Annotated in this window: 66 protein-coding genes and 1 tRNA gene (1 of these 67 cut by a window edge); 39 read left to right on the forward strand and 28 right to left on the reverse strand. The window is 67.2% G+C overall.

The genetic code is table 11. From position 1 onward, the window contains the following. The first annotated feature begins 462 nt into the window (after positions 1-462). The 6 genes from VB777_RS11090 to VB777_RS11110 all read left to right on the forward strand — a co-directional run bounded on the left by VB777_RS11090 (position 463) and on the right by VB777_RS11110 (position 3,230). Positions 463-753 (forward strand): hypothetical protein, encoded by a 291-nt coding sequence (locus tag VB777_RS11090; RefSeq protein WP_323248947.1) that lies wholly within the window; start codon positions 463-465, stop codon positions 751-753. Between the two features lie 78 nt (positions 754-831). Beyond that, positions 832-1,044 (forward strand): sugar transferase, encoded by a 213-nt coding sequence (locus tag VB777_RS11095; RefSeq protein WP_323248949.1) that lies wholly within the window; start codon positions 832-834, stop codon positions 1,042-1,044. Further along, complete coding sequence (locus tag VB777_RS17445; protein WP_416238347.1) at positions 1,028-1,117, forward strand: hypothetical protein; 90 nt, start codon at positions 1,028-1,030, stop codon at positions 1,115-1,117. Before VB777_RS11095 ends, VB777_RS17445 begins: the two co-directional genes overlap by 17 nt. Positions 1,118-1,473: 356 nt before the next feature. Continuing rightward, positions 1,474-1,767, forward strand: a complete 294-nt coding sequence (locus VB777_RS11100; protein WP_323248951.1) for a hypothetical protein — start codon at positions 1,474-1,476, stop codon at positions 1,765-1,767. Positions 1,768-2,428: 661 nt separating this feature from the next. Next, positions 2,429-2,644 carry a hypothetical protein gene (locus tag VB777_RS11105; RefSeq protein ID WP_323248953.1) on the forward strand — a complete coding sequence of 72 codons (216 nt, stop codon included), beginning with the start codon at positions 2,429-2,431 and terminating at the stop codon, positions 2,642-2,644. Positions 2,645-2,897: 253 nt separating this feature from the next. Then, positions 2,898-3,230 carry a hypothetical protein gene (locus VB777_RS11110; RefSeq protein ID WP_323248955.1) on the forward strand — a complete coding sequence of 111 codons (333 nt, stop codon included), beginning with the start codon at positions 2,898-2,900 and terminating at the stop codon, positions 3,228-3,230. Positions 3,231-3,645: 415 nt separating this feature from the next. On the opposite strand, the gene VB777_RS11115 is transcribed toward VB777_RS11110, so the two are convergent. From VB777_RS11115 to VB777_RS11125, 3 genes are read right to left on the reverse strand one after another with little or no spacing between them, the layout of a single operon-like run. Beyond that, positions 3,646-3,882: a hypothetical protein gene (locus VB777_RS11115; protein ID WP_323248957.1), complete on the reverse strand. Its 237-nt coding sequence runs from the start codon at positions 3,880-3,882 to the stop codon at positions 3,646-3,648. Next, a complete protein-coding gene (locus VB777_RS11120) occupies positions 3,872-5,125 on the reverse strand; it encodes a type II toxin-antitoxin system HipA family toxin (RefSeq protein ID WP_323248959.1) in 1,254 nt (417 codons plus the stop codon). The genes VB777_RS11115 and VB777_RS11120 overlap by 11 nt, the downstream gene beginning before the upstream one ends. Beyond that, the gene (locus VB777_RS11125) at positions 5,122-5,379 is read right to left on the reverse strand and encodes a helix-turn-helix transcriptional regulator (protein WP_323249065.1); all 258 of its coding nucleotides are present in this window, start codon (positions 5,377-5,379) and stop codon (positions 5,122-5,124) included. Before VB777_RS11125 ends, VB777_RS11120 begins: the two co-directional genes overlap by 4 nt. A gap of 187 nt (positions 5,380-5,566) precedes the next feature. Here VB777_RS11125 and VB777_RS11130 point away from each other — a divergent pair, with 187 nt between their 5' ends. The 16 genes from VB777_RS11130 to VB777_RS11205 all read left to right on the forward strand — a co-directional run bounded on the left by VB777_RS11130 (position 5,567) and on the right by VB777_RS11205 (position 13,303). Next, positions 5,567-5,713: a hypothetical protein gene (locus VB777_RS11130; RefSeq protein ID WP_323248961.1), complete on the forward strand. Its 147-nt coding sequence runs from the start codon at positions 5,567-5,569 to the stop codon at positions 5,711-5,713. An 11-nt stretch (positions 5,714-5,724) separates the two neighbouring features. Then, on the forward strand, positions 5,725-6,249 hold the full coding sequence (locus VB777_RS11135) for a hypothetical protein (RefSeq protein ID WP_323248963.1): 525 nt from the start codon (positions 5,725-5,727) through the stop codon (positions 6,247-6,249). 10 nt (positions 6,250-6,259) lie between these two features. Continuing rightward, positions 6,260-6,961 carry a YdcF family protein gene (locus VB777_RS11140; protein ID WP_323248965.1) on the forward strand — a complete coding sequence of 234 codons (702 nt, stop codon included), beginning with the start codon at positions 6,260-6,262 and terminating at the stop codon, positions 6,959-6,961. Between the two features lie 243 nt (positions 6,962-7,204). Beyond that, complete coding sequence (locus VB777_RS11145; RefSeq protein ID WP_323248966.1) at positions 7,205-7,483, forward strand: hypothetical protein; 279 nt, start codon at positions 7,205-7,207, stop codon at positions 7,481-7,483. A gap of 504 nt (positions 7,484-7,987) precedes the next feature. Further along, positions 7,988-8,311 carry a hypothetical protein gene (locus VB777_RS11150; protein WP_323248968.1) on the forward strand — a complete coding sequence of 108 codons (324 nt, stop codon included), beginning with the start codon at positions 7,988-7,990 and terminating at the stop codon, positions 8,309-8,311. Positions 8,312-8,621: 310 nt separating this feature from the next. Next, a complete protein-coding gene (locus VB777_RS11155; protein WP_323248971.1) occupies positions 8,622-8,864 on the forward strand; it encodes a hypothetical protein in 243 nt (80 codons plus the stop codon). Between the two features lie 521 nt (positions 8,865-9,385). Then, positions 9,386-9,601 (forward strand): hypothetical protein, encoded by a 216-nt coding sequence (locus VB777_RS11160; RefSeq protein WP_323248973.1) that lies wholly within the window; start codon positions 9,386-9,388, stop codon positions 9,599-9,601. A 130-nt stretch (positions 9,602-9,731) separates the two neighbouring features. Further along, positions 9,732-9,887, forward strand: a complete 156-nt coding sequence (locus VB777_RS11165; protein ID WP_323248975.1) for a sugar transferase — start codon at positions 9,732-9,734, stop codon at positions 9,885-9,887. Positions 9,888-10,055: 168 nt separating this feature from the next. After that, positions 10,056-10,256: a CopG family transcriptional regulator gene (locus VB777_RS11170; RefSeq protein ID WP_323248977.1), complete on the forward strand. Its 201-nt coding sequence runs from the start codon at positions 10,056-10,058 to the stop codon at positions 10,254-10,256. Beyond that, entirely contained in the window at positions 10,256-10,543 is a 288-nt protein-coding gene (locus VB777_RS11175) for a hypothetical protein (RefSeq protein ID WP_323248979.1), read from the forward strand. Before VB777_RS11170 ends, VB777_RS11175 begins: the two co-directional genes overlap by 1 nt. 406 nt (positions 10,544-10,949) lie before the next feature. After that, positions 10,950-11,294 (forward strand): hypothetical protein, encoded by a 345-nt coding sequence (locus VB777_RS11180; RefSeq protein ID WP_323248981.1) that lies wholly within the window; start codon positions 10,950-10,952, stop codon positions 11,292-11,294. Between the two features lie 123 nt (positions 11,295-11,417). Further along, a complete protein-coding gene (locus tag VB777_RS11185) occupies positions 11,418-11,651 on the forward strand; it encodes an AbrB/MazE/SpoVT family DNA-binding domain-containing protein (protein ID WP_323248983.1) in 234 nt (77 codons plus the stop codon). Beyond that, on the forward strand, positions 11,651-12,040 hold the full coding sequence (locus tag VB777_RS11190; protein WP_323248985.1) for a PIN domain-containing protein: 390 nt from the start codon (positions 11,651-11,653) through the stop codon (positions 12,038-12,040). Before VB777_RS11185 ends, VB777_RS11190 begins: the two co-directional genes overlap by 1 nt. Before the next feature lie 89 nt (positions 12,041-12,129). Continuing rightward, positions 12,130-12,282 (forward strand): hypothetical protein, encoded by a 153-nt coding sequence (locus tag VB777_RS11195; RefSeq protein ID WP_323248987.1) that lies wholly within the window; start codon positions 12,130-12,132, stop codon positions 12,280-12,282. 493 nt (positions 12,283-12,775) lie between these two features. Continuing rightward, complete coding sequence (locus VB777_RS11200) at positions 12,776-13,003, forward strand: hypothetical protein (protein WP_323248989.1); 228 nt, start codon at positions 12,776-12,778, stop codon at positions 13,001-13,003. Between the two features lie 78 nt (positions 13,004-13,081). Beyond that, positions 13,082-13,303 carry a sugar transferase gene (locus tag VB777_RS11205; protein WP_323248991.1) on the forward strand — a complete coding sequence of 74 codons (222 nt, stop codon included), beginning with the start codon at positions 13,082-13,084 and terminating at the stop codon, positions 13,301-13,303. 72 nt (positions 13,304-13,375) lie between these two features. Here the strand turns inward: VB777_RS11205 and VB777_RS11210 are convergent, their stop codons facing one another. The 3 genes from VB777_RS11210 to VB777_RS11215 are packed head-to-tail and all read right to left on the reverse strand — an operon-like array spanning position 13,376 to position 14,775. Continuing rightward, entirely contained in the window at positions 13,376-14,281 is a 906-nt protein-coding gene (locus VB777_RS11210) for a type II toxin-antitoxin system HipA family toxin (RefSeq protein ID WP_323248993.1), read from the reverse strand. Continuing rightward, positions 14,241-14,480, reverse strand: coding sequence for a HipA N-terminal domain-containing protein (locus VB777_RS17450; protein WP_416238348.1), 240 nt, complete (start codon positions 14,478-14,480; stop codon positions 14,241-14,243). The genes VB777_RS11210 and VB777_RS17450 overlap by 41 nt, the downstream gene beginning before the upstream one ends. After that, positions 14,470-14,775: a helix-turn-helix transcriptional regulator gene (locus VB777_RS11215; RefSeq protein WP_323248995.1), complete on the reverse strand. Its 306-nt coding sequence runs from the start codon at positions 14,773-14,775 to the stop codon at positions 14,470-14,472. Before VB777_RS11215 ends, VB777_RS17450 begins: the two co-directional genes overlap by 11 nt. A 329-nt stretch (positions 14,776-15,104) precedes the next feature. Here VB777_RS11215 and VB777_RS11220 point away from each other — a divergent pair, with 329 nt between their 5' ends. Genes VB777_RS11220 through VB777_RS11235 form a run of 4 tightly spaced genes read left to right on the forward strand, consistent with a single transcriptional unit; the run spans position 15,105 to position 18,698 of the window. Beyond that, on the forward strand, positions 15,105-15,605 hold the full coding sequence (locus VB777_RS11220) for a YdcF family protein (RefSeq protein ID WP_323248997.1): 501 nt from the start codon (positions 15,105-15,107) through the stop codon (positions 15,603-15,605). A 5-nt stretch (positions 15,606-15,610) separates the two neighbouring features. Further along, a complete protein-coding gene (locus VB777_RS11225; RefSeq protein WP_323248999.1) occupies positions 15,611-17,029 on the forward strand; it encodes an undecaprenyl-phosphate glucose phosphotransferase in 1,419 nt (472 codons plus the stop codon). A gap of 8 nt (positions 17,030-17,037) precedes the next feature. After that, positions 17,038-18,306 carry a glycosyltransferase WbuB gene (locus VB777_RS11230; RefSeq protein WP_323249002.1) on the forward strand — a complete coding sequence of 423 codons (1,269 nt, stop codon included), beginning with the start codon at positions 17,038-17,040 and terminating at the stop codon, positions 18,304-18,306. A gap of 14 nt (positions 18,307-18,320) precedes the next feature. After that, the gene (locus VB777_RS11235) at positions 18,321-18,698 is read left to right on the forward strand and encodes a hypothetical protein (RefSeq protein ID WP_323249004.1); all 378 of its coding nucleotides are present in this window, start codon (positions 18,321-18,323) and stop codon (positions 18,696-18,698) included. Positions 18,699-19,142: 444 nt separating this feature from the next. On the opposite strand, the gene VB777_RS11240 is transcribed toward VB777_RS11235, so the two are convergent. Next, positions 19,143-19,307: a hypothetical protein gene (locus tag VB777_RS11240; protein ID WP_323249006.1), complete on the reverse strand. Its 165-nt coding sequence runs from the start codon at positions 19,305-19,307 to the stop codon at positions 19,143-19,145. Between the two features lie 96 nt (positions 19,308-19,403). Between VB777_RS11240 and VB777_RS11245 the strand changes: the two genes are divergently transcribed. Together VB777_RS11245 and VB777_RS11250 are read left to right on the forward strand one after the other, a co-directional pair. Next, positions 19,404-19,811: a HEPN domain-containing protein gene (locus tag VB777_RS11245; protein WP_323249008.1), complete on the forward strand. Its 408-nt coding sequence runs from the start codon at positions 19,404-19,406 to the stop codon at positions 19,809-19,811. A gap of 4 nt (positions 19,812-19,815) precedes the next feature. After that, a complete protein-coding gene (locus VB777_RS11250; RefSeq protein ID WP_323249010.1) occupies positions 19,816-20,118 on the forward strand; it encodes a nucleotidyltransferase domain-containing protein in 303 nt (100 codons plus the stop codon). A gap of 5 nt (positions 20,119-20,123) precedes the next feature. Here the strand turns inward: VB777_RS11250 and VB777_RS11255 are convergent, their stop codons facing one another. From VB777_RS11255 to cysS, 3 genes are all read right to left on the reverse strand, one after another. After that, positions 20,124-20,645: a hypothetical protein gene (locus VB777_RS11255; RefSeq protein WP_323249012.1), complete on the reverse strand. Its 522-nt coding sequence runs from the start codon at positions 20,643-20,645 to the stop codon at positions 20,124-20,126. Positions 20,646-20,755: 110 nt separating this feature from the next. Continuing rightward, positions 20,756-21,709: an N-acetylmuramoyl-L-alanine amidase gene (locus tag VB777_RS11260; RefSeq protein ID WP_323249014.1), complete on the reverse strand. Its 954-nt coding sequence runs from the start codon at positions 21,707-21,709 to the stop codon at positions 20,756-20,758. Beyond that, positions 21,709-23,166, reverse strand: coding sequence for a cysteine--tRNA ligase (cysS, locus tag VB777_RS11265; RefSeq protein ID WP_323249067.1), 1,458 nt, complete (start codon positions 23,164-23,166; stop codon positions 21,709-21,711). The genes VB777_RS11260 and cysS overlap by 1 nt, the downstream gene beginning before the upstream one ends. Before the next feature lie 89 nt (positions 23,167-23,255). On the opposite strand from cysS, the gene gmd reads away from it, so the two are divergent. Then, positions 23,256-24,416: a GDP-mannose 4,6-dehydratase gene (gene gmd / locus VB777_RS11270; protein WP_323249016.1), complete on the forward strand. Its 1,161-nt coding sequence runs from the start codon at positions 23,256-23,258 to the stop codon at positions 24,414-24,416. 1 nt (position 24,417) lies between these two features. Beyond that, positions 24,418-25,383: a GDP-L-fucose synthase gene (locus tag VB777_RS11275; protein WP_323249018.1), complete on the forward strand. Its 966-nt coding sequence runs from the start codon at positions 24,418-24,420 to the stop codon at positions 25,381-25,383. Between the two features lie 61 nt (positions 25,384-25,444). Here the strand turns inward: VB777_RS11275 and VB777_RS11280 are convergent, their stop codons facing one another. The 3 genes from VB777_RS11280 to VB777_RS11290 all read right to left on the reverse strand — a co-directional run bounded on the left by VB777_RS11280 (position 25,445) and on the right by VB777_RS11290 (position 28,687). Then, the gene (locus VB777_RS11280) at positions 25,445-25,891 is read right to left on the reverse strand and encodes a universal stress protein (RefSeq protein ID WP_323249020.1); all 447 of its coding nucleotides are present in this window, start codon (positions 25,889-25,891) and stop codon (positions 25,445-25,447) included. Between the two features lie 88 nt (positions 25,892-25,979). Continuing rightward, positions 25,980-28,100, reverse strand: a complete 2,121-nt coding sequence (locus tag VB777_RS11285) for a cation:proton antiporter (RefSeq protein ID WP_197154902.1) — start codon at positions 28,098-28,100, stop codon at positions 25,980-25,982. Continuing rightward, complete coding sequence (locus VB777_RS11290; RefSeq protein ID WP_323249022.1) at positions 28,100-28,687, reverse strand: ParB-like protein; 588 nt, start codon at positions 28,685-28,687, stop codon at positions 28,100-28,102. The genes VB777_RS11285 and VB777_RS11290 overlap by 1 nt, the downstream gene beginning before the upstream one ends. Positions 28,688-29,001: 314 nt before the next feature. Here VB777_RS11290 and VB777_RS11295 point away from each other — a divergent pair, with 314 nt between their 5' ends. Beyond that, a complete protein-coding gene (locus tag VB777_RS11295; RefSeq protein WP_231598298.1) occupies positions 29,002-30,096 on the forward strand; it encodes a sirohydrochlorin chelatase in 1,095 nt (364 codons plus the stop codon). Positions 30,097-30,510: 414 nt separating this feature from the next. After that, positions 30,511-30,756, forward strand: coding sequence for a DUF2811 domain-containing protein (locus tag VB777_RS11300; protein WP_323249023.1), 246 nt, complete (start codon positions 30,511-30,513; stop codon positions 30,754-30,756). Between the two features lie 155 nt (positions 30,757-30,911). On the opposite strand, the gene VB777_RS11305 is transcribed toward VB777_RS11300, so the two are convergent. Together VB777_RS11305 and VB777_RS11310 are read right to left on the reverse strand one after the other, a co-directional pair. Next, positions 30,912-32,564, reverse strand: a complete 1,653-nt coding sequence (locus tag VB777_RS11305) for a GMC family oxidoreductase (RefSeq protein WP_323249069.1) — start codon at positions 32,562-32,564, stop codon at positions 30,912-30,914. A gap of 111 nt (positions 32,565-32,675) precedes the next feature. Beyond that, positions 32,676-33,998, reverse strand: coding sequence for a Zn-dependent hydrolase (locus VB777_RS11310; protein WP_323249025.1), 1,323 nt, complete (start codon positions 33,996-33,998; stop codon positions 32,676-32,678). Between the two features lie 257 nt (positions 33,999-34,255). On the opposite strand from VB777_RS11310, the gene VB777_RS11315 reads away from it, so the two are divergent. Then, complete coding sequence (locus tag VB777_RS11315; RefSeq protein ID WP_323249027.1) at positions 34,256-35,107, forward strand: DUF1028 domain-containing protein; 852 nt, start codon at positions 34,256-34,258, stop codon at positions 35,105-35,107. A 28-nt stretch (positions 35,108-35,135) separates the two neighbouring features. On the opposite strand, the gene asnB is transcribed toward VB777_RS11315, so the two are convergent. From asnB to VB777_RS11365, 10 genes are all read right to left on the reverse strand, one after another. Further along, complete coding sequence (asnB, locus tag VB777_RS11320; protein WP_323249028.1) at positions 35,136-37,151, reverse strand: asparagine synthase (glutamine-hydrolyzing); 2,016 nt, start codon at positions 37,149-37,151, stop codon at positions 35,136-35,138. A 68-nt stretch (positions 37,152-37,219) separates the two neighbouring features. Beyond that, a complete protein-coding gene (locus VB777_RS11325) occupies positions 37,220-38,320 on the reverse strand; it encodes an aspartate carbamoyltransferase (protein WP_323249071.1) in 1,101 nt (366 codons plus the stop codon). A gap of 147 nt (positions 38,321-38,467) precedes the next feature. Then, on the reverse strand, positions 38,468-38,779 hold the full coding sequence (locus VB777_RS11330; protein ID WP_323249030.1) for a hypothetical protein: 312 nt from the start codon (positions 38,777-38,779) through the stop codon (positions 38,468-38,470). A gap of 22 nt (positions 38,780-38,801) precedes the next feature. After that, a complete protein-coding gene (locus tag VB777_RS11335) occupies positions 38,802-40,226 on the reverse strand; it encodes a sodium:solute symporter family transporter (protein WP_323249033.1) in 1,425 nt (474 codons plus the stop codon). Positions 40,227-40,315: 89 nt separating this feature from the next. Next, positions 40,316-40,441: a hypothetical protein gene (locus VB777_RS11340; RefSeq protein WP_323249035.1), complete on the reverse strand. Its 126-nt coding sequence runs from the start codon at positions 40,439-40,441 to the stop codon at positions 40,316-40,318. Between the two features lie 100 nt (positions 40,442-40,541). Continuing rightward, positions 40,542-40,618, reverse strand: a tRNA-Met gene (locus VB777_RS11345). Between the two features lie 103 nt (positions 40,619-40,721). After that, a complete protein-coding gene (locus VB777_RS11350; RefSeq protein WP_197154910.1) occupies positions 40,722-41,690 on the reverse strand; it encodes an asparaginase in 969 nt (322 codons plus the stop codon). Between the two features lie 57 nt (positions 41,691-41,747). Beyond that, a complete protein-coding gene (locus VB777_RS11355; protein ID WP_197154912.1) occupies positions 41,748-42,251 on the reverse strand; it encodes a CGLD27 family protein in 504 nt (167 codons plus the stop codon). A gap of 17 nt (positions 42,252-42,268) precedes the next feature. Continuing rightward, complete coding sequence (gene rsfS / locus VB777_RS11360) at positions 42,269-42,679, reverse strand: ribosome silencing factor (RefSeq protein ID WP_197154922.1); 411 nt, start codon at positions 42,677-42,679, stop codon at positions 42,269-42,271. Continuing rightward, on the reverse strand, positions 42,672-43,307 hold the full coding sequence (locus VB777_RS11365) for a DUF3318 domain-containing protein (RefSeq protein WP_197154924.1): 636 nt from the start codon (positions 43,305-43,307) through the stop codon (positions 42,672-42,674). The genes rsfS and VB777_RS11365 overlap by 8 nt, the downstream gene beginning before the upstream one ends. A 129-nt stretch (positions 43,308-43,436) precedes the next feature. On the opposite strand from VB777_RS11365, the gene carB reads away from it, so the two are divergent. The 3 genes from carB (at position 43,437) to VB777_RS11380 (ending at position 49,014) form a co-directional block, all read left to right on the forward strand. Next, positions 43,437-46,763, forward strand: coding sequence for a carbamoyl-phosphate synthase large subunit (gene carB, locus VB777_RS11370; RefSeq protein ID WP_323249037.1), 3,327 nt, complete (start codon positions 43,437-43,439; stop codon positions 46,761-46,763). An 80-nt stretch (positions 46,764-46,843) separates the two neighbouring features. Next, positions 46,844-47,572, forward strand: a complete 729-nt coding sequence (locus VB777_RS11375) for a DUF3386 domain-containing protein (RefSeq protein ID WP_323249038.1) — start codon at positions 46,844-46,846, stop codon at positions 47,570-47,572. A gap of 62 nt (positions 47,573-47,634) precedes the next feature. Further along, positions 47,635-49,014 carry a sodium:alanine symporter family protein gene (locus tag VB777_RS11380; protein ID WP_322757131.1) on the forward strand — a complete coding sequence of 460 codons (1,380 nt, stop codon included), beginning with the start codon at positions 47,635-47,637 and terminating at the stop codon, positions 49,012-49,014. Positions 49,015-49,144: 130 nt separating this feature from the next. On the opposite strand, the gene VB777_RS11385 is transcribed toward VB777_RS11380, so the two are convergent. The 3 genes from VB777_RS11385 to VB777_RS11395 form a co-directional block, all read right to left on the reverse strand. After that, the gene (locus tag VB777_RS11385; protein WP_197154936.1) at positions 49,145-49,366 is read right to left on the reverse strand and encodes a DUF6447 family protein; all 222 of its coding nucleotides are present in this window, start codon (positions 49,364-49,366) and stop codon (positions 49,145-49,147) included. Between the two features lie 27 nt (positions 49,367-49,393). Continuing rightward, on the reverse strand, positions 49,394-49,777 hold the full coding sequence (locus VB777_RS11390; RefSeq protein WP_231597845.1) for a hypothetical protein: 384 nt from the start codon (positions 49,775-49,777) through the stop codon (positions 49,394-49,396). A gap of 61 nt (positions 49,778-49,838) precedes the next feature. Then, positions 49,839-51,575, reverse strand: coding sequence for an ABC transporter ATP-binding protein (locus VB777_RS11395; protein WP_323249042.1), 1,737 nt, complete (start codon positions 51,573-51,575; stop codon positions 49,839-49,841). Between the two features lie 44 nt (positions 51,576-51,619). On the opposite strand from VB777_RS11395, the gene VB777_RS11400 reads away from it, so the two are divergent. The 3 genes in view from VB777_RS11400 to folP are tightly spaced (at most 32 nt apart) and all read left to right on the forward strand, a layout consistent with a single transcriptional unit that may run on beyond the window. Further along, positions 51,620-51,814 carry an RNA-binding S4 domain-containing protein gene (locus tag VB777_RS11400; RefSeq protein ID WP_323249044.1) on the forward strand — a complete coding sequence of 65 codons (195 nt, stop codon included), beginning with the start codon at positions 51,620-51,622 and terminating at the stop codon, positions 51,812-51,814. Positions 51,815-51,846: 32 nt separating this feature from the next. Further along, positions 51,847-52,581 (forward strand): triose-phosphate isomerase, encoded by a 735-nt coding sequence (gene tpiA, locus VB777_RS11405; protein WP_323249046.1) that lies wholly within the window; start codon positions 51,847-51,849, stop codon positions 52,579-52,581. Continuing rightward, on the forward strand, positions 52,578-53,356 hold the 5' portion of the coding sequence (folP, locus tag VB777_RS11410; RefSeq protein WP_322757127.1) for a dihydropteroate synthase. Its footprint extends 103 nt past the window's final position; the window shows 779 of its 882 coding nt (coding positions 1-779); the start codon lies at positions 52,578-52,580; its stop codon lies beyond the right edge, outside the window. Before tpiA ends, folP begins: the two co-directional genes overlap by 4 nt.

Genomic DNA, 53,356 nt, shown 5'->3' on the forward strand with positions numbered 1-53,356 from the left:
CCGGGATCCGCTCCTCGATCGAGACGTAGGAGAACAAGGAGCCGCTGCGCTCCTGCTGACCTCGCATCAAACCTGGGGCAGTTGGCCCATTCTCGCAGAGGTGGCGGGGTTTTTCAGCAAACTCTTAGAACCTGTGCCATGCCCGTACTTCAGCTGGGGCGTACGCATGTACTATTCTGGTTAATTGACCCCCTGTCTGGCTTTGGTGTCGATCGAGCCATCACCTGAATCTGCGCCAGACTTGGCGGACCCTCCAAGCCCGTCCCGCCGGCCCTGCTGCCTCGATCTTCAGGGTTGGATCCAGGCCATGGCTGGCCACGTGATTGGCTGGCCTCGTGATTGCCCTGATCGCCCTGCTCTCCTCCTATGACCACATCGCCCTCCCCGCCGGCGCCAAGCTCCAGCTCCCGCAGCAATGGGGCGTCTGGTTCATCCTTGCCTCGATGGCGCTTGTGGTTATCGATGCTCAACTGGCGACGGGATCCCGGCGTCGAGCAGCGCGAGATTCAGTACGAGCAGCGCGAGATTCAGTACGAGCAGCGCGAGATTCAGCACGAGCTGCGGATGAAGCAGCTCGAGAGCGAGATCGAGCAGAGCAAAGAGAGAACGAAGCAGATCGAGAGCGAAACCGAGCAGCTGAGGCAAGAGAACGCGCGGCTCGCAGCGATCGAGTCCAGGCTCGCGCGCTTCGAGCAGGAGCACTTGTCTGGCTCGAACCCTCTGTCCTCCACCGGCGATTCCTCGCCCTCATAGCCGCCGAGCTGGCCGCCCTGGCGGAAGAGCCGTCCTGATCGCTACGACGTTTTCAGCCGCACGGCGTCGCCGATGCTGGTGCAGGCCACCCGCGATGACCCCCGTGTGACCCGCGTGGGTGCCTTCCTGCGCCGTTGGAGCCTGGATGAATTGCCCCAGCTGTTCAATGTGTTGCGCGGTGAGATGAGCCTGGTGGGTCCTCGCCCCCATGCGGTGGATCACAACGAGCAATACCGCCACCCTCTCGGCCATGGCGGATCGCGTCGATGCCGATATGCGCTACCAGCGTGAGTGGAGCCTCAAGCTCGATCTCAAGATCCTGCTCAAGACGTTCCTGCGCTTGCGTTCTCCGAATGCGTATTGATGGGGTCCCGTACTTGCGCCGCACCGTAGGGATAGCTCCCGTGCGCGTGGCACCAGCCCACCAGCTCGGCGGCGGCAGGGAATCAGCCGACCATCGTCCTGGGCTGAAGCCCTCTCCTGCTCCTCCCGGTTAGAACCCGTGCCATGCCCGTACTTCAGTTGGGGCGTACGCATGTACTATTCTGGGTGATTGCCCCCCCTGTCTGGCTTTGGTGTCGATCGAGCCATCACCTGAATCTGCGCCAGACTTGGCGGACCCTCCAAGCGAGCCCCGCCGGCGCTGCTGCCTCGATCTTCAGGGTTGGATCCAGGCCATTGCTGGCCTGGTGATCGCCCTGATCGCCCTGCTCTCCTCCTATGACCACATCTCCTTCCCCGCAGGCGCCGCCCTCCAGCTCCCGCAGCAATGGGGCGTCTGGTTCATCGTTGCCTCAGTGGCGCTTGTGGTTGTCGATGCTCAACTGGCGACGGGATCCCGGCTACGAACAGCGCAAGATGCAGCACGAGCAGCGAATGAAGCAGCTGAGGAACGAGACCGAGCAGCTGCGGCAAGAGAACAGGCGACTCGCCGAGCTCGAATCCAGGATGGATGCCTTGTTGCGCAATGCCGATTCCTGCTCGCCGACACCCCCCGCAACCGGCTCCAACTGAGTGAAGCCCTGGCGGTGTTGCTCGATGAACTCAGGCCGCCAGCCCCCTGAGGGCAGCGGCGCTGCGCACGATGGAGCAGGCCCGTTTTCGCTCGCCACCGCTAGTACCTCTTCAGCTGCATCCCCTCTCCGCCGAGCCCCAGCTCACCGCCTCCTGATAGCCGCAGCCAGCGGTCCTGCACCGCAGGCCACCGCGCCGGTGGTGCTGGGTGATGCCTTGCAGCGAGTGTCCTTCTTGGCGCCGATTCGCACACCATATGTGGTGTGCCCGAGCCCCTTCTGAAGGACACGGCGCAGAGGCCCAACGCCTCCCCGCACACCCGTGCCCCAGATGGGCCACGGCCCTGGCGTACACATGTATTTTTGTGTGATTGACGCTCTTGCTTGGTTTTGGTTCGGATCGAGCCATCACCTGAATCTGCTCCAGACTTGGCGGACCCTCCGAGCCCGCCCCGCCGGCGCTGCTGCCTCGATCTCCAGGGTTGGATCCAGGCCATGGCTGGCCTCGTGATTGGCTGGCCTTGTGATCGCCCTGATCGCCCTGCTCTCTTCCTATGACCACATCGCCCTCCACGCCGGCGCCAAGCTCCAGCTCCCGCAGCAATGGGGCGTCTGGTTCATCGCTGCCTCAGTGGCGCTTGTGGTTGTCGTAGCCGAAGGCTGTGAAGCAGTTGCTCAACTGGCGACGGGATCCCGGCGTCGAACAGCGCAAGATGCAGCACGAGCAGCGGATGAAACAGCTCGAGAGCGAAACCGAGCAGCTGAGGAGCGAGAACGCGCGGCTCGCAGCGATCGAGTCCAGGCTCGCGCGCTTCGAGCAGGAGCACTTGTCTGGCTCGAACCCTCTGTCCTCCACCGGCGATTCCTCGCCCTCATAGCCGCCGAGCTGGCCGCCCTGGCGGAGGAGCCGTCCTGATCGCCCGGGGTGTACGCATGTACTACGATTGATTGTTGACACCCCCGGGCTTTGGTGCCGATCGAGCCATCACTTGAATCTGCGCCAGACTTGGCAGATTCTCCGAGCCCGCCCCGCCGGTGCTGCTGCCTTGATCTCCAGGGTTGGATCCAGGCCATGGCTGGCCTCGTGATTGGCTGGCCTTGTGATCGCCCTGATCGCCCTGCTCTCTTCCTATGACCACATCTCCCTCCCCGCCGGCGCCCTCCAGCTCCCGCAGCAATGGGGCGTCTGGTTCATCGCTGCCTCAGTGGCGCTTGTGGCTGTCGATGCTCAACTGGCGACGGGATCCCGGCTACGAGCAGCGCAAGATGCAGCACGAGCTGCGGATGAAGCAGCTGAGGAACGAGACCGAGCAGCTGAGGAACGAGACCGAGCAGCTGAGGAACGAGACCGAGCAGCTGCGGCAAGAGAACAGGCGACTCGCCGAGCTCGAATCCAGGATGGATGCCTTGTTGCGCAATGCCGATTCCTGCTCGCCGACACCTCCCGCAACCGGCTCCAACTGAGTGAAGCCCTTGCGCTAGTGCTCGCTGAACTGAGGCCGCCATCACCCTGAGCGCAGCAGATGGGAGCCTGCACCCTTCCCTTCGAAAGGCTGAAGAGCGGCTGAATCAGGGCACCGTTGTCCTGCCGCGGGTGTCCGGCCTGGGGCGGTTTTGCACACCAGATGCGGTGTGCCTGCGCGGCATGTCATGAACACTGCCGTCGTGGTGCTGAGCCCCGGCATCCCGGCCAGGCTTGGCGGCAACACCGGTTCCGCCGCGCCGTCGCTGCTGCCTGGATCTCCAGGGCGCTCTCCAGATCCTCGCCGGCCTCGTGATCGCCCTGATCGCGCTGCTCTCCTCCTATGACCACATCACCCTCCCCGCCGGCGCCAGCCTCCAGCTCCCCCAGCAATGGGGCGTCTGGTTCATCGTTGCCTCAGTGGCGCTTGTGATTGTCGTAGCCGAAGGCTGCGTAGCAGTTGCTCAACTGGCGACGGGATCCCGGCGTCGAGCAGCGGATGATGCAGCACGAGCAGCGGAACGAGAACGCGCGGCTCGCAGCGATCGAGTCCAGGCTCGCGCGCTTCGAGCAGGAGCACTTGTCTGGCTCGAACCCTCTGTCCTCCACCGGCGATTCCTTGCCCTCCTGATCGACCAGTCGATCAACCCGCATCGAATCGACGCAAGGTGAGTGCGCACCGCTGCTCGATCAAGTTCACAATGCTTTCGATCAGTGTCTGATCCCGGTAATCGGGTTCGGCCTGCAGGCGCCGTGCCATGGAGGGAAGCTGCCCCGCCATGCGCACCAACCGTTTTCTGGTCTGGGCCTGGGATAGCCCTGCTGCTTCGGCAAAGCGATCCCAATGACGCACCTGCACCTCACTGAAGCGATACTTGCTGCCCAGCTTCATCGCCATCTTTGTGCTCAGCGTGGGATACACCGCTGTGCACAGCAGATCGTAGAGCGGCGCGAGTATGGGCGTCTTCTCGCAGTAGAGGAGCGAGAAGTTTTTGGCATGGGCATCATGATTGCCGATCAGAGCGTTGAACATCACCGCATCCAACAAACGGATCACCTGCGGAGCGCTGGGCCTGGTGACTCGGCGCAGCAGCCCAAAGCAGGCCTGTAGATCCGGGCCCCCTTCGTTCTGATATTTCAGCTCGGGCGGCACGCCCAGCGCCTGGCAGAAATCCTCCTGATGCAGCCGTTGCCATGGCTCACCGTTTCCGCGGCGGCGGTCGTAGCGATGCACCAGCAACACCTGCCGCTCCCCCGCCGTCAGGATTTCGGCAGCCGCCACCTGCAGATCCATGGCTTGCCCCAGGGCCATGCAGAACGCCTCGTTGATCACGCTCCCCTCCACCGCCGCGATCGCCGGTTTGAGGATGTGCGTGCTGGGGGCGGCGCCCCTTGGCAGGCCGATGCGGCCTCCCTCAAACACCACCGGCAGCTTGTCCTGCGCACCGGCCAGGGACAGCCGCAGGCCATCACGCTGGGCCAGCATCGGCCGCTGGGGAAGTTCCTCAAGCAGAGTGATCAGCTGATCCTGCTCCAGCCATTCCACCGCGGCAGGCGCCTCGGCTCGATCACCAACCGCCAGGCTCACCGCACCGGCACAGTCACCCCCGATCACGGCCAGCAGAGCGAAGTCATTGTTTCTGGAGATCTGACACTGCCGGGCAAGGCGCTGCCGCAGTTGCCCCTCAGGCAGCAATCCAGCGAAAAAGGGTCGGCACTCCTGATCGCTGAACGGCTCGGCCTGCAGCGGCAGGCTCTGGGAGAGGGGCATCGACCCGGGCAGCTCCAGCCACTGCGCGCTGTACTGGAAAATCAGCTGCCCCTCGTTGAGCCACAACGTTCCTGTTCGTTGGTTGAGAAGCCACACCTCCAGCGCCTTGGTGTTCTCCTCGGTCATGGTGTTGTCTTTGGCGTCAGGTCGTGGAGCTGCAGGCAGCCGCCCAGGGCATCAATCACGCGCAGCACCCGCTCCAGGCGCACGGTTGGTTTGCCGGCCTCCAGCTCCACCACGAAGCGCAACCCCACCCCAGCGGCCAACGCCAGTTCCGCCTGGGTGAGCCCCAGCGCCTTGCGGGCCATACGCAAGGCGGCTCCCAGCTCCTGCCCGGTTTTGATCGGCAGCCCAGTTTTGATCGGCAGCCCAGTTTTGATCGGCAGCCCAGTTTTGATCGGCAGCCCAGCCGGATTCAATCCGCACTCTTCCCGAATGGGATCACCTGGCCGGCCTGGCGCCATCGCTTGCTGAAATTTCCCGAGCGGGAATGTTTTGCCATGCTAGCGCCTGAAAGTGCTTGGCTGATCCCGATCGGGATTTCTCCCTTCCTGAGGTGGTGATGTGATGCCACGGTTCCGACTCCGCAGCCTCCTGGTCGGCGCCGTGGGCCTGGCCGCTGTGCTCCTCGCCGGCGAATGGTTTGCCCGCCATCGCCTCGGCCTCGGCACACCGCCGCTCTACGTGGCCGCTTCGGCAACCGGATCGAGGTGAATGCCCAGTCGATGCGCGCCGCGCCGCTGTCGCCCACGCGGCCCGCGGCGACCCGCCGCGTGCTGGTGTTCGGCGACAGCGTGGTGTGGGGCGGCGCCGTGCTCGATCAGAGCCTGATCGCCACCGAGCGGCTCCGCCAGTTGGGCGTCAGTGAGGTGGGCAACGTGGCCACCCCCAGCTGGGGGCCTGGCAACTGGCTCGGCTGGGCCCGCCGCTTCGGTTTCCTGCAGGCCACCGATGTGGTGCTGGTGATCAGCTCCCACGACGCTGCCGACAACCCCAGCCCCGATCCCTTCACCGGCAACCCCAACCATCCCCTTCAGCCACCCGTCTCCGCCCTGGTGGAAGGCCTTGAGCGCTATGCCCTGCCGCGTCTTGGCATCCGCCTCCCCCTTGCCGTCAGCTCTGCACCTGCAAGCTCCGAACCCGCCGCCCCCAGTGGTGAGCCCACCAGTCCTGCCGATCCCCGCGTGCAGCGCGGCCTGGCCGACCTGGCAAGGGCTATCGAGCAGGCATTGCAGCTTCCCGAGAGCTGATGCCCTCCTGATGCAATGGCAAACCTGCCCCCCGGCGCCACTGGTCTGGTTCAGCCTGCGCGAGCTGCTGCTCGGCCTGGTCCACACCCCCGCCCTGCTGTTGCCCCTGGCGGCTGCCCTGGGCCTGGCCCTCGCCTGGTGGTGGCAGCTCTCCCGGGCCGGCACCGCAGCGCTGGCCCTGCTGCTCCCCCTGGTCCTCAGCGCCATCTACAGCCCCTCAGCCACTGCTCTGCTCAGTGGCTGGCTGCACAGCCAGCTGCCCGCCGCGCCGACCTCCGCGCCCGCTGCGGTGGTGGTGCTGCTCGGCCGCGGCGACCCCATCACCGCCGCCACCACCAGCAGCGCCGCCGTCCAGCTCCGCCGCGACCCCTCCCTGTCGGCCTATGTGTCGGGCGACGCCCTCTCCACCGCCGAGCGTCTCGTGCAGCTCGGTGTCGCCCCCAGCCGCATCGCCGGCGACTCCTGCGCCCGCACCACCTGGGAGAACGCCACCCGCACCGCCGCCTGGCTGCGCCAGCACCACCCCGGTGCTCCCGTGCTGCTGATCACCGACCCCTGGCAGCTGCCCCGCGCCAGCCGCGCCTTCGCCCGCCAGGGCCTGCAGGTGCAGCCCCTTGCAGCCGAGCCCCAGCTCAGCGCTCCCGAGCGCAACCGCCTGGCGTTGCGCGAAGCGGCGGCCACGCTGCTCTATCGGTTGCAGGGAAGGATGTGAGGGGCAGATGTGAGGCTCAACGCCTCCTGATGTAGCCGTGCACCAGACGGGCCGCCGGGGCGTACTCATGTACTATAATTGATAGTTGACGCCCCCGGGCTCTGTTGCCGATCGAGCCATCACCTGAATTTGCGCCAGACTTGGCGAACCCTCCGAGCCCGCCCCGCTGCTGCCTCGATCTCCAGGGTTGGATCCAGGCAGTTGCTGGGCTTGTGATTGCCCTGATCGCCCTGCTCTCTTCCTATGACCACATCTCCCTCCCCGCCGGTGCCCTCCAGCTCCCGCAGCAATGGGGCGTCTGGTTCATCGCTGCCTCAGTGGCGCTTGTGGCTGTCGATGCTCAACTGGCGACGGGATCCCGGCTACGAGCAGCGAATGAAGCAGCTGAGGAACGAAACCGAGCAGCTGAAGAAAGAGAACGCGCGGCTCGCAGCGATCGAGTCCAGGCTCGCGCGCTTCGAGCGGGAGCACTTGCCTGGCTCGAACCCTCTGTCCTCCACCGGCGATTCCTCGCCCTCATAGCCGCCGAGCTGGCCGCCCTGGCTGAGGAGCCGTCCTGATCGCTACGACGTTTTCAGCCTCATCCTCCCCCGCTTCCTGTCCCGTCTCCTCCGGCGGCCACACCCAGCCGTCGCGACCCCTCCCTGCTGCTCTATCGGTTGCAGGGAAGGATGTGAGGCTCAGCGCCTGCTGATAGCCGCAGCCAGCGGTCCTGAACGGCAGGCCAGCGCGCTGGTAGTGCTGCACCGCAGGCCACCGCGCCGGTGGTGCTGGGTGATGCCTTGCAGAGAGTGTCCTTTTTGGAGCCATTTGGCACACCATATGTGGTGTGGCCGAGCCCCTTTGCAGGACACAGCGCAGAGGCGCACCACCTTCCCCGGGGTACTGGTGTACTAGTCTTGAGTCTGTCGGCGGCGATGGGTTGTGGCGGAGATCGATCCCGCTCCTGGATCTGCGCCAGACTTGGCGCCAATACACCCCCGCGGCCTTGATCGCCAGGGCTCGATCCAGGCCATCGGCGGAATTGTGATCGCCCTGATCGCCCTTCTCTCCTCCTATGACCACATCTCCCTCCCCGCCGGCCCCCTCCCGCTCCCGCAGCAGTGGTGCGTCTGGTTCATCGCTGCCTCGATGGCGCTCGTTCTTGTCGACGCTCAACTGGCGACGCAATCCCGACATCGAGAACGAGATCGCGCAGCTGAGGAGCGAGAACGCGCGGCTCGCCGAGCTCGACGCCAGGATCGCTGCGCTCTGGCCCAATTCGAATTCCAGCTCCACCCCAACACCACCACCCGACAACGACTCGCCGACCTGATCTCCCTGCTGCGCGAATACGGCGAATTCGCTTGAACGGCCCCAGCAGACCCCTGAAGGCCACCGGGCCGCGCCAGCTTTTCTCTCGCCGGCCTCGCCCAGCGTGGCCCTGGCGCCGCCACGGCTTCCTCTCGTTCTGCAGCTAACGCCTGCAAGGGTCGATCGGGTGTGGGCCGATATCACACCTCAGGCACGCAACGGCTCGATCGATCCTCTCCTTCCGCCGTGCTCCGCCTGGATGGCCATTCCTCACACTTGATCGACTGGCGCACCTGCCCCCCGCCACCGCTCTGCTCAGTGGCTGGCTGCCGCCCAGCTCCGCCGCGACCCCTCTCTGCCTGCCTATGTGTCGGGCGACGCCCGCTCCACCGCTGAGCGTCTCGTGCAGCTCGGTGTCGCCCCCAGCCGCATCGCCGGCGACTCCTGCGCCCGCACCACCTGGGAGAACGCCACCCGCGCCTTCGCCCGCCAGGGCCTCCAGGTGCACCCCCTCGCCGCCGAGACCCCACTCACCGCCCCCGAACGCAACCGCCTGGCCCTGCGCGAAGCGGCGGCCACGCTGCTCTATCGGTTGCAGGGAAGGATGTGAGGGTCAGCGCCTCCTGATAGCCGCAGCCAGCGGTTCTGAACGGCAGGCCAGCGCGCTGGTGGTGCTGGGTGATGCCTTGCAGAGAGTGTCCTTTTTGGCGCCGATTCGCACACCATATGTGGTGTGGCCGAGCCCCTTTTGAAGGACACGGCGCAGAGGCCCAATTCCTCCCCCCACACCCGTGACCCAGTTGGGCCATGACCAGGGCGTGCACATGTACTAGTCTTGGCGATTGACTCCCCCGGGCTCTGGTGCGGATCGAGCCATCACCTGAATCTGCTCCAGACTTGGCGGACCCTCCGAGCCCGCCCCGCCGGCGCCGCTGCCTCGATCTCCAGGGTTGGATCCAGGCCATGGCTGGCCTCGTGATTGGCTGGCCTTGTGATCGCCCTGATCGCCCTGCTCTCTTCACTATGACCACATCGCCCTCCCCGCCGGCGCCAAGCTCCAGCTCCCGCAGCAATGGGGCGTCTGGTTCATCGCTGCCTCAGTGGCGCTTGTGGTTGTCGTAGCCGAAGGCTGTGAAGCAGTTGCTCAACTGGCGACGGGATCCCGGCGTCGAACAGCGCAAGATGCAGCACGAGCAGCGGATGAAACAGCTCGAGAGCGAGATCGAGCAGCTGAGGCAAGAGAACGCGTGGCTCGCAGCGATCGAGTTCAGGCTCGCGCGCTTCGAGCAGGAGCACTTGTCTGGCTCGAACCCTCTGTCCTCCACCGGCGATTCCTCGCCCTCATAGCCGCCGAGCTGGCTGCCCTGGCGGAGGAGCCGTCCTGATCGCTACGACGTTTTCAGCCGCACGGCGTCGCCGATGCTGGTGCAGGCCACCCGCGATGACCCCCGTGTGACCCGCGTGGGTCCTCGCCCCCATGCGGTGGATCACAACGAGCAATACCGCCACCCTCTCGGCCATGGCGGATCGTGTGGATGCCGATCTGCGCTACCAGCGCGAGTGGAGCCTCAAGCTCGATCTCAAGATCCTGCTCAAGACGTTCCTGCGGCTGCGTTCTCCGAATGCGTATTGATGGGGGCCCGTTCTTGCGTTGCACCGTAGGGCAGGGAATCAGCCGGCCATCGTCCTGGGCTGAAGCCCTCTCCTGCTCCTCCCCCGTGCTGCTCACTGCAAAGCAGCCATCCACCCAAGCCCCTCCCGGTTAGAACCCGTACAATACCCGTACTTCAGTGGTCTGACCATGGCCCGTCTTGAGCTGCGCATCAATCAGGATCTGGCTTCTGATCTGGAAGCCTTTGCCCAGTCGAGCGCAACCAGCAAGAGTGAGATCATCCGGCGGGCTCTCACGCTCTATGCATTGGCGCGTGATGAGCAGCAGCGTGGCCGCCACCTTGCCTTCGTGAAGGATGGCCAGGTGGAACGGGAAGTTGTTGCGCTCTGATGGAGCCTCAAGACCGGCAATCGATCGACCTCACCAGGCTTCAGGTTCCTGATGGTCATCGCTACAAGGTTTCGATCGAAAAAGACGAGTCACCGCAGGAGCTGCGTCTCAGGTTGATTCGCGAGTTGGTTGTGCTGGCAGTTGCCACTCTCTTTGTGATTGCTATTGGTGCAATCTGCCTGGTTGTCGTTCTTGGCAAGTCCTCGTCTCCGGATGATCGGAAATGGGCTTTTGGCATCCTCTCCGGCATCGCTGGTGGATGTGTGGGACATCTTCTGCGTCGCTGAATCTGGTGCCCGGTGCGCCAGCACCACCCCGGTGCCCCTGTACTGCTGATCACCGACCCCTGCTAGAGCTGTCGAGCTGCCCCGCGCCAGCCGCACCTTCGTCCGCCAGGGCCTGCAGGTGCAACCCCTCGCCGCCGAGCCCCGTTCAGCGCCCCCGATCGCAACCGTCTGGCCCTGCGCGAAACGGCCGCCACGCTGCTGTATCGGTTGCAGTGGCGTACGCATGTACTATTCTGAGTGATTGACCCCTGTCTGGCTTTGGTGCCGATCGAGCCATCACTTGAATCTGCGCCAGACTTGGCAGATTCTCCGAGCCCGCCCCGCCGGTGCTGCTGCCTTGATCTCCAGGGTTGGATCCAGGCCATTGCTGGCCTTGTGATCGCCCTGATCGCCCTGCTCTCTTCCTATGACCACATCGCCCTCCCCGCCGGCGCCAAGTTCCAGCTCCCGCAGCAATGGGGCGTCTGGTTCATCGTTGCCTCAGTGGCGCTTGTGGTTGTCGATGCTCAACTGGCGACGGGATCCCGGCGTCGAGCAGCGGATGATGCAGTACGAGCAGCGCAAGATTCAGCACGAGCAGCGGATGAAGCAGCTGAGGAGCGAATCCGAGCAGATGAGGAACGAGACCGAGCAGCTGCGGAAAGAGAACGCGCGGCTCGCAGCGATCGAGTCCAGGCTCGCGCGCTTCGAGCAGGAGCACTTGTCTGGCTCGAACCCTCTGTCCTCCACCGGCGATTCCTCGCCCTCATAGCTGCCGAGCTGGCCGCCCTGGCGGAGGAGCCGTCCTGATCGCCCTGCTCTCCTCCGCAACGCCCTGGGCGGCAATGAATGATTTGTTTTATTGTTTGGTAATTCACGCCTTGGGGTTTCGGCCATGCGCAGCACCATCACCGCCCGCGGCCAAACCGTGATTCCCGCGCCGATCCGCGAGCGCTTTTCCCTCAGTCCGTCCCAGCGCCTGGAGTGGATTGTTGAGACCGACGGTTCCATTCGGGTGGTGCCTGTTGATCCCTCGCCGGTCAAGGCCTTTCGCGGCAGTGGCCATCTCGGAGGATCCACCCAGCGCCTGCTTGCCGATCGCACCGCCGATCGCAGCGCTGGCCGCTGATGAGCGTGCTGCTCTTGCTGGATACCTCGGCGCTGCTCACCCTCCGTGACGATGAACCCGGGGCCGAGCGGGTGGAACAGGCCCTTGCGCAGCCCCAGCACTGCTATGCCTGTTTTCTCAGCCGCATGGAAGTGCTCTACCGCGTCTGGAAAGACGAAAACGAGCGCACCGGCCGCCTGGCCTATGAACAACTCAAGGCCCTTCCCTTGCAGTGGGTGGAAGCCTCTGAGCCCCTGTTGGAGGCTGCTGCCGCCATCAAGGCCCGCCATCCCCTCTCGGTGGCCGATGCCTGGATCGCTGCTGCTGCCCAGCAAGTGGGTGCCACCCTGCTCCACAAAGATCCCGAGTTCCAGGGCGTCGCCGACCTGGCTCAGGAGTGGCTCGGTTGATTCAGCAGCCCTGAATCCATGGCACCAGCAAATCCATGGCACCAGCACGTGTGTGAACGTGAAGGGCCGATGCACCGGGAAGGGCGCGAATGATTCTCCACCCCGCCTCCCCCGTGCTGCTGATCACCGACCCCCACCGCACCCGCCTGGCCCTGCGCGAAGCGGCGGCCACGCTGCTCTATCGGTTGCAGGGGCGGAGGGGAGGGTCAGCGCCTCCTGATAGCCGCAGCCAGCGGTTCTGAACGGCAGGCCAGCGCGCTGGTGGTGCTGGGTATGCCTTGCAGCGAGTGTCCTTACTGGCGCCGATTCGCACACCATATGTGGTGTGGCCGAGCTCATTTTGAAGGACATAGCGCAGAGGCCCCACTCCTCACCGCACACCCATGCCCCAGATGGGGCCACGGCTCGCGCATGCACATGTACTATTCTGGCTGATTGACGCCCCTGTCTGGCTTTGGTGCGGATCGAGCCATCACCTGAATCTGAGCCAGACTTGGCAGACCCTCCAAGCCCGTCCCGCCGGCCCTGCTGCCTCGATCTCCAGGGTTGCATCCAGGCCATGGCTTGCCTCGTGATTGGCTGGCCTGGTGATCGCCCTGATCGCCCTGCTCTCCTCCTATGACCACATCGCCCTCCCCGCCGGCGCCAAGCTCCAGCTCCCGCAGCAATGGGGCGTCTGGTTCATCGTTGCCTCGATGGCGCTTGTGGTTGTCGTAGCCGAAGGCTGCGGAGCAGTTGCTCAACTGGCGACGGGATCCCGGCGTCGAGCAGCGCAAGATTCAGTACGAGCAGCGCGAGATTCAGCACGAGCTGCGGATGAAGCAGCTGAGGAGCGAAACCGAGCAGCTGAGGAGCGAGAACGCGCGGCTCGCAGCGATCGAGTCCAGGCTCGCGCGCTTCGAGCAGGAGCACTTGTCTGGCTCGAACCCTCTGTCCTCCTCCGGCGATTCCTCGCCCTCATAGCCGCCGAGCTGGCCGCCCTGGCGGAGGAGCCGTCCTGATCGCTACGACGTTGTCAGCCGCACGGCGTCGCCGATGCTGGTGCAGGCCACCCGCGATGACCCCCGTGTGACCCGCGTGGGTGCCTTCCTGCGTCGTTGGAGCCTGGATGAATTGCCCAAGCTGTTCAATGTGTTGCGCGGTGAGATGAGCCTGGTGGGTCCTCGCCCCCATGCGGTGGATCACAACGAGCAATACCGCCACCTCATCCCTGGCTACATGCAGCGCCATGGCTTCAAGCCCGGCATCACCGGCCTCGCCTAAGTGGAGGGCTGGCGCGGGGCGATGGTCGTCATGAGCCGTCCTGGCCTCCAGCGGCGATTTCTCGTTGCAGCGTCAGCTCGCTGTGCTGAGCACCTTCAGCGTGAGTGCACAGCGCTGGTCAATCAAGGTGACAATCCGATCGATCAGTGGATGATCCCCGGTGGCAGTCTCCCTTTGAAGGCCGTGGGCGGCCGCTGGCAACTGCTCCGCCATTCCCACCACCCTTTTCCTGGTTTGGGCCCACGACAAACCTGCTTCCTGTGCAAACCGCTCCCAGTGGCGCATCTGCACCTCACTGAAGCGAGTCTTGCTGCCCAGTTTCATCGCCATCTTCGGGGTGAGCGTGGGGTAGATCGCTGTGCAAAGCAGGTCGTAGAGCGGCGCGAGTGTTGGCGCCCTACCGACGTAGAGAAGTGAGAAGTTCTTGGCGTGGGCGTCGTGGTTGCCGATCAGGGCGTTGAACACCACGGCCTCCAGCAAACGGATCACCTGCGGAGCACTGGGCCTGGTAGCTCTGCGCAGCAGCCCAAAGCAGTCCTTCAGATCAGGGCCCCCTTCGTTCTGGACTTTCAACTCAGGCGGTACTCCCAGCGCCTGGCAGAAATCTTCCTGATGCAGCCGCAGCCATCGCTCTCCATCGCCACGCCGGCGGTCGTAGCGACTCACCAACAACACCTGTCGCTCCCCCGCCACCAGGATTTCGGTATCCGCCACCTGCAGGCCCATGGCTTGCCCCAGCCCCATGCAGAACGCCTCGTTGATCACGCTGCCCTCCACGGCCGCTATCGCCGGTTTGAGGATGTGGGTGCTGGCGGCGTTGCCTCTGGGTAGACCGATGCGGCGCCCATCCCACACCACCGGCAACTTGTCCTGCGCGCCGGCCAGTGAGAGCCGCAGGCCATCGCGCTGGGCCAGCATCGGCCGCTGGGGCAAGTCATCAAGCAGGGTGATCAGTTGATCCTGCTCCAGCCATTCCACGGCGGCAGGCTCCGCGCCGGAGTTCCCCCTCAGGCAGCAATCCGGAGAAAAAAGGTCGGCACGCCTGATCGGCAAACGGCTCCGCCTGCAGGGGCAAGCTCACCGAGAGAGCAATCGCCCCTGGCTGCTCCAGCCACAGCGTGCCTGCGTGCTGGTTGAGCAGCCATACCTCCAGCGCTGCTTTGATCTCATTGGCCACGGCTTGCTTCGCCCTGGTCGATCGGCGTGGTGAGATCGCCCAGCTGCAGGCTTCCGCCCAAGGCGTCGATCACCCGTAACACCAGCCCCAGGCGCACCGTTGGTTTTCCCGCCTCCAGCTCCACCACGAAACGCAACCCAACCCCAGCCGCCAGAGCCAGGTCGGCTTGGGTGAGCCCCAGCGCCTTGCGCGCCACCCGCAAGCTGCCCCCGAGATCCCGCGCGGATCGGATCGACGTCCAGTTCTGGCAACCCTCCTGATCCCGCTCAGGAACAAATGGCCGGAGAGACGCCATGCGAGTCAGGACGTTACCGATCGGGAACGTTGTTGAAGGCTCGCCCGTTTGGCTCCTGTTTACCCCGATGGGGAACAGTGTGGCTTGCTCGCGTTGCCCTTGGCGCCAATGCGGGTTCGCTCATGGGGCCTGAGCAGCAGCGCGATCGCACGGGCTCCACTGGGATGGCGCCCTGATGCAATGGCAAACCTGCCATCCCGCCCCCCTCGCCTGGATTGAGCTGCGCGAGTTCCTGCTCTGGCTGCTCCACACCCCAGCCCTGCTCCTGCTCCTCGTGGGCCTCATCGCTGCGGCCCTGGCCTGGCGCCTGCAGCTGTCGCGCCGGGCGCTTGGTTGGCTCGCCCTGCTGGCGCCGCCTGGCTGCACACCCAGCTGCCGGCGCCGTCGGCGCCCAGCTCCTCACCGCCGGTGCTGGTGCTTGTCGGGCGTGGTCAAGCGATCGCCGCCGCCACCACCCAGGCCGCTGCAGCGCGCCTGCGCCAGGGGCCGCCCTGGCCGTCTACGTGTCGGGCGACAGCCGCAGCACCGCCGAACGCCTCCTGCTGCTGGGTGTGGCCCCCGCCCTTGTGGTCGGCGACTCCTGCGCCCGCACCACCTGGGAGAACGCCACCCGCACCGCCGCCTGGCTTCGCCAGCACCACCCCGGCGCCCCCGTGCTGCTGATCACCGACCCCTGGCAGCTGCCTCGGGCCACCCGCGCCTTCGCCCGCCAGGGCCTGCAGGTGCACCCCCTCGCCGCTGAGCCAGCGCTCACCCCCCAGGAGCACAATCGCCTGGCTCTGCGAGAAGCCGCGGCCACACTTCTCTATCGCCTCCAGGGCCGCATCTGAGTTCTATGCCCCCCCTCGGCCCCTTCGCTGGGCTTCTTCGCATCCATGCGAAGGACGTCACCTTCCTGCAGCGCCTCCTCGACCCGCTCGGCGTGGCGGTGCTCTTCTGGCTGCTGCTCGGACCCTCCCGCGCCTTCCATCTCCCGGGCGCCCTGTTGCCCCCCATTGTTTGGGTGCTGCTGGTGAGCGCTGTTGTGCTGCCCAGCGCCTCCCTCTACAGCAGCTTCCGCCAGCGCAGCCTCATCTCTCTGGCACGGCGGGTTTCATCCGGCTGGGCTTCGGTGCTGGCCCTGCTTCTGCTGCTCAGCTTTCTCGCCAAGCTCTCGGCCTCCTTCTCCCGCTTCGACACAACCCTCTGGGCCCTCCTCTCCTGGCTCCTGCTCCTGGCCAACCATGTGGGCCTGCGTTCCCTGCTGCGTTGGCATCGCAGCCATGGCGGCAACCAGCGCACCATCGCCTACTGGGGCATGCCCCCTGCTGCCCAAGCCCTCCAGCAGCAGCTGCTTGCCTCCCCCTGGATGGGGCTTCGCCTCGAGGCCTGGTTCTCGCCGGTGCAACCACGGCCGGATGAAACGCCATCCCTGCTGCCCCCCTGCGGCGGCGGCCTGGCCGAAATGCGCCATTGGCTGGAGCAGAACCAGGTGGATCGCATCTTCTTCAGCCACATCACCCGCGATGGCATCGGCTTCGAGCAGGTGCTCGCCCTCTTTGGCGACACCTGCGTTCCGGTGATCTATGTGCCCGCCTGGGCCAGCCCCTCGATGCAGTTCCGCACCGATCAGATCGGCACGCTCCACTGCGTTGATCTCTGGGGCGGGGAGCAGGCCGTGTACGAGCGCCAGCTCAAGCGGTGTTTTGATCTGCTGCTAACCTCCCTTGGCCTTCTGCTCCTCACCCCCCTGCTGCTGCCGATCGCCCTGGCGGTGGCCCTCTCCAGCCCCGGCCCCATCCTCTTCGTGCAGGATCGCTACGGCCTCGATGGCAAGCGCTTTCGCATCCTCAAGTTCCGCACCATGCGCGTGCTGGAAGCCGGAGACACGCCCGGCCTGCGACAGGCCACCCGCAACGATCCCCGTGTTACGCCCGTGGGTGCCTTCCTGCGCCGCTGGAGCCTCGATGAACTCCCCCAGCTGTTCAATGTGCTCCTGGGCGACATGAGCCTCGTGGGCCCCCGCCCCCACGCCGTGGATCACAACGAGCAATACCGGCGCCTCATCCCCGGCTACATGCAGCGCCATGGCTTCAAGCCCGGCATCACCGGCCTGGCCCAGGTGGAGGGCTGGCGCGGCGAAACAGCCTCCCTCGAAGCCATGGCCCAGCGGGTGGATGCCGATCTCCGCTACCAGCGCGAGTGGAGCCTCAAGCTCGACATCAAGATCCTCCTCAAGACGCTCCTGCGCCTCCGCTCCCCGAACGCCTACTGAATTCCCCTGTGAAGATCCTGCTCTATGGCCTCAACTACGCCCCGGAGCCCGTGGGGATCGGCAAATACAGCGGCGAACTCGCCACCTGGCTCGCCCAGCGCGGCCACCAGGTGCGGGTGATCACCGCCCCTCCCTACTTCCCCCGCTGGCGGGTGGGCCCCCAGAACGACGCCCCCACCCGCCCCTACCGCAACCGCTACATCCGCGAAGAGCTCCAGGGCGTGCAGGTGCAGCGCTGCCCCCTCTGGGTGCCGCGCCGCCCCACTGGCCTCACCCGCCTGCTCCACCTCGCCAGCTTTGCCCTCAGCAGTGCCCCGCCCCTGCTCGCCGAGTGGCGCTGGCAGCCCGATGTGGTGATCAGCGTGGCGCCCGCCTTCTTCTGCGCTCCTGGCGCCCTGCTCCTCTCCGGCCTCTGCGGCTCCCGCACCTGCAGCTGGCTGCACGTGCAGGATTTCGAGCTCGATGCTGCCTTCGAGCTTGGCCTGCTGCGGGGCGGCTGGTTGCGGCGCCTGGCGGAAGCCTTCGAGCGGCGCACCCTCCAGGCCTTCCGCCGCACCAGCAGCATCAGCCAGGCGATGGTGGAGCGTCTCCACGCCAAGGGGGTGGAGCCCTCCCGCACCCTGCTGCTGCCGAACTGGGTGGATCTCGAGCAGATCCAGCCCCAGGGGCCCTCCGAGCGGGCCCAGAACCCCTACCGGCGCTTCTTCGGCCTCAACGAGGAGCACACCGTGCTGCTCTACTCCGGCTCGATGAACCAGAAGCAGGGCCTCGAAGTTCTGGTTGAGGTGATCCGCTCCCTCGCCGATCGGCCCGATCTGGTGTGGCTGCTCGCCGGCGAGGGGCCCTCCAAGGCATCCCTGCAGGAGGCCACCCACGGCATGGCGAACGTGCATCTGTTGCCGCTGCAGCCCCACGAGCGCATGAACGACTGGCTCAATGCCGCCGATATCCACCTCCTCCCCCAGAAGGCCGGTGCCGCCGATCTGGTGCTTCCCTCCAAGCTGCTGGGCATGCTCGCCAGTGGCCGGCCCGTGATCGCCTCCTCCCCGATCGGCACCGAACTCGCCGCCCTCTCCGCCGAGGCGGGCCTCTGCGTGGCGCCCGAGGATCCCGAGAGCTTTGGCCACGTGGTGGTGCAGCTCGCCGAGCAGCGCGCCCTCCGCGAAGCCAAGGGCCGCAAGGCCCGCCAGCTGGCCGAGCTCTGGTTCTGCCGCGATGCCGTGCTGCAGGAACTCGAAGCTTCCCTGCAGCAGGTGGTGAACGCCGCCGCTGCCTGAAGCTCCCCCAGCGGATGTTCCTGCTCACCAAGATCCTGCCGCTGCTCGTTCTGCCCCTCGGCCTGGCGCTGCTGCTGCTGCTCTGGGGTGTGCTCCGCGGCAGCCGCTGGCCCGCGGCGGCGGCCCTCCCCCTGCTGGCGTTCTTTTCCACGCCCCTCACGGGGGAAGCGCTCTGGCGCTGGCTGGAGTGGCCCCACCAGCACCTCAATCCAGGTGATGACGCTGATAGCCGTCTGAGGTTGTTGCTCGAGCCAATGGAGGGCGGGCGGCTGGCCGCGCAGCACGTCGATCAGGATGTTGGTGTCCAGCAGCAACATCAGTGCCCCGCCCACTCCTGGCGCAGCACGTCCTGCATCGCGAGAGCATCCTCCGCACGGGAAATCCCCCGCTGACGGCAGCAGGCATCCAGCTGGTCGCGTTCCTGCTCAGGAAGATCCACGATGGTGCGCATGCTGATAACGCCATCTGATAACGAAAATATAAGGCTATCCATGGCCACGGTGACCTTCCGCTCCGACTCCTGCTGAAGGTTGAGTTGCAGGGCCAGGTGCTTTGGTATGCAGAGCATCAGGGCACCTGAATCAGCCAGGGCTTGAGCGGCAATCGGTTGCAACTCAGGCTGCCTGGGGTTGCTCAGTTCGATGGTGGCATGCACGTATCCCATCGATGGGTCACTGGACTTGGGCGCTGGATCAACGCTAGAGGCCGGCCGCGAGCCTTACCACATCTGGTGTCTCCAACCCCGAAAGTTGTCAGCGTGTTGGAGGGGCTTCCCGCTGAGTCGCGAGGTCCCCCAGCCCGAACAACGACCGCAGCTGCTTTTTCGCCACCGCCTCTCAGCACAAAGCCTGCGTTTTCTGCAGCGGCACCCACCTCAGTCTGCTGGTCATCTCCTGTTGGGTCTTGCTGCGCCGGCCAAGCTGCTGGAAGTATTCCGGTGACCAGATGGCCAACGGCTGCCGGCCAGTCGCGTCCAGATCGAACCAGTCGCGGCCCTTCACCCGCTGCTACCACCGCCCCTGGCCACCTCTCCTCCAACCCCACCGATCCACCCTCGGAGGGCTGGAGATCTCCTGGCTGCGGGCCATCATGAGGCGATGAACCGTTCCCGCGACTGGTTGCATCAAGCCCAGGCCGACCTCGAACAAGCCCAGCTCAGTGGTGGGGCGGGTCACCACGAATGGGCCTGCTTTGCCTGTCACCAGGCGGTGGAGAAAGCGCTCAAGGCCCTGCATCTGAGCCTGGGCCAGCAGGCCTGGGGTCATGGTCTGGGACGCTGTTATCGCGATCTTCCCCCCGAGGCCGCAGCGCCCCTGGCTGAGGTTGTTCCTGATCTGGAAGATCGGCTGCGCATTCTTGATGCTCTCTACATCCCCACGCGCTATCCCGATAGCCTGCCGGATGGAGCTCCCACAGATCATTTCGGCCGTCTTCAAAGCGAGGACGCTTTCTGCCATGCCCGTGCGCTCGTTGACGCAATCACTGCTGCGCTGGCCGAGCCATGAGCAGGTGCTCGCAGCCACTGAGGTCTGGGTCGCTGCCCAGCGTGCCCAGAATCCCTCGCTGCAACGGGTTGGCCTGTTTGGAAGTTATGGCCGCGGAACGGCCGGAGTGGGCAGCGACCTGGATCTGCTGCTGGTCGATGCCGCCGCCAGCGGCCCCCAGTATCAGCGCCTGCTCCATTGGCCCTTGGAGCAGTTGCCCTTGAGCTGTGATGCTCTGGTGCTCACCCCCGCAGAGCTGGAGCAGCTGCTGGCCAGCGGCAGCCGCATGGCCCAGGAGCTGCAGCGTGATCTGCGCTGGCTGGGCTGATCGGCTTATGGCCCATCCCAGTAGCGGCCTCCATCGGCCCGCCGCCTGCGGTGCCGCCGCGATTCCCGCTGGCTGAACTGGCTCACGCTGGGGTTGGCGACCACCGGATCCACATGGGCCACCTGCTCCCAGAGCTCCCGCGGTGCCCAGCGCACCGTGTGCTGCACCCGGTCGTGCTTGGTCACATGGCACCAGCGGCTGGTGCCACAGCAGGGGCAGAACAGCTCCTCCAGCCATTCGTTGCTCAGCACCAGCACCGGATAGGCCTGGAGTACCAGCTTCGCTTTCTTATCGCTCATGCCGCGCTGCTTCAGCTGTTCCGGCGTGAGTAGATGCAGGAAATACTTGCGGCCCACCCCCAACACCCGCTCCTCTGGATGGGCCGGGCAGAACAGCTCCCGCCGTTGGGATCGGGTGCGCCGGCGCTTCGGTTCAAGGTCTTGGTGATCGGAGCTTGGTTCTGCTGAGAGGCTGAGGGCAGAGGGCTGGCTGCTAGCAGCAGGCAGGTTGACGTTTGCTGAGGCCATACATGGCGATCGCTGCTTTGAATTTAGCCAGGGTTTTGCGTTTGACAGTGTTGCCTTGGCCACAGACGCCTGGCTGGTTTGGCCCTGCAGTCCCGCCGCCCCGCAGCCCTTCAGCCACCCCGCCGCTCGGCCAGGGCAAAGGGCTGGTAGGTCACGCTGATGCCGAATTCCTCGGCGAATTCGAGCACGCGGCACCAGGCGCGGCTGAACGCGGCACTGCCGGCCCCATCTTCGGCCGCATCGGGCCGCAGGATGCCGCGCAGGATCACCGGCGCATTGCCCCCCTGCAGAGCCATCTCAAACAGGGGGTAGCCAATCGAATCCTGCACCGCATCGTCCCGGTAGAGCGGCGCCACATCGTTGCTGCCGATCAGCAGGCGCCGCTGCAGTGGATTCCACTCGTAGGGGATGTCGTAGAGGCTGAGCAGGTCGGCGGCCAGGGCCCAGGAGCTGCCGTTGGCGTCGATCTCCACGGCGAGCTGGCGGCCGCGGGCTGTCATCGTGCTGCGGCGGCGGAAGGCCAGGGGCACCGGCGCCATGGATCCACTGGTCGACCCCGTGGCTCCACTGGCTGGCGCCTCGCCGCGAAGGTAGGCCCGGATCTTCTGGCGCAGCACCTCACCGCCGTCGGGGGGGCCGCCCTTGCTCAGTTGCAGGAAGTCCCAGCGTTCGCCTGTGCCGCCCCAGGCCACGGGGCCGTAGTTGTCGTGCAGGATCCGCCCATCGCGGTTCGAGGCCGCTTCGGCGTGGGTCATCACCCGCTGGATCGTGATGTCGTCTGCCGTCCACTCCCAGCTGCGGGCCACCTCCGCCGCCTCGCGGCACATCGCCTCGATCTGGACCTCGGTGGGGGGCATCGTCCAGGGATCGGGCACGCCGCCCATGCAGGCGCAGGAAATCGCCACGGCATTGCTGTTGCGTCGCCAGGTGTGGGCGTTGAGATCGATTGTGTAGGAGTGCAGCCGGTGCAGGAAGCCATCTCCGGCCACGATCGTGTGATACGCGCCCGAGCGCACCCAGGTGTAGGGGGTCGCACTCCAGTGCAGGTAGATGGTGGCGGCCATCAGCTCCGCATCCAGTCGGTCACGCCGCCGGGTTTATCGATCAGCTCCACGCCCTGCTGCTTGAGTTCGGCCCGGATCCGATCGGCGCTGGCGAAATCACGGGCGGCCTTGGCGGCCTGGCGTTCGGCGATTTTTTCGAGAATCGCGGCTTCCTTGGTGTCCTCATCTGCGGCTGCCGCCCCCATGTCACTGGTCTGCGTCTCGGCCATCAGGCCCAGCACACCGGCCAGCTCCACCAGCTCCTGCCAGCGTGGGGCGAGCTCGGCGGCCTCCTCGCTGCGGGCGGTGTCGCCGCGCTCCAGCCGGTTGGCCAGAGCCTTCAGCGGCCTGGCCAACTCGAACAGCACCGCCAGGGCGGCTGCGGTGTTGAGGTCGTCGTCCATGGCGGCCTGGAAGCGCTGCCGGGCTTCGGATTGGATGTCGGCGGCGAGCGCTGACCAGCCGAGTGCCGCGCCGAACCGCTGGCCCAGCCCCAGGGCGGCATTCAGCCCCTTCCAGCCCGTGGCAGCCGCCTCAAGCGCCTGGTCAGTGAAATCGAGGGGCTTGCGGTAATGGGCCTGCAGCACGAACAGCCGCAGGGTCATCGGACTCACGCCGCTGGCCAGCAGGGCCCGGATCGTGGTGAAGTTGCCGAGCGATTTGCTCATCTTCTCGCCGCCCACGTTCACCATGCCGTTGTGCAGCCAGGTGCGGGCCAGCGCCTGGCCCGTGGCCGCCTCCGACTGGGCGATCTCGTTCTCATGGTGCGGAAAGATCAGATCGGCGCCGCCCAGATGAATGTCGATCGTGTCGCCCAGTTCCTCGCGCACCATCGCCGAGCATTCGATGTGCCAGCCCGGCCGGCCCGCCCCCCAGGGTGACGGGAAGCTCGGTTCCCCCGGTTTGGCCGCTTTCCAGAGGGCGAAATCGAACGGGTGGCGCTTGCGGGCTTCCTCCGCCTGGCTGACGCGACCTTCTGCGTTCTGTTGCTGCTCGCCCAGATCACGGCCCGACAGCTTGCCGTAACCGGCGTGCTGCATCACGGCGAAGTACACATCGCCCTCGGCGGAGTAGGCGGCTCCCTTCGCCTCCAGCTCGCCGATCAGGGCACGGATCGCATCCAGGCTGCCGGTGGCCCGGGGCATCCGGTCGGGCGGCAGGATGTTGAGGGCGGCCATATCCACCCGGAAGGCCTCGATGTTGCGCTCGCTCACCGCCTCCATCGAGCTGCCTTCCTCGGCGGCGCGGCGCAGGATCTTGTCGTCGATGTCGGTGTAGTTCTGCACGAAGGTCACCGCGTAGCCGCTCCAGATCAGGTATCGGCGCAGCACATCCCAGACGATATAGCTGCGGGCATGGCCCAGATGGCAGAGGTCGTACACCGTGACCCCGCAGCAATAGAGGCTCACCTGCCCGGGCACCAGCGGCTCGAACGGCTCGGTGCGACGGGTGAGGGTGTTGGTGAGCCGCAGGGTCACAGGCCGGCCGGTGGTGAGTGCTCTGGAGCGCACCGTACTGGCGAACACGGCTTAATCTACTCGCCATTGGCAATGGCGGCCCGCCCAGCATGCGCAAGACGGCACTGATCACCGGCATCTCCGGCCAGGACGGCTCCTACCTGGCGGAGCTGCTGCTGGAGAAGGGGTATGCGGTGCACGGCATCAAGCGCCGGGCCAGCAGCTTCAACACCCAGCGGATCGATCACCTGTACCAGGATCCGCACGAGCAGAATCGGGAAGACTCAGCTCCGCCGCTGACGCTCCACTACGGCGACCTGACCGACAGCACCAACCTGATCCGGATCGTGCAGCAGGTGCAGCCCGATGAGATCTACAACCTCGGCGCCCAGAGCCATGTGGCGGTGAGCTTTGAGGCACCGGAGTACACCGCCAACAGCGATGCCCTCGGCACCCTGCGGATCCTGGAGGCGGTGCGGATCCTGGGGTTGACCCAGAAGACCCGCATCTACCAGGCCAGCACCAGCGAGCTCTACGGCCTGGTGCAGGAGATCCCCCAGAAGGAAAGCACGCCCTTCTACCCCCGCAGCCCCTATGGCGTCGCGAAGCTCTACGCCTACTGGATCACGGTGAACTACCGCGAGGCCTATGGCATGTATGCCTGCAACGGCATCCTGTTCAACCACGAGAGCCCGCGGCGGGGCGAAACCTTCGTGACCCGCAAGATCACCCGCGGCCTGGCCCGCATCGATGCGGGCCTGGAGCAGTGCCTGTTCATGGGCAACCTCGATTCGCTGCGGGATTGGGGCCACGCCCGCGACTATGTGGAGATGCAGTGGCGGATGCTGCAGCAGGAAGGTCCGCCGGAAGACTTCGTGATCGCCACCGGCCGCCAGGAGAGTGTGCGGCGCTTCATCGAGCTCGCGGCTGAGCAGCTGGGCTGGGGTGGCATCCGCTGGAGCGGAGACGGGGTGAACGAGGTGGGCCGGCGCGCCGGCACCGATCAGGTGGTGGTGCGCATTGATCCGCGCTACTTCCGCCCCGCCGAGGTGGCCACCCTGCTGGGCGATCCCAGCCGCGCCCAGCAGAAACTGGGCTGGACCCCCACCACCACCCTCGAGGAACTGGTGGCCGAGATGGTGGCCGAAGACCAGCAGGAGGCAGCGAAGGAGGCCACCCTGCGCCGCGAAGGCTTCAAGGTGGTGGGGTCGATGGAGAACCCTCCCACGACCCCCCACATGCTCGAGAAAGCAGGGCTGGGGCTCGGTTGAGATGGGCGCCAACCTGATCCATCCCTCCGACCGCATCTTCGTGGCCGGCCACCGCGGCATGGCCGGCGGTGCCATCGTCCGAGCCCTGCAGCGCCGCGGATACATCCATCGGCTCACCGCCGGTCGCGCCGAGCTCGATCTGGAGGATTCGGCTGCGGTGCGCCAGTGGTTCGAGGCGAACCGGCCCCAGGTGGTGGTCCTGGCGGCGGCGAAGGTGGGCGGCATCCACTTCAACGACACCTATCCCGCCGATTTCCTGCTCGACAACCTCAAGATCGAGACCCATGTGATCGAGAGTGCCTGGCGGTGCGGCACCCGCCGGTTGCTGTTTCTCGGCAGCAGTTGCATCTATCCCCGCCTGGCGCAGCAGCCGATCCGGGAGGAGGCGCTGCTCACCGGGGCGCTCGAGCCCACGAATGAGTGGTATGCGATCGCCAAGATCACCGGCATCAAGCTGTGCGCGGCCCTGCGGCGGCAATACGGGTTCGACGCGATCAGCCTGATGCCCACCAACCTCTACGGGCCTGGCGACAACTACCACCCCACCCACAGCCACGTGCTGCCCGCCCTGATCCGCCGCTTCCACGAGGCGAAGCTGGCCCACGCCCCCAGCGTCACCTGCTGGGGCAGCGGCTCACCGCTGCGGGAATTCCTCCATGCCGATGATCTCGGCGAGGCCTGTGTGCATGCCCTCGAGACCTACGCCCCTGATCCGGCGGATCCGGTGCAGCACCTCAACGTGGGCACCGGCATTGATCTGCCGATCCGGGAGTTGGCCCAGTTGGTGGCCGGCGCCGTGGGCTACCAGGGCGAGATCCTCTGGGACACCACCAAGCCGGATGGCACCCCCAGGAAGCAGCTCGATGTGAACCGGATCGAGGCCACCGGCTGGAAGGCCCGCATCCCTCTGGCCGAAGGGCTGGTGAGCACCTACGCCGATTTCCTCGCCCCTGGCACCCGTCTCTGATCGCGGCGGCGCAGGCGTGCACCGGCGCATCAGTGCACCAGAGCATCAGTGCACCAGAGCATCAGCGCACCACCAGCACCGGACAGGGCGACTGGACCAGCACCCGCTGGGTCTCGCTGCCCAGCAGCAGGCCCACCAGGCCCCGCCGGCCATGGGAGGCCATCACGATCAGGTCGCAGCCGAGACGCTCCACGGCCTCAAGGATGCTGCTGTGCACCCCGTCGGCACTGCTGCTCTCGGTGCTCACCGGCACGCCGGCCTGCTCGGCCACCGCCCGGGCGTCCGCCAGGATCCGCGTCGAGTCGTCTTTGGCGGCCTGCAGCAGCGCTTCGATCGTGGTGGGTTCCACCATTTCGCCCATGCCCACCAACGAGAGCGCCACGTTCTCGCGCACATGCAGCAGGGTGATGCGGCTGCCCAGGCTGCGGGCCAGCTCCACCGCCTGCGTCACCGCCTTCCCGGACGCGGCAGAGCCATCGGTGGGCACCAGCAGATGGGCGAAGGCCATGGTGGCGACGGCAGCACACGCCCGGTCTAGACAGAGGCTCCGACTCTGTCGCCCCGGCTGTCACGCATGCTGATCTGGTTTGCGTCGATCAGTGCAGTGGGTCGCTGATCACCAGGGTGGAGCAGCTCAGCCGGCGCAGCAGCCAGCTGGCGCGGTCGCTGGCGGCGATCGGCAGGCCGCCCACCAGCCGCCGCTGGGAGCGCAGGATCACCAGATCGTGCAGGCTGGCCTGGCGCAGGATGCCGGCCTCGATCGCCAGGCTGGGCACCAGCTGCACATCCACCGCCACCCGCGGGCGGCGGGCGTCGGGGTCGGGCAACCAGTGCTGCAACTGCTGCCGGATCTGCTGGCGTTCGCTCTCCGGCAGGCGGGGATCATGCAGGTGCAGCAGGGTGATCCGCACCGGCCCGGATGGCGCTTCTGCCGTTCCAGGCGGGCCCCCTGGCGTGGTGCTGACGCTGTTGGCGATGCGCTCGGCCAGTTGCACCTGCTCCAGGGCACTGGCCGAGAGGTCTTTGATCGGCACCAGCAGGCGGCGCAGCTCGCGCGGGTTGCGCCGCAGGCGGGTCACCACCACCGGGCAATGGGCCTGTCGGCAGAGCCCATCCACCAGATCTCCGAACAGCCAGCGGCCCAGCCGCGCCGGCGATCCCACCCCCACCACCAGCAGGTCGGCCCCCTGCTCCAGGGCCGCCCTGGCGATGCCGCCGGCCACCTCGTGATCCACCCGCAGCAGGGGGCTGCTGCGGAAGCGGAGGACGCGACTGATCGCTTCGGTGTCGAGCAGCAGCTGGCGGGCCCGGGCCAGGTCTGTGGTGAGGGCCATGGAGCCCTGCCGTTCCGCCTCGGAGCGGGAGGGGGTCACCACCGCCAGAGGCAGCACCAGCCCCTCGCGGCCCTCTTCCCCGCCGATCAGCTGGCTGGCCATGCCCAGCAGGGCCCGCTCGTTGGCGGGATTGGCGATCGGCACCATCACCCGCAGGGCCCGGTGCACCAGCGCCAGCTGGCCGGTCGAGGCGTCGGTCTGGAGAGCCGCGGTGCGCTCCTCGCGCAGGCGGGCCATCGCCATGCTGGTGAGGGCCGGCCCCAGGATGGCCGTCACCACCATCAGCGCCAGCACGCTGTTCAGCACCGTTTCGTTGAGCAGGCCGGCGCGGAATCCCACCGTGGTGGCTGCCAGGGTGGCGGCCACCTGGGGCAACGACAACGACCAGAGGGTGAGCATCTCGGCGCCGCTGTAGCGGTAGATCAGGCCGGAGAGCCAGGCGGCCAGGCCCTTGCTGGCCACCAGAACGCCGATCAGGGCGGCCGCAAAGCCGAAGCCCATCACGGTGCGCAGGAACACGGGCACATCGAGCAGCAGCCCCAGATCGATGAAGAAGATCGGGATGAACAGGCTGGCCCCCACCAGGATCACCTGCTCCTTCACCGGCCCCTCCGGCAGCACGGCGTTCACCGCCAGCCCGGCCAGAAAGGCCCCCACGATCTTCTCCACCCCGGCCAGTTCCGCTCCGACGGCCGAGAGAAACAGGGCGAGCAGCACCGCCACCAGCAGCCGCCCGTCGCCGTCGCCGCTGCGGCGCACCAGGGCATGGCCCAGACGCCGGATCACCACCACCGTGGTGGTGGCGAAGACCGCCACCTTGACCAGCAGCCCGACCAGCCCCAGGGCTGAGAAGCTGCCCTGGCCGAGGCTGATGCACAGCGCCAGCACCAGCAGGGAGGCGATGTCCGTGAAGATCGTGCCGCCGATCGCCACGGTCACCGATTCCTCCCTCATGGCGCCATAGCTGCGCACGATCGGGTACCCCAGAGGGGTGTGGGAGGCCAGAACCGAGCCCAGCAGCACCGCGCTCACCGCCCCGAAGCCGCTGAAGAAGCCCAGCGCCGTGCCGGCGACCATCGGCAGGCTGAAGGTGAGCAGCCCGAAGCGAAACGAACGCTGGCGGATCCGCTGGAATTCGGCCAGGTCGATCTCCAGACCGGCGATGAACAGCAGATAGACCACCCCCACATCGGAGAGCAGGGCCACGGTGGGGCTGTCCGGCGTGAGCCAGCCGAGGGCATGGGGGCCCACCAGCACACCGGCCACCAGCAATCCCACCAGATCGGGCAGCCGCATCCGCCGGAACAGGGGCGGCACCAGCACACTCAGGGCGAGCAGCAGAGCGAAGCTGCCGAGCGGATTGGCAGCCAGGTACTCGGCCACTACAGCCCTTGCCAGCCGGCCAGGTGGGAGGCGGCGGTGGAGCGGGCCAGGGCCCGGGCGGCTGGCAGGGCCGGCTCCAGCCGCATGGAGCTGAAGGGTGGCAGGGAGCGTCGGCGCAGCCAGGCTCCCCAGCGAAACTCGTGGAAGGGAATCAGGGGAGCCGGGGCGATCACCCCCTCCTGCTTCAGCTTCCAGACCAGGCTGCGGTAGGGGTCATCCTGCAGCTCCCCCAGATGGTTGGGCAGCGCGGCGGGATCGAGCGGACCATGGCCGCGGCCGTTATAGAGATACAGCCAGCCGCGTTGATGCAGAGCGCTCAGGCTGGCCTTGAGATCCGTGGTTGCAACCTCCAGGGCCACGTAACCGAACGCGGAAGCCAGTGGATCGAGGGAGAACAATCCGCTGAGCCGGTGATGGCGGTCCACCATCCAGAGCAATCCGGCGGCGTTGCGCGCCATGGGTACGGGCTTCTTGCGCAGGTAGGCGCGCCTGTCGTCGGGGCTGTCGCGGGAGAAATCGGCGTGGCGCCGCTGCACCTCCGCCCGGCCCACGCACAGCTGGGTGGGCCGCAGCGAGGCGATCGGCACCTCCAGCAGGGGCTCATCCGGCTGGGGCGGTGGCAGGGGGTCGTAGGGGAGAAGGTGCAGGGGTCCTGCGCGGATCTCCCCATCCTGGCGCGATCAGCCTGGTCTCGCAGGAAGCCGGGGCGGGGTGTTCCCGGCGGGCCGGGCTGCGGCGGCCTCGGTGCCGGATAGGGTCGGCTCCTGCTCAGGACTCCATGGCCCCTACTTCCGTTCCGGCACCGGAGTGGCTGCCTCAGGCCAACCCCGTGACCACGCCACCTGGGAGCACCACCGCGTTGGATCGCCCGCTGGAGAGCGCCCACGGACCGATCGGCGTGATGGTGTGCGGCCACGGCAGCCGCAACCGCCTGGCGGTGGCCGAGTTCGCCGCCCTTGCGGAGCAGCTGCGCGCCCGGCTGGCGCCGGTCCCGGTCGACTACGGCTATCTTGAGTTCGCCCGCCCGATCCTGCGCGATGGCCTCGAGCGGCTGCGGCAGCAGGGGGTGCGCCACGTGCTGGCGGTGCCGGCGATGCTGTTCGCCGCCGGCCACGCCAAGAACGACATCCCCTCGGTGCTCAACACCTACGCCGCCGAGACGGGCCTGGTGATCGACTACGGCCGCGAGCTGGGGGTGGATCTCAAGATGATCCAGGCGGCCGGCGCCCGCATCCGTGAAGCCATCGAGACCGCCGATGCCGCCGCCCGCGCCCGCGGTGAGGAGCCGGTGGGCCCGCACGACACCTGCCTGGTGGTGGTGGGGCGCGGCTCCTCCGATCCCGACGCCAACTCCAACGTGGCCAAGGTGACGCGGATGCTGGTGGAGGGCTTCGGCTTCGGCTGGGGCGAAACCGTCTATTCCGGCGTCACCTTTCCCCTGGTGGAGCCGGGGCTGCGGCAGGTGGTCAAGCTGGGCCACCGGCGGCTGGTGGTGTTCCCCTACTTCCTCTTTTCCGGCGTGCTGGTCAGCCGGATCCTGCAGCACAGCCAGCGGGTCGCCGACGACCATCCCGACGTGGAGATGGTGTCTGCGTCTTACCTGGGCGATCACCCGCTGGTGCTGGCCACCTTTGCCGAACGGGTCGACGAGGTGCTGCGGGGCGACACCGCCATGAACTGCTCGCTCTGTAAATACCGTGCCCAGGTGCTGGGCTTCGAGCGGGAGGTGGGGGCGCCGCAGCACAGCCATCACCACCATGTCGAGGGGCTGGTCGAGAGCTGCACCCTCTGCGAGCGCGAATGCACCGGCGCCTGCCAGCCGGATGGGGTGCCGATTCCCCTGGGCGGGGCAGCCGCTGCCCACAGCCACAGCCACGACCCTGCCCACAGCCACGATCACGCCCATGGGTCTGCGCAGGAGGCGGAGCCCGGCCATCACCATCCCCCCTATCCCCACGCCGACCACCCCCTGGGCCCACGAACCCTGCGCGGCTGAAGGGCAGCGTGAGGGCCAGCAGCAGGGCCAGCGCAGGTCTTGACCCTGGGATTCACGACCTGAGTCTCAAGAGACACGCTGACGATCAGCAGCGCTGATCGGTGCTGGCGGTCCGTCAGTTTCCCGGCTTCTCGGCTGTTTTCCCCAGAGCCGGGCCTGTTTTTCCCCAGGTGTTCGGCATGTGGTCCCGCTGGCGCGGGCGGTGCTGGGGAATACGCCGATTCCCCAGGCAGCGCGCTTGACACCCGCCCGTTGGGGGTGACGGTCGCTGGGATGGCCCCCTGGCCTCTGGCCAGACCCATGGCTGCAACAGCGGTCTCGGCGATGAGACCCTGGCGTGCAGGGTGTGATGGCTGCTTTTGACGGAGCGCTGGCCGCCGTGGCCTACTGAAGGTCTCAATTGCTCAGGCATTCATGGCAGCTCCCTCGGCAGGCTTCAGCGGCAGCATCGGCAGTGACCCTGCCTCCAGCCGCGTCAGCCTCGAGGCCGAGGTGCCGGAAGCTCTGTTCGATGGCATGCGCGACTTCCTCGGCCACCATCCCCAGTGGGACCAGTACCGGCTGATGACCTCCGCCCTGGCCGGCTTCCTGTTCCAGAACGGCTGCACCGACAGCTGCGTGACGCAGCACTACCTCAACGGATTGTTCCTGCGGCCCTGAGGCCAATAAAAAAGGCGGGAGTGCCAACCCCCGCCCCTGGTTTCTCCCTTGCCCGACCCATTGGAAGGTCGCCCGCAAAGTGTGCGGGCAAGGCGCCCCAGGGTTTGTGGTGATCGACACCGCTTTGGCCCCAGGGTGAGCAGCCCCTGACCGAATCAGGCTGCCAGCCCTTGATCACCCCGGCTCAGCCGCTCGGCGGCGGCGGCGCAGGCGCGCCAGGTGATCGCCATCTCGGTGAGGGTGGGGCTCTGCCAGCCGGCCGTGGGCCAGCAGGCCCCATCCACCACCAGCAGGTTGGGGGCCCGCCAGCACTGGTTCCAGCGGTTCACCACCCCCTCCGTCTCGCCGGCGGCCATGCGGGCCCCGCCCAGTTCGTGGATGTAATAACCCGGCGGTGCCGCCCCTGAGGCGAAGGCGGCGCCACGCTTCACCAGGGGTTCCACCAGGGGGAGCACGTAGAGCTGGTCCAGCGGGCGGATTGTGCCGCCGGCGCTGGCCACCGCCGCCGCGATGCGGCGGTGCATGTGATCCACCATCCGGCGCTCGTTCTCGCCCCAGCGGCAGTCGATGTGGGCGGCCGGCAGGCCCCAGCCGTCGCGCAGATCCGGATCGAGGCTCACCCGGTTGTGCGCCTGGGGCAGCACCTCGCCGTGGCCGATCAGGAAGCCCACGGCTTCGCCTGGCCGCCGTTGGAAGGGCCGCGGAGGATCCATGCGCTGGATCGCGCACCAGAGCCCGTAGCCCCGCAGGAAGTCAGGAGGGGGTTCGTCCGTCGCCCCGGCCAGCACCCCTGTCTTGCCCATCGCAGCGGTCTTCATGCTCGCGGGCAGGTTCACGGTGTTGGGGATGAAGCAGCTACCCGCCCCCGACAATTCCGTGGGACCCTCGGGCGCTGGCTGGTCGGGGATCGAGAAGAAGCGGCTGGTGGAGATGTGATCCATCAGGTAGCGCCCCAACGTGCCGGAGGGATCCACCAGACCGCCGCAGCGCTGCTCCTCGCTGGAGTGCAGCAGGATCCGCAGCGTTTCGATCGTGGAGGCGCACAGCACCACCAGCCGCGCCGTCTCGCGCTGCAGGTTGCCGCTGCGGCCATCGAGGAACACAACCGCTTCGGCGCGGTTGCCGCCGGCGTCGAGCTCCACGTGGCTCACCACCGCCTCGCTGCGCAGCTGCACGCGTCCCGTCGCCAGGGCCCGGGCCAGGGCACCGCCGGGCGAGCTGGAGGCGGGCCAGGCCTTCTCCGGGCTGGGCCGGTGCAGGGCAAAACCGCGCGAGCAGATCAGGGGCAGGGCCAGGTCGCGCCCGAGGCAGGTGCCCAGGTGCCGTTCCGCCGGGGTGAGGGGCAGGGGAGGCCGGGTGTCGCCATCGGGGAGCTGGGGCAGGCCATCGCGGCCGCCGTGCACCCCCAGAAACCGCTCCAGCCGGCTGTAGTACGGATCGAGATCGCGGCTGCCGATCGGCCAGCAGGGGCCGTGGCCATCCCGTTCGGCAGCCCGGAATTCCGCCTCCGACAGCCGCAGGGTGATGCCGCCCCAGGTGAGGCTCTTGCCGCCCACCTGGCGGCCGCGGCTCCAGAGGAAGGGTCGATCCGGCGGCGTGCTGTAGGGCAGGGCCCGCTCATCCACGTAGAGCCGTGGGTTGGCCTTCCAGTAGCCCGGGTGCTCGGCCTGCCGGCGCTGGCTGCCGGCCATCAGGCTGCTGATCCGCCGCAGGCTGTTGGCCGGTTCGCTGCCCAGGGCCTGGCGCGGGCTGAGATCGGGGCCGGCCTCGAGCACCAGCACCCTGGCGCCGGCTTCCGCCAGCACCATCGCCGCCACCCCACCGGTGGCCCCCGACCCCACCACGATCGCGTCCAAGGGTTCGGGGGAAGAGGAGGCCGGCACCAAGGGGCGGCGGGAATCGCTGCGGCGAAACTACTGCTAGGCCAGCTGCCGATCGAGGCGCAGCAGGCTGTCGAGCAGCACCTGCACCCCGTCGGCGCACTGCTGCGGCGAGGTGAATTCCTGGGCCGAATGGCTGACGCCGTCGCGGCTGGGCACGAACACCATGCCCATCAGGGTGAGACGGCCCATCTCCTGGGCGTCGTGGCTGGCGCGGCTCGGCAGGTGGGTGTGGCTGTAGCCGAGCGCCTCGCAGCTCTGCACGATCACCTCCTGGATGGCCGCCGCCGCTGGAGTGGGATCGACCACGAACTGCGGCTCCAGGGCGATCCGGGTGCGGCTGGCCACGGCGATGTTCTCGATCTTGCGCTGCAGGTGGGCGCGCATGTGGTTGATCACGTCGTGGGAGAGATCGCGCATGTCCAGCGTCATCTCCACCCGCCCCGGCACGATGTTGGCCGCGTTGGGCCAGACCTGCAGCTTGCCCACCGTGGCCACCGGATCGCCGGGGAAATGGCGGGCCATGTCTTCGATCGCCAGGATCAGCTGGGCGGCGGTGGTGAGCGCATCGCGGCGCATCCCCATCGGCGTGGTGCCGGCATGGTTGGCCTGGCCGTCCACCGTGATGGTGTAGCGCTGCTGCCCCACCACCCCTTCCACCACGCCGATCTGCTTGCCCACTGCCTCGAGCACGCCCCCCTGCTCCACATGCAGCTCCAGGAAACAGGCGAGGTCTTCGGGGCGCCGCTGGGCGGTGCTGCGCTGCTGCCAGTCGCCGCCGATCCGCTCCAGACAGGTGGCGATCGGCTCACCGATCGTGGTGCGGTAGGCCTCCGCTTCGGCGGGAGCCCGCCCCACCATCGATTTGCAGCCCACCATCGTGTTCTCCTCATCGGCGAAGACGATCACCTCGAGCGGATGCTCCAGCTGCACCCCCGCCTCCTGCAGGGTCTGGGCCACCTCGAGGCCGCCCATCACCCCCAGGGCGCCGTCGTAGAGGCCGCCGGAGGGCACGGTGTCGATGTGGGAGCCGGTGGCCAGGCAGCCCCGCTGCGGCGACCGGCCCGCCAGCCGGCCGATCAGGTTGCCGGCCGCATCGATCCGCACCTCCAGGCCGGCCTCCTCCATCCAGCCCTGCACGAGGGCGCGGGCCTGCAGGTCTTCCGGACTGAAGGCCAGCCGCCGGATCGCGCCGGAGGGTTGCCGGCCGATCGTGCCCAGCTGCTCGAGGCGGGCCGCCAGGCGGGCGCCATCGATCGACAGCATCGGCAGGAGCTCGGGGCCGGCCATGGGCAGGCCGGATCCGGAGGGATGGGCGCCGGCCAGGAGCTGGCCGGATCGGGGGTCGGTGGAGAGGGTCAAGGAACGCGGCGGCGGCGGAGCTGAAGCTGCTCTCGATCGTTGCTCTTGATTCTGGTCTGAATCCAGTCTTGATCAGGTCTGGATTCGGGTCTGGAACCCGCTGGGCTCTGGAGGCCGCTGTTGCGCTGCTCCGCTGGTGGTTGCGCTGGTGGCTCTGCTGGTAGCTCCGATGGTGGCGACGACGACAGCGCCACCAGCAGATTTACCTAATCTCATTTCCATTCATTTCTGGCCCGGGAACGCCCCTCCCGCCCCCGATGACCTACTCGATCGTCGCCTGGGATCCGTCCACCGGCATGACCGGCGTAGCCGTTGCCACCAAGCACCTGGCGGTGGGTTCTCTCGTGCCCCATGCCCGCGCTGGTGTGGGAGCTGTGGCCACCCAGTCGTCGACCAATCCCCTGCTCGGTCCCTGGGGTCTGGATCGTCTCACCCTGCTGCGGGGCACCTCCCAGCCTGTCTCCGTTGCCCAGACGGTGCTCGACTCCCTGATGCAGGACGATCCGGGCCGCGACCATCGCCAGGTGCATCTGGTCGACGCCGACGGCCGGGCGGCCGCCTGGACCGGCGCCCATTGCGGTGGCTGGGCGGGTCATCACACCGGTGAGGGCTATTCGGTGGCGGGAAATTTCCTCACCGGGCCCGAACCCCTGCAGGCTATGGCCGCGGCCTATGAGGCTGCCCTGGCTGCCGATCTGCCCTTCAGCGAGCGGTTGATGCGGGCCCTGGAGGCCGGTGAGGCGGCCGGTGGCGATCACCGCGGCCGTCAGTCGGCAGCGCTGTATGTGATGCACCAGGAGCTCTATCCCCTGCACGATTTCCGCGTCGACCACCACCCCGATCCCCTGGTGGCCCTGCGGGAGATCCTGGCGGAAACCACGCAGCACTACTACACCTCCTTCCGCGACACATTGCCGGTGCTGGCCAGCCTGCCTGCGCCCACCAGTGCGTTCCCGCCGCTGGTCGCGGTGCCCTCCAGCCATACGGCTGCCGTGCCACCAGCTCCTGCACCTGCTGAGCGCGAGACAGCTGGCCTTTCGGCCGTGGAGCCGATCCGTCCCGCCCGCCGTCGCTGGAGCTGGCCCGGACTGCGGCGGCGGGTGGCTTGAGCAGGGCTCACAGTCCCCCTGAGCCCCCTTACACCGTCCAGCCGAGCCGATCGGCTTCAGCCCTTGCCCTTGCCGGAACATCGTCGGCGATGAAGAAGCGGTGCATGATCTGCACTCCGAGCAGGTGGTTGATCACGGCATCCATCTGCACCCGCTCGGCGGCGGTCGTGCTCGGGTCTTCGTGGCGGGCGAACAGGGCCCTCACCCCCTCCACGCTCAACAGCCCAGCCGCCTCGATCGCCGCGTCGCTGAGGTAGCGATCCGCCAGTTCCATCATCCGCCCCCATTTCGCCGCATCGGTGTGGGCCGGTGGCGCCATGAAGGCGAACTTCTCGCGTTTGTAGAGCACCTCCGGCAGCAGGCCGCGCATGGCTTCGCGCAGCACGTATTTTTCGGTGCGGCCCTTGATGCGCAGCTCCGGTGGCACCTGCACCGCCACGGCGGCCAGGTGGTGATCGAGGAAGGCCGGGCGGGCCTCCATCGAGTTGGCCATGTCCACCCGGTCGCCACCCCAGGTGAGGATCTGGCCCTCGAGCATGGTCTTGATCCACACGTACTGGGCCTTGTCGAGGGCATGGCGCCCTTCGAGCTGGTCGCCATCGAGGGTGGCGGCGATGGCGGCGCCGGGCCGGTATCCCTCCAGCTCCTGCCGCAGCTCCGGATGGAGCAACGGCGGCACCAGGGGCGCGCAGGCCAGCCAGGGCTGCAGGCAGCTGGGGGTGAAGCCCACCACGGCCTCAAGGGCGGGATCCTCCACCGCGTCAGCGGCCAGCATCGCCCCTTGTACCAGGGCATTGCTCTCCTGCAGAGCCTCCTCCCATTCCCGCCGCTCCTGCGGCGGCAGGTCGTCGAGGCCGTGCAGGAACATGTCGCGGCGGAAGGCCGGGTAGCCGCCGAACAGCTCATCGGAGCCTTCGCCGGTCATCACCACCTTGTAGTCCACCGCATGCACGTGGCGGCTCATCAGGTACTTGGCCACCGCCAGGGTGTTGTAGATCGTGCGTTCGGTGTGCCAGATCGTGGCCTCGAGGTGGCCGTAGAGATCCTCGGCCGCCAGGGTCATCACGTCCTGCTCGGCGCCCGTGGCCTCGGCCATCTCCCGGGCGATCGGCGTTTCGTCGTAGCGGCTGTCGTCGAAGCCGATCGTGAACGCCTTCACCGGGTTCTGGCTGATCGCTGCCGCCAGCCCCAGGATCGAGCAGGAATCGATGCCGCCGGAGAGGTAGCAACCCACCGGCACGTCCGCCACCATCCGCGCCTCCACCGCTTCGAGCAGGGCCTCACGCACGGCATCCACATGCTCGTGCTCGCTGCGGCCCCGGTCGCGGTCGTGGCTCCTGGGGAAGTCCACATCCCAGTAGCGCTGATCGGTGATGGTCAGCTCACCCCCCTCGCGCCGGCTGATCCGCACCAGGTGGCCGGGCTTCACCTGGTGGATCCCTTCGAAGGCGGTGGTGCCGGGCACCATGGTCTGCATCAGCTGGTGAAACAGGCCGGTGGCACTGAAGCGCCGCTGCACCGCCGGATGGGCGAACAGCACCTTCAGCTCTGATCCGAACACGATGCCGTCGTCGGTTTCACACCAGTACTGGGGCTTGATGCCGAAGCGGTCGCGCACCAGGGTGAGGCTGTCGTCGTCCCGGTCGTAGAGGGCGAAGGCGAACTCACCGCGCAGCTGGGGCAGGGTGCTGGCGAGGCCGTCGCGCAGGTAGAGCCGCAGCAGGATCTCCGAGTCGCTCTTGGTGGTGAAGCGCACCCCCTCCGCCTCCAGGCGGGCGCGGATGCGCTGGAAGTCGTAGAACTCGCCGTTGTGGGCCATCAGCACCCGGCCGTCCTCGGAGAGGAACGGTTGACGGGCCCGCTGCTCATTGAGATCGATGATCGAGAGGCGCGCATGGCAGAAGCCCACGCCGGCGTCGTTGAGCACTTCGTAGCCGAAGCCATCCGGGCCGCGGTGGAACTGGATCGCCGCCATGTTCACCAGGACCTGGGGATCGACCGGCTGGTCGCGATGGCGATGGACGATGCCGCCGATGCCGCACATGGATTCGTTCCTCTCTGGGTTGGCGTGTGGGGAGTGATTGGCCGGAGTGGCCGGTTGGGCTGGTCAGGTCAGATCACGTCGAGCACACGCTCGGTGCGCTCCACCATGCAGGTGAGCAGGGCCATGCGCACGAACACGGCGCCGCGGGCCTGGGAGAAGTACCAGTTGTGGGGTGTGCGGTCGAGGCTGGTGCAGAGCTCCTCGCCGCGGGCCAGTGGATGCAGCACCATCGCGCCCGGCTTGAGGGGGAGATCGGCGGTCAGCCGGAAGCTGCGGCCATGGGTCTCGTAGCCGTCGCCCACCCAGGCGATGGCGTTGATGTAGATCACATCCAGCTCGCCCAGCTCGCTGCGCAGGTCGGTGCTGGTGCTCAGCATCAGCCCGGCTTCCTCCAGTTCCTCCCGCTGCCCCGGATCGAAGATCTGCTCGGAGGAGAGGCCCGGGTCGTGGAAGATCACCACCTCACTGGCCATGGTGGGGAAATGGGCCAGGGTGCGCAGCAGGCTCCGCACCGTTCGCATCCGGTTCGGCAGCCCCACGATGCCGATCCGCACCTGGGCACTGGCGGGCACGGTGGCCTGGCAGAGCTCGGGCCGCCACTTGAACATCGTGTACAGATCCGCCATCGCCTGGGTGGGATGCTCATCGGTGCCGTTGCCGGCGTTGATGATCGGGATCCGCAGGGAGCGGGTCATCTGATACACCGAGTCTTCCACCGAGTCGCGCAGCACCACGCAGTCGCCGTAGTGGTTGAACATCTCGCCGATGTCGGCGTAGGACTCACCCTTGGCGATGCCGGTGGTGGAGCGGTCACCGATGGTGATCGTCTCGCCGCCGAGGCGGTGCCAGGCACTGGCGAAGGAGAGGCGGGTGCGGGTGCTGGGCTCGAAGAAGGCGTTGATCAGGATCTTGCCGGTGAGCGGCTTGTTGATGCGGATATAGCGCTCTGGATTGCTCTCGAACTTGGCCGCCAGCCGGAACAGCTGCAGCAGGGTGCCCGCCTCGAACTGGCCGCTGGCGATCACGTGCTGCGTGGCCAGGGGCTGCAGCGGCTCGCCGATCTCAGGGATGCTGGCCAGCAGCGCCTTGGGGTGGGCGCTGCCGTACACGTCCGGGCAGTGGCGGTCGAACTGGGTCGCGTCGATCAGTTCGGTTCGCCGTCGCTGCAGTGCTGTCACCCCGTTTCGTGCGCCTGATCGATCGTTCCACACCTGGCGCCCCCGTGGTGGGAGCCGATGTAACGCACCCGGGGCTTTTGTGATTGTTTTTCGTTTTTGCTGCCGACTGTTGTGTGACCAGCTCCGGCCCGAAACGCCTTACCAGACGCGGCCGTGGCGCAGTTCATGCAGCCAGATGCCCACCAGGATCAAGGTGGCGGCCAGCAGGCCGACGATGCTGCCTTGCACGATCAGCTGGAACAGCAGGCTGCCGGCCAGCAGCTGCGGAGCGTCGTCAGGGGTGGCAGGGGATGCCGCCGCCCTGCCGGCCAGGTTGGCCAGCCCCCAGACGCCGGCGACGAGAAGGCCGGCCGCCACGCCGCCGCGCCTCGAGAGCTGGCGCCGAGGGGATGGATGGGGGGTGCGGCTGAGTGGCCCTGCAAGGGGATCAATGGATGGGAAGCGTTCCATGGCGGAAGAAGGGAGCCGGTGATCAGGTGCGGGCCAGGGTTCGCCAGTCGAACGTCTCCGGGGCCAGGCGGGTGCCGACCACCATCACCAGCGCCGAGACGCTGGCCGAGAGCAGGGCAGCGCAGTAGGGGGCGATCAGCACGTAGGCCGTCAGCCCCACCGCCGACCCGATCAGCATCGCCAGCAGGGCGGCCGTGCGGTTCGCCGTTTTCCAGTAGAGCCCGCAGGCGATCGGCCAGATCGTGGAGGCCACCAGCGCTCCGGTGAACAGCAGCAACTGGTACATCGAGGTGATGTAGTTCCAGGAGAGCAGCACCGTGACCAGGCCCAGCCCCACCACGATCTGGCGGGCCGCGCGCTTCACCTCGGCATCACTGGCCTCGGGCCGCAGCATCTTGACGTACACATCCTCGGCCAGCAGATCGGCGGTGGAGGCCAGCAGCGAATCGAGGGTGGAGGTGAGCGAGGAGAAGATGATCACGAACACCATCATGGCGCCGGCCGAACCCAGCAATTTGGCGGCCACGATCGGAAACACCATGTTCACCTGCGGCACCTCGAAGTTCTGAGCCAGGGCCATCAGGGCGATCGAGCCGGTCACGATCGGCACGGTGAACCAGGCGAAGCCGCCGAACACAAAGGAGCGAAACACCACCGATTCGCGGCTGGCGAACACGCGCGACCACCAGATGTTGTTGTGAAACACCTCTCCCATGCTGAACAGGCCCGTGTTCCAGGCGAACAGCAGGCCCGCCGGCAGCAGCAGGTTGAGGCGGGAGGGGTGATCGCTGGCCAGGCGCGCATAGATCTCGCCGGCGCCGAAGTGGCTGTACCCCAGCACGGCGACCACCACCAGGATCGCCATGATCAGCAGCGACTGGATGAAGTCCGTGCCCACCACGGCGCGCATGCCGCCGAACAGGGTGTAGACGGTCGACACACCGATCACCACCAGCATCCCGAGCCGGTAATCGAAGCCCGAGAGCGCCTGCAGCAGCAGGCCCGCCCCCATGCCCTGGGTGATCAGGAAGCCGGCGGTGTACACCATGGTGATCACCAGAAACACGGCCCAGACCAACCGGCCGTAGCGCAGCCGCACGAAGTCGCCGCTGGTGCGGGCCGTGGGCATCACCCGCTTGATCCGGATCGCCAGGGGGGCGAACAGCAGCAGCCCCAGGCCGGCCAGGGCGTAGCCGAACATGCCCCAGAGACCAAGGGTGTAGCCCACCTCCGGGGCCGCCAGGGTGGTGTTGCCCGTCACCCAGCTGGCCATCAGCGTGGCCGTGCTCAGGGCCAGACCGATGTTGCGGCCGGCCAGCAGGTAGTCGTCCGCATCGCCGCCGGATCCGCGGCGGCCCCACCAGATCCCCAGGCTGATCCAGAGCACCGAGAAGGCGATCAGCAGGAACCAGGCGATGCCCGGGTCCAGCAGGGGCGTGTCGGTCATGGTGCGGGGCGAACGGGGTGGGAGAGCACGGAGCGGCGGATCAGATCGTCAGAGCAGATCGGATCAGATCAGTGGATCAGATCAGCAGATCAGGAGGGGTCGAAAGGATCGCGGCCCCGCCAGTACCAATGTCCCCGCAGGATCATCACCACCGTGGCCAGGGTGACGACTCCCCCAAGGCTGAACAGCAGCACGGCTTGGTGGAATTCGCTCACGGTGTTCTGGAGGGTTGGAGGGGGGAGGGATGAAACCAGGAAGGGGCTGAATACAAAAAAAGCTCTCGGGAATCCGAGAGCTTGATTGAGATCGTCAAGTTGGTGGCGGGGGCGAGATTTGAACTCGCGACCTTCGGGTTATGAGCCCGACGAGCTACCAGACTGCTCTACCCCGCGGCGACCCAAGAAAGATAACACCTGGGGTGTCCGCCCTGAACCTTGGAGCCCCTGATGCCCCGCCCGGCAGCACAGTTGCAGCGTGGCTCAGTCGCAGCACCGCTCAGTCAAAGCGCAGTTCGCCGTTCACCTGCAGCTGGAGGTGCGGCGCGGGTTGCAGGAAGCGGCCCCGCAATTCATCGAGGGTCATGGGCATCAGCCAGTCGAGCTGTTCGAGCAGGTGCAGCGCCACGGCGTGCTTGGCGCGGGAGGAGCCGTCTTCCACCTTGATCGCCACGCCCAGGCCCTCCCCCACGCGGCTGAGGCACTGGATGCCCTCGGCGCCACCTTTGCTCACCACCTGGCCGTGGCTGTGGCGCATCAGTTCGGTGTCGAAGCGGCCTTCGCCGGCCACCAGCTCGGGGTGAGCCAGCATCGCCCGCGAGAGCCGCTCCAGGTCGGGCTGCTGCGAGGCTCCCAGGTGGGCGAACAACAGGGCCATCTGGGCCAGCTGCAGCTGCAGGGTCGGGGCGCCGCAGTCGTCCCGCGCCGACACCAGCTCGGCCGCAGGCAGGGCCAGCAGCTCCGCCACCCGCTTGCGCACCTCCTGCTGCAGGGGATGGTCATCGAGCAGGTAGGTCTCGCGCGACCAGCCCATGCGCCGGCAGGCGGCCAGAAAGGCGGCATGTTTGCCGGAACAGTTGTGTTCCAGCGGACTGGTGGCGCCCGCCGGAACGGGGCACTGCAGCTGCTCGGTTTCCAGGTCCGCCTGCCAGAGCAGCCTGAAGGCCTCGCGGGCATGGGCGGGGGTGCCGGCATGGGACGCACAGGCGATGGCCAGGCTCCGATCACTGCTGTCCCCCATGTCGGCGGCGCCGCAGCTCACGAACACGGTGGCCTGGAACGGCTTCTGGGCCGAGCGCATGAAGCTGAGCCGCTGGGGGTCGCCTGCCCGCATCAGCACCCGGCCGCGCTGATCGCACACCACGGCGTGAACCCGGTGGCTGGATTCCGGAATCCCCTCCCGCAGGAGGCGCACCTCCAGGGGCGGAATCCCGGGACGGGAGCTGCCGAAGCTGGAGGACAGAGTCATGCGGACGTCATGAATCAGCGGGTGAACACCTCCGGCCTGCGGGTGCCCGGCAGAGGTTCAGAGAGCCTGACAGAGGCTGGTCCCGCATAACAGCAGGCCAGCGGCCAGGGCCAACGCCTGCTGCAGCCGCCGCAGCACCGGCCGCACCTGGTGCTTGGAGACCAGCAGATCCTGACTTCGCCAGGCCAGCGGCTTTTCCCAGACCTGGCCGTCGTACCAGCCGGATTCCTCGTACTCCACCCGCTCCGAGAGCAGCCGCTTGTGCACGTAGGTCCAGCCCAGCCACTGGCGCAGCAGCAGCAGCAGGGGAACCACCACCGCCGCCACCAGGCCCGAGAGGATCAACCGCGGCGGGTCATGGCGCAGGGGCACACTGCCGCTGGCGATCAGCAGGGTGAGCGGTGCCACCAGCAGCCAGCTGATCGCCAGGGGCCGCAGCAGACCGGCCAGATCGTTGGACGGCCAGGCGAAGAACCAGGAGCGGCAGAGCTGGCCGTACTCCTCCAGCGGACGCTGTTCCGGCGGCACCGGACAGGGGGTGTCGATCGCCGGGCCAGCCATCGGACGTGATGCGTCCGTCAGGACGCCGAAAGCTGCGCAGAGCCTAGATAGCGCTGCTGTTCGCCGTGGCCCCAGAACGCTTCCAGGTCGTAGAAGCTGCGCTCGTCCGGGGTGAGCACATGCACGATCACCTCGCCGTAATCGATCAGCACCCAGCGTCCTTCGGCCTGGCCCTCACGGCGCAACGGCAGACGGCCCGCCTCGGCTTCGAGCCGGTCTTCCACTGAGCGGGCGATGGCACGCACCTGCACGTCCGACAGACCGCTGCAGATCACGAACCAGTCGGCCAGCGATGACACTTCATCGACCCGGATCAGGCGGATGTCCACGGCCTTGCGGTCGTCGCAGGCGTCAGCGGCCAGGCGGGCCAGGGCCTCACTGTCCTGGGGGTCGATGGTGCTGAGTGCTGGGGCGGAGGCTTCAGCCATAGACGTTCTCGCTGGTGACGGACTGACGGGACCCCTGCTGCTGGGCCATCTCGGCGCGGGCCCGCTCGGCGCTCTTGCGCAGGGCTTCGAGCCGGTCTTCGTAGAAGCCGCGCTTTTTCTTCTTGCGGGTCTGCTCCACCAGCACCTTGAGGGCACCGCCGAGGCTCTTGTAGGCGTTGGGCAGGCTGTAGCCGAAGCGGGTGGCCAGGTCAATCGCCCGCTCATCCGCCGCGATGGCGTCCTGCAGGCGCTTTTCGGAATTGTTCTTCAGGTAGAGCCGGTAGCCGGCGAAGCCGGAGAGGCCCAGGGCCATCAGCAGCAGCAGGCCGTCCTGCACCCAGAGTTCGCCGATGGCGCCGCCGAGGCCGATGGCCAGGGCCGCCATTTCCCAGCCATCGCGGGGAACGGCATCGTTCTGGATGCGGCCCACCTCATGCCAGAAAAGCAGGTTGCGGTGGTCGAGGGCCAGTTGGTCCCAGCTCTCCAGGTCGACCTGGATCTCGACCTCGTCACGACCGATCTCCTCGATGGTGATCAGGGGTGGATCGGCGGAGGCGGCCGCTTCCACGAACACCCAGCTCTGCATTTCCGGTGGCAGCTGCCCCTTCAGGCGCTGGAGTTCACTCATCGACAGACGCACCAGTGGATCCTGATTCCACGTTAGCGAGGGCCTGGCTCAAGGTGATATTGGTGCCATCCAGCACGGGAACCAGCCAGGGCCCATGAGAGGCTGAGCCCGTTTGGCCATCGCCCCCCCATGCCCCGCCGCACGGACCTGCGTCGCATCCTGCTGCTGGGCTCGGGGCCGATCGTGATCGGTCAGGCCTGCGAGTTCGACTATTCCGGCACCCAGGCCTGCAAGGCCCTGCGGGCCGAGGGGTTCGAGGTGGTGCTGGTGAACAGCAACCCGGCTTCGATCATGACCGATCCGGACATGGCGGATCGCACCTACATCGAGCCGCTCACCCCCGAGGTGGTGGCTCGGGTGATCGAGATCGAGCGGCCCGATGCCCTGCTGCCCACCATGGGCGGCCAGACCGCCCTCAACCTGGCGGTGACCCTCGCCCGCGACGGCACCCTGGCGCGCTACGGGGTGGAGCTGATCGGCGCCAACCTCGAAGCGATCGAGAAGGCCGAAGACCGCGACCTGTTCAAGCAGGCGATGGAGCGGATCGGCGTGGCCGTGTGCCCCTCCGGCATCGCCACCAGCCTGGAGGAGGCCGAATCCGTAGGCGAGGAGATCGGTGGCTACCCGCGCATCATCCGCCCCGCCTTCACCCTGGGCGGCTCCGGTGGCGGCATTGCCTACAACCCCGATGAATTCCGCGCCTTCTGCAAGAGCGGCCTGGAGGCCAGCCCCGTCTCCCAGATCCTGATCGAGAAGTCGCTGCTGGGCTGGAAGGAGTTCGAGCTGGAGGTGATGCGCGACACCGCCGACAACGTGGTGATCGTCTGCTCGATCGAGAACCTCGATCCGATGGGGGTGCATACCGGCGATTCGATCACGGTGGCGCCGGCCCAGACCCTCACCGACCGGGAGTATCAGCGGCTGCGCGATCAGTCGATCGCGATCATCCGCGAGATCGGGGTCGACACCGGCGGCAGCAACATCCAGTTCGCGATCAATCCCGCCAACGGCGATGTGGTGGTGATCGAGATGAATCCCCGCGTCAGCCGTTCCTCCGCCCTGGCCTCCAAGGCCACCGGCTTCCCGATCGCCAAGATCGCCGCCCGCCTGGCGGTGGGCTACACCCTCGACGAAATCATCAACGACATCACCGGTGCCACACCGGCCTGCTTCGAGCCCACGATCGACTACGTGGTGACCAAGATTCCGCGTTTTGCCTTCGAGAAGTTTCGGGGCAGTTCGCCGGTGCTCACCACCTCGATGAAATCGGTGGGGGAGGCGATGGCGATCGGCCGTTGCTTCGAGGAGTCGTTCCAGAAGGCCCTGCGTTCCCTTGAGACCGGCCATGCCGGCTGGGGTTGCGACCGGCCCGAGCGGCAGCTGGAAAGCACCGAGCTGGAGCGGGCCCTGCGCACCCCCACCCCCGAACGGATCTTCGCCGTGCGCGACGCCATGCGCGCCGGCCGCAGCGACGCGGACATTCATCAGCTTTCCGCGATCGACCCCTGGTTCCTGGCCAAGCTGCGCGGCATCGTCGACGCCGAAGGCCGGTTGCTGCAGGGTCGTCGGCTGGAGCAGCTCGATGCCGCCGCTCTGCTGGAGCTCAAGCAGCTGGGCTTCTCCGATCGCCAGATCGCCTGGGCCACCGGCAGCGAGGAGCTGGCGGTGCGGCGTCATCGCCAGGCACTGGGGGTGCGGGCCGTGTTCAAGACGGTGGATACCTGCGCCGCCGAATTCGCCTCCAGCACCCCGTACCACTACTCCACCTACGAGCGCCCCCTGGAACGCATCGCCGCCGACGGTTCGCTGCAGCTGGTGCCACCGGAAGACGAGGTGCAGCCTGAAACCCGCCGCAAGGTGATGATCCTCGGCGGCGGCCCCAATCGCATCGGCCAGGGCATTGAGTTCGACTACTGCTGTGTGCATGCCTCCTTTGCCCTGCAGGAGGCCGGTTTCGCCACGGTGATGGTGAACAGCAACCCGGAAACGGTGTCCACCGATTACGACACCAGCGACCGGCTCTACTTCGAACCCCTCACCTTCGAAGACGTGCTCAACGTGATCGAGGCCGAGAAGCCGGAGGGAGTGATCGTGCAGTTCGGCGGCCAGACGCCACTCAAGCTGGCGATCCCCCTGCTCCATTGGCTGAACAGCCCCGAGGGCGCCGCCACCGGCACCCGCATCTGGGGCACCTCACCGGAATCGATCGACCGCGCCGAAGACCGTGAGCAGTTCGAGGCGATCCTGCGCCAGCTGGAGGTGCGCCAGCCCCGCAACGGCCTGGCCCGCACCGATGCCGAGGCCCGGGCCGTGGCTGCCAGGGTGGGGTACCCGGTGGTGGTGCGCCCCAGCTACGTGCTGGGCGGGCGGGCCATGGAGGTGGTGGCCGATGAGAGCGAGCTCAACCGCTACATGGTCGAGGCGGTGCAGGTGTCTCCCGACCATCCGGTGCTGATCGATCAGTACCTCGAGAACGCCACGGAGGTGGATGTCGATGCCCTCTGCGACCGGGAGGGCCGGGTGGTGATCGGTGGCCTGATGGAGCACATCGAGCCGGCCGGCATCCACTCCGGCGATTCCGCCTGCGCGTTGCCGTCGCGCACCCTCGGTGCCGAGGCCCTGGCCACCATCCGCCAGTGGACCGTGGCCCTGGCCCGTTCTCTCGAGGTGTGCGGCCTGATCAACCTGCAGTTCGCCGTGCAGGGGGATGCCGCGTCAGGCCAGACCGTGTACATCATCGAAGCCAACCCGCGCGCCTCCCGCACGGTGCCGTTCGTGGCCAAGGCCACCGGTGTGGCCCTCGCCAAGGTGGCCAGCCAGCTGATGGCCGGCCGCACCCTGGCGGATCTCGGCCTCACCACCGAACCGGTGCCGCCGCTGCAGAGCGTCAAGGAAGCGGTGCTGCCGTTCAAACGGTTCCCTGGATCCGACACCGTGCTGGGACCCGAGATGCGCTCCACCGGCGAGGTGATGGGCAGCGCCCGCAGCTTCGGCATGGCCTACGCCAAGGCCGAGATCGCCGCCGGCGATGCCCTGCCCACGGGTGGGAGTGTGTTCCTCTCCACCCATGACCGCGACAAGGCCGGCCTGCTGCCGGTGGCCCGGAGCCTGCATGGGCTCGGCTTCTCCCTGATCGCCACCAGCGGCACCGCCGCCGCCCTGGAAGACGGCGGCCTGCCGGTGGAGCGGGTGCTGAAGGTGCACGAGGGCAGGCCCAACATCGAGGATGCGATCCGCTCTGGCCGGATCCAGCTGATCATCAACACGCCGATCGGGCGGCAGGCCGCCCACGACGACACCTACCTGCGCCGGGCGGCGCTTGATTACGCCGTACCGACGGTGACTACTCTGGCCGGTGGACTGGCTGCGGTGGAGGCGATCGCGGCGTTGCAACAGCAGACGCTTGAGGTGACGGCCCTGCAGGACATTCACCGGGTCGCGGCGCCTGTGGCCTGAGCACTGGCACTGGCCGCAGCAGGCCTCAACACCGGCCGCTGCCGGCCTGGGTAGGGTTTGGCCACCATCTCCCGCCGCCCATGACCCTGGCCTCCAGCCCCGCGCCCGCGACCTCCGCCGTTTCGACCGCCGCTTCCAACCCCGCTGTGGCCGGCGGTAGCGTGCCTGCCCCGGGCAGCGATTGCACCGCCGCCTTCCGGGCCGCCTACGAGAACCGCTACACCTGGGATCCCGGCTTCGGCGGCTACCGCGGCCGCTGTGTGTGGGAGCAGGGCGAGCGGCGGCTGGAGGGCAGCTTCACGGTGGGTGCCGATCTGAAGGCCACGGTGGAGGGCTTCGACGATGAGGAGGTGCACAAGGCCGTGGCCTCCCAGCTGTGGGAGGTGGCGATCCACCGGGTGCGCCGCAGCTTCGAGCAGACCCACGGCGCCAACACCTTCACCGCCGGTGACACTGATGCCGTGGGTACCGAGGTGATCGTGGGCGGCAAGGGGGAGGGCGACCGCTACCGCATCAAGGACCGGGTGGTGACCATGGTGCACCGCCACATCCACGGCACCGTTGTGACGATCTTCACCGAAAGCACCACCGACACCGGCCATGGCTATCTCAGCCACCAATACACCAGCCAATACAGCGATCCCGCCACGGGTGCCCTCCGTGGTGGCCTCAGCCGTTTCACCGATACCTTTGTGCCTCTCACAGAGGCGGGCCCCTGGGTGCTGGGCGAACGTGTGATCGAAACGGATTCTGAGGGCGATTCCGGCCGTCAGAGCTTCCGATTCGAGGATCTGCAACCTCTCGCCTGAGGGATGGCTGGCCACTGGGCAGTGCCCGTGAGACCATCGGCGCACGTGCGTCCTCCCCTGTCTTGCAGGTTCTCGACCAGATCAACGGCATTGTCTGGGGTCCGATCACGTTGTGGCTGATCGGCCTCACCGGCCTCTATCTGATGGTGGGACTGGGCTTCATGCCCCTCCGCCGCATCGGCTTCGGTTTCCGGCAGGCCATTGCCTCGATCGGTAACACCAAGGGAGAGGGCGATGTGAATGCCTTCGAGAGCCTCACCACCGCCCTTGCTGCCACGATCGGCACCGGCAACGTGGCCGGGGTCGCCGGCGCCATCGCAACGGGCGGGCCCGGGGCGGTGTTCTGGATGTGGCTGATCGCCCTGGTGGGCATGGCCACCAAATACGCCGAATCGTTGCTGGCGGTGCACTACCGCGAGGTTGACGAGCTCGGTGAGCACGTGGGAGGGCCGATGTACTTCATTCGCAACGGTCTGGGTCCGCGCTGGGCCTGGCTTGGGGCGTTGTTTGCCATCTTCGGCACCCTGGCCGGCTTCGGCATCGGCAACAGTGTGCAGTCCCATGAGCTTGCCCTCGCCCTGCACAAGTCGATGGGGGTGCCGGAGCTGGTCACCGGCGTGGTGATGGGTGCCATCACCTTTCTGGTGCTGATCGGCGGCATCGAGCGGATCGGCAGGGTCACCGAGGTGGTGGTGCCCTTCATGGCGATCGTCTACGTGCTGGGCGGGATCGTGATCCTGGTGGGCAATTACGACCGCATCCCGATGGCCTTCGGGACCATTCTCTCGGATGCCTTCACCGCTCAGTCCATGGCCGGTGGTGCGTTGGGGGTGATGATCCAGAAGGGCATCGCCCGCGGCATCTTCTCCAATGAAGCCGGTCTCGGTACGGCACCGATTGCCCAGGCAGCCGCCAAGCCCGGTGATCCGGTGCTGCAAGGCAGCATTGCCATGCTGGGCACCTTCATCGACACCATCGTGGTGTGCACGATGACGGCCCTGGTGATTGTGATGAGCGGCGCCTATGAATCCGGCGAAACCGGTGTGGCGCTCACCATGAGTGCCTTCGACTGGGGGATGCCAGGTGGCATGTGGCTGGTGACCTTCGGCACGGTGTTCTTCACCGCCACCACCATTCTGGGCTGGGGTTACTACAGCGAACGCTGCCTCGAATTCCTGGTGGGAGTGCGAGGCATCAAGCCCTTCCGCTACCTCTGGGTTGTGGCCGTGGTGCTGGGCGCCATCAGCTCCCAGTCTGGCCCCAATGCCCTGGCCCAGGCACAGACCACCTCAATCGTCTGGACGATTGCTGACATCCTGAACGGTCTGATGGCGATCCCCAACCTGATCGGCTTGCTGCTGCTCTCCGGCACGGTGTTTGAGCTGACACGCCGCTACAACTTTGATGCCGTGGTGATCGAAGATTCTGCTGATCAGGATTGAAGCCATGCTGGGCAGGCTCCCGTCAGTCCAACTCGTTGACTGACGGGAGCCTGGATGGGGCGGGAGGGTCAGTGAATCGGATGAAGGCGTCAGTTTTCCGCTATCGCCCTCGGCGATTCCCTCGGTCAGCCTAGGGGAGCGGACTGATCTCCTTCAGTTTTTCGTTGAGCTGCATCGCCATGGACTGCCGTCCAATCGCAAGAACCTTGAGAGTGTCTTCGTGCATGCGAAGCTGTGTATCGGCCACCTGCATGCCCCGCACCAGCTCCTTCGCCTCCGGGGGCAGGGTGTTGAGGTCATAGCGTTTGCCCTCAAAGGTCAGCACAGGTTGCTGCAGGTTGGAGTCGGTCACTGGGAACCCATTGAATCAGGCCTCACTTTAGGCAGGGATGGCCGGGCGTTTGAAAATGAACATCAACAGCGTTCCAACCTGGGCCGCCTCCACCAACTCCCAGCGATCACGACCCAGCTGGTTGAGGAAGAATTGGAGCTGTTCGGCTGGGTGCATCACCTTATAGTCTGCGTTCTTGTACTGATCCGGGAACTCCCGTTTAAGGAATTCCGGACTCAGAGCGCCCCCCAGCTTGGCACTGTCCTTCTTTGGATTCGGCGGTCCTGGGGTGCTGTTGTTGTCCACGTTGACGTGCAGCACCCGGTATTCCCATCCCGGGGGTGCCACCGGCTTCTTCAGTTGCTTGCGGGGCTGTTCCGCTGGCTTGGGGTTGGATGGCGTGGGCTCGGCAGGCTGCGGCTCGGGATCCATGGCGATTGGGCAAGCAGGGAATCAGACCCGCGACGCTCAAAAATGATCATGCCACTGATCGTCATCCGAGATGGATGAACTGACGTTCGCAGAGTTCGCGGTACCGGCCGGCGTGCCCCATCAGCTCCGCGTGGCTGCCCTGCTCGACGATGCGGCCCCGATCGAGCACCACGATCCTGTCGGCTTCCTGCACGGTCGCCAGCCTGTGGGCGATCACGAGCACGCTTCGCCCGGCCATGGCCTGCTCCAGACCCTGCTGCACCGCGTCTTCAGCCTCGGCATCCAGGGCGCTGGTGGCTTCATCCAGCAACAGCACCGCCGGATCGCCCAGCACCGCGCGGGCGATGGCCAGCCGTTGCAGCTGGCCGCCGGAGAAGTTGCTGCCCCGCTCCTCGATACGGCTGGCGTAGCCGAGGGGTAAGGCCTCGATGAACCCTGAGGCATTGGCGGTGTGGGCGGCGGCCTGGATCTGCTCGAGACTGGCCGGCCGGCCGAAGGCAATCGCTTCGGCCACGGTTCCGGAGAACACACTGCTCTGCTGGGGAACGAGCGCCACGGCCTGGCGCAGCTCGCGGGCCCGCAGGTTGGCGAGGTTCTGGCCGTCCAGCAGCACCTGACCCGTGCCGGCCACATTGAACCGCAGCAACAGCGAGAACAGGGTGCTCTTGCCGGCGCCCGAGGGTCCCACCAGGGCCACCACCTGTCCTGGTTCCACCCGCAGGTCGAGGTCGTGCAGCACGGTGCTGCCGCCCGGGTAGCCGAAGCTCACCTGATCCAGCACCAGTTCACCGCGGACCTGGCCGAGGGGCTGGGCATCGGCATGGTCAGGTGGCTCGGTGGGTTCAGCCTCGATCGCCCGCAGCCGCCGCAGCGAGGCCTGGCCCTGCTGGAATTCGTTGAAGTTGGTGGTGAGGTGCGAGATCGGATCGATCAGCATCAACAGGGCCGCCACATAGCTGCTGAAGCCCTGGCTGTCGAGGCCACCGGCCTGGATCCGGGCCGCGCCGATCAGCAGCACGGCCAGGATGCCGCCGGCTTCAAGAAAGCCCACCACCGGATGCTGCAGCGCCAGCAGTTGGAGCGTTCGGTAACGGGCGCGGCGGTGCAGGTCGATCTCCCGATCGAAGCGTTGCTGCAGCCATGGTTCGGCCGCGTAGGCGCGCACCAGGGGCAGCCCGCCGATCGCCTCGCCCAGCAGGGCAGCCAGATCACTCACCTGCTTCTGGCTGCGCTCGGCGGCGGTCATCACCCGGGCGCCGAAGACACTCACCAGCAGCGCCACCACCGGAGCCAGCAGCAGGGTGGCCAGGGCCAGCGGCCAGTCGAGCCACACCATGTAGCCCAGCACCACCACCAGCTGCAGGGCGCTGGGGGTGGTGTCCTGAATGGTCTTGTAGATCACCTCGCCGACGCGGTCGGCGTCTTCGGTGAGCCGGTAGGTGAGGTCGCCGGCCGATAGCTTTTCGAGGGCTCCGAAATCGAGCTGCTGCAGCCGCGAGAACAGGCGGCGACGCAGCTCCTGGCTCACCTGCAGGGCCGGGCCGGCCAGCAGGGTGTCCTGGCCGAACTGGGCGGCCTTCTGCACCAGAAAGACCGACAGGGCCGCCAGGATCGACTCGAGCACGCGGCGGAAATCGCCGGCGCCGATTGCCGGGATCAGACGGCCCGCCAGCCAGGCCAGCAACGGCCAGCAGGCCACATAGACCAGGGTGCAGAGCCCACCCGCCATCAGGCGCCTCCGGTGGGGCGCCAGCAGGGGCAGGAGACGCCGGAAGCCGGCCGGCGAGGGTGCGAACATCGGCGAACCTTATCAATCGTCCGCCGCGATCCGCCCCTGACTCGATGAAGCTTGATCAATTCCTCAAATGGCAGGGGCTGGTGGGCACCGGCGGTGAGGCCAAGCTCCGCATCCAGCGCGGTGACGTGCGGGTGAATGGCGCCATCGAGACCCGGCGGGGCCGGCAGCTGGCCCTCGGCGATGCCGTGGAGATCGATGGGCTGGAGGTGCTGGTGGTGCCCGATCCCACCGCCAGATAGCGTTTGCCTCACTTCGCCGAGAGGACCTGCTGGTGCGTAAGGCCGTCATCGCTGGCAACTGGAAGATGCACATGACCTGCGCCGAGGCGCAGGCCTTTGCGGAGGTCTTCAGGCCCTCGGTGGAGGATCTGCCCGCCGATCGGGAGGTGGTGCTGGCGCCACCCTTCACCGCCATCCCCACCCTCAGTGCCGCCCTGGCTGGCTCCGGCGTGCGGATCGCGGCCCAGAACGTGCACTGGGAAGACAAGGGGGCCTACACCGGCATGGTGTCGGCGCCGATGCTGCTGGAGCATGGCGTGACCCACGCGATCGTGGGCCACAGCGAGCCGCGCAAGTACTACAGCGAGACCGACGAGCAGATCAACCTGCGTGCCCGCGCCGCCCAGGCGGCCGGCCTGATCCCGATCCTGTGCGTGGGCGAGAGCCTCGACCAGCGGGAGGCCAGCGAAACCGAGCGGGTGATCCACCGCCAGGTGGAGCAGGGCCTCGAGGGCATCGATCCGGAGCGGCTGATCGTGGCCTACGAACCGATCTGGGCGATCGGCACCGGCAAGACCTGCGCCGCCGATGAGGCCAACCGCATCTGTGGTCTGATCCGCGGCTGGGTGGGTTTCGATGGCGTGATCGTCCAGTACGGCGGTTCGGTGAACCCTGCCACGATCGATCAGCTGATGGCCCAGCCGGAGATTGATGGGGTGCTGGTGGGCGGCGCCTCCCTCGATCCCCAGGGATTCGCCCGCATTGCCAACTACCAGCCGCCGGCATGAGGTCCGCGCCGGCGGCGCTGCCGCGCTGGGGCGAACGCACGCTTGTGATGGGGGTCGTGAACCTCACCCCCGACTCCTTCAGCGACGGTGGCTGCTTCCTCGCCCCCGAGGCTGCATTGCGCCAGGCCCTGATCCTTGAGAAGCAGGGTGCCGACCTGCTCGATCTCGGCGCCCAGAGCACCCGCCCAGGAGCTGTGGAGGTGGGGGCGGACGTGGAGCTGCAGCGGCTGATGCCCAGCCTGGACCTGATCCTGCAGGCGATGGGGGGGGGCGCCGCGCCGCGGCTCTCGATCGACACCTTTCATGCGGCAGTGGCCGAAGCGGCTCTGGAGGCCGGCGCCCACTGGATCAATGATGTCAGCGGCGGTCGACGGGATCCGGCGATGTTGCCCCTGGTGGCGGCAGCGGGGTGTCCCTATGTGCTGATGCACAGCCGCGGCGACAGCCAGACCATGGACAGGATGGCGACTTACGGTGCTGTGGTTCCGACCGTGCGCGACGAGTTGCTGCGCGCCACGGATCGGGCCCTCACAGCAGGTGTGCAGGTCAGTCAGATTCTCTGGGACCCCGGCCTGGGATTCGCCAAGACCACGGCGCAGAACCTGGCATTGCTGCGGGGCCTGCCCGAGCTCCGGAGCGAGGGTTTTCCGCTGTTGCTGGGTCCGTCCCGCAAGCGCTTCATCGGTGAGGTGCTGCAGGAACAGCGCCCCCGGGCTCGCCTGTGGGGCACGGCAGCGGTCTGCGTGGCAGCGATCGCCTCGGGGGCGGATGTGCT

The sequence above is a fragment of the Synechococcus sp. CCY9202 genome, from assembly GCF_034931685.1.
GTDB lineage: Bacteria > Cyanobacteriota > Cyanobacteriia > PCC-6307 > Cyanobiaceae > CBW1002.

What these genes read in the sequence shown, in the direction of transcription:
- VB777_RS11090 (WP_323248947.1), top strand. Translation starts at nt 463, where the DNA reads ATGCTCAACTGGCGACGGGATCCCGGCGTCGAGCAGCGCGAGATTCAG.
- VB777_RS17445 (WP_416238347.1), top strand. Translation starts at nt 1,028, where the DNA reads ATGCGCTACCAGCGTGAGTGGAGCCTCAAGCTCGATCTCAAGATCCTG.
- VB777_RS11100 (WP_323248951.1), top strand. Translation starts at nt 1,474, where the DNA reads ATGACCACATCTCCTTCCCCGCAGGCGCCGCCCTCCAGCTCCCGCAGC.
- VB777_RS11110 (WP_323248955.1), top strand. Translation starts at nt 2,898, where the DNA reads ATGACCACATCTCCCTCCCCGCCGGCGCCCTCCAGCTCCCGCAGCAAT.
- VB777_RS11115 (WP_323248957.1), bottom strand. Translation starts at nt 3,882, where the DNA reads ATGCGGGTTGATCGACTGGTCGATCAGGAGGGCAAGGAATCGCCGGTG.
- VB777_RS11120 (WP_323248959.1), bottom strand. Translation starts at nt 5,125, where the DNA reads ATGACCGAGGAGAACACCAAGGCGCTGGAGGTGTGGCTTCTCAACCAA.
- VB777_RS11130 (WP_323248961.1), top strand. Translation starts at nt 5,567, where the DNA reads ATGCCACGGTTCCGACTCCGCAGCCTCCTGGTCGGCGCCGTGGGCCTG.
- VB777_RS11135 (WP_323248963.1), top strand. Translation starts at nt 5,725, where the DNA reads ATGCGCGCCGCGCCGCTGTCGCCCACGCGGCCCGCGGCGACCCGCCGC.
- VB777_RS11140 (WP_323248965.1), top strand. Translation starts at nt 6,260, where the DNA reads ATGCAATGGCAAACCTGCCCCCCGGCGCCACTGGTCTGGTTCAGCCTG.
- VB777_RS11145 (WP_323248966.1), top strand. Translation starts at nt 7,205, where the DNA reads ATGACCACATCTCCCTCCCCGCCGGTGCCCTCCAGCTCCCGCAGCAAT.
- VB777_RS11165 (WP_323248975.1), top strand. Translation starts at nt 9,732, where the DNA reads ATGCGGTGGATCACAACGAGCAATACCGCCACCCTCTCGGCCATGGCG.
- VB777_RS11170 (WP_323248977.1), top strand. Translation starts at nt 10,056, where the DNA reads ATGGCCCGTCTTGAGCTGCGCATCAATCAGGATCTGGCTTCTGATCTG.
- VB777_RS11175 (WP_323248979.1), top strand. Translation starts at nt 10,256, where the DNA reads ATGGAGCCTCAAGACCGGCAATCGATCGACCTCACCAGGCTTCAGGTT.
- VB777_RS11180 (WP_323248981.1), top strand. Translation starts at nt 10,950, where the DNA reads ATGACCACATCGCCCTCCCCGCCGGCGCCAAGTTCCAGCTCCCGCAGC.
- VB777_RS11185 (WP_323248983.1), top strand. Translation starts at nt 11,418, where the DNA reads ATGCGCAGCACCATCACCGCCCGCGGCCAAACCGTGATTCCCGCGCCG.
- VB777_RS11190 (WP_323248985.1), top strand. Translation starts at nt 11,651, where the DNA reads ATGAGCGTGCTGCTCTTGCTGGATACCTCGGCGCTGCTCACCCTCCGT.
- VB777_RS11195 (WP_323248987.1), top strand. Translation starts at nt 12,130, where the DNA reads ATGATTCTCCACCCCGCCTCCCCCGTGCTGCTGATCACCGACCCCCAC.
- VB777_RS11215 (WP_323248995.1), bottom strand. Translation starts at nt 14,775, where the DNA reads ATGGCGTCTCTCCGGCCATTTGTTCCTGAGCGGGATCAGGAGGGTTGC.
- VB777_RS11225 (WP_323248999.1), top strand. Translation starts at nt 15,611, where the DNA reads ATGCCCCCCCTCGGCCCCTTCGCTGGGCTTCTTCGCATCCATGCGAAG.
- VB777_RS11235 (WP_323249004.1), top strand. Translation starts at nt 18,321, where the DNA reads ATGTTCCTGCTCACCAAGATCCTGCCGCTGCTCGTTCTGCCCCTCGGC.
- VB777_RS11245 (WP_323249008.1), top strand. Translation starts at nt 19,404, where the DNA reads ATGAACCGTTCCCGCGACTGGTTGCATCAAGCCCAGGCCGACCTCGAA.
- VB777_RS11255 (WP_323249012.1), bottom strand. Translation starts at nt 20,645, where the DNA reads ATGGCCTCAGCAAACGTCAACCTGCCTGCTGCTAGCAGCCAGCCCTCT.
- VB777_RS11260 (WP_323249014.1), bottom strand. Translation starts at nt 21,709, where the DNA reads ATGGCCGCCACCATCTACCTGCACTGGAGTGCGACCCCCTACACCTGG.
- gmd (WP_323249016.1), top strand. Translation starts at nt 23,256, where the DNA reads ATGCGCAAGACGGCACTGATCACCGGCATCTCCGGCCAGGACGGCTCC.
- VB777_RS11275 (WP_323249018.1), top strand. Translation starts at nt 24,418, where the DNA reads ATGGGCGCCAACCTGATCCATCCCTCCGACCGCATCTTCGTGGCCGGC.
- VB777_RS11280 (WP_323249020.1), bottom strand. Translation starts at nt 25,891, where the DNA reads ATGGCCTTCGCCCATCTGCTGGTGCCCACCGATGGCTCTGCCGCGTCC.
- VB777_RS11295 (WP_231598298.1), top strand. Translation starts at nt 29,002, where the DNA reads ATGGTGTGCGGCCACGGCAGCCGCAACCGCCTGGCGGTGGCCGAGTTC.
- VB777_RS11300 (WP_323249023.1), top strand. Translation starts at nt 30,511, where the DNA reads ATGGCAGCTCCCTCGGCAGGCTTCAGCGGCAGCATCGGCAGTGACCCT.
- VB777_RS11305 (WP_323249069.1), bottom strand. Translation starts at nt 32,564, where the DNA reads ATGGTGCTGGCGGAAGCCGGCGCCAGGGTGCTGGTGCTCGAGGCCGGC.
- VB777_RS11315 (WP_323249027.1), top strand. Translation starts at nt 34,256, where the DNA reads ATGACCTACTCGATCGTCGCCTGGGATCCGTCCACCGGCATGACCGGC.
- asnB (WP_323249028.1), bottom strand. Translation starts at nt 37,151, where the DNA reads ATGTGCGGCATCGGCGGCATCGTCCATCGCCATCGCGACCAGCCGGTC.
- VB777_RS11330 (WP_323249030.1), bottom strand. Translation starts at nt 38,779, where the DNA reads ATGGAACGCTTCCCATCCATTGATCCCCTTGCAGGGCCACTCAGCCGC.
- VB777_RS11335 (WP_323249033.1), bottom strand. Translation starts at nt 40,226, where the DNA reads ATGACCGACACGCCCCTGCTGGACCCGGGCATCGCCTGGTTCCTGCTG.
- VB777_RS11350 (WP_197154910.1), bottom strand. Translation starts at nt 41,690, where the DNA reads ATGACTCTGTCCTCCAGCTTCGGCAGCTCCCGTCCCGGGATTCCGCCC.
- VB777_RS11355 (WP_197154912.1), bottom strand. Translation starts at nt 42,251, where the DNA reads ATGGCTGGCCCGGCGATCGACACCCCCTGTCCGGTGCCGCCGGAACAG.
- rsfS (WP_197154922.1), bottom strand. Translation starts at nt 42,679, where the DNA reads ATGGCTGAAGCCTCCGCCCCAGCACTCAGCACCATCGACCCCCAGGAC.
- VB777_RS11365 (WP_197154924.1), bottom strand. Translation starts at nt 43,307, where the DNA reads ATGAGTGAACTCCAGCGCCTGAAGGGGCAGCTGCCACCGGAAATGCAG.
- carB (WP_323249037.1), top strand. Translation starts at nt 43,437, where the DNA reads ATGCCCCGCCGCACGGACCTGCGTCGCATCCTGCTGCTGGGCTCGGGG.
- VB777_RS11375 (WP_323249038.1), top strand. Translation starts at nt 46,844, where the DNA reads ATGACCCTGGCCTCCAGCCCCGCGCCCGCGACCTCCGCCGTTTCGACC.
- VB777_RS11390 (WP_231597845.1), bottom strand. Translation starts at nt 49,777, where the DNA reads ATGGATCCCGAGCCGCAGCCTGCCGAGCCCACGCCATCCAACCCCAAG.
- VB777_RS11395 (WP_323249042.1), bottom strand. Translation starts at nt 51,575, where the DNA reads ATGTTCGCACCCTCGCCGGCCGGCTTCCGGCGTCTCCTGCCCCTGCTG.
- VB777_RS11400 (WP_323249044.1), top strand. Translation starts at nt 51,620, where the DNA reads ATGAAGCTTGATCAATTCCTCAAATGGCAGGGGCTGGTGGGCACCGGC.